At 73.5% G+C, this 48390-nt stretch carries 47 protein-coding genes; 19 read left to right on the top strand and 28 right to left on the bottom strand.

The window, feature by feature from the left end; translation table 11 throughout:
• Positions 1-609, top strand: a 609-nt coding sequence (locus ACWEPF_RS30105; protein WP_452175036.1) for a transglycosylase family protein, incomplete at its 5' end; no start/stop codon positions are given.
• Between the two features lie 220 nt (positions 610-829).
• On the opposite strand, the gene pyrE is transcribed toward ACWEPF_RS30105, so the two are convergent.
• Positions 830-1354, bottom strand: a complete 525-nt coding sequence (gene pyrE, locus ACWEPF_RS30110) for an orotate phosphoribosyltransferase (protein WP_452175037.1) — start codon at positions 1352-1354, stop codon at positions 830-832.
• Positions 1355-2236: 882 nt separating this feature from the next.
• On the opposite strand from pyrE, the gene ACWEPF_RS30115 reads away from it, so the two are divergent.
• Complete coding sequence (locus ACWEPF_RS30115; RefSeq protein ID WP_452175038.1) at positions 2237-3046, top strand: hypothetical protein; 810 nt, start codon at positions 2237-2239, stop codon at positions 3044-3046.
• 120 nt (positions 3047-3166) lie between these two features.
• On the opposite strand, the gene ACWEPF_RS30120 is transcribed toward ACWEPF_RS30115, so the two are convergent.
• The gene (locus ACWEPF_RS30120) at positions 3167-3634 is read right to left on the bottom strand and encodes a hypothetical protein (RefSeq protein ID WP_452175039.1); all 468 of its coding nucleotides are present in this window, start codon (positions 3632-3634) and stop codon (positions 3167-3169) included.
• A gap of 64 nt (positions 3635-3698) precedes the next feature.
• Here ACWEPF_RS30120 and ACWEPF_RS30125 point away from each other — a divergent pair, with 64 nt between their 5' ends.
• Positions 3699-4127 (top strand): hypothetical protein, encoded by a 429-nt coding sequence (locus ACWEPF_RS30125; RefSeq protein WP_452175040.1) that lies wholly within the window; start codon positions 3699-3701, stop codon positions 4125-4127.
• Between the two features lie 105 nt (positions 4128-4232).
• Here ACWEPF_RS30125 and ACWEPF_RS30130 read toward each other — a convergent pair whose 3' ends face one another.
• The 5 genes from ACWEPF_RS30130 to ACWEPF_RS30150 form a co-directional block, all read right to left on the bottom strand.
• On the bottom strand, positions 4233-4781 hold the full coding sequence (locus ACWEPF_RS30130) for a hypothetical protein (protein ID WP_452175041.1): 549 nt from the start codon (positions 4779-4781) through the stop codon (positions 4233-4235).
• A 436-nt stretch (positions 4782-5217) separates the two neighbouring features.
• Positions 5218-6441 carry a cytochrome P450 gene (locus ACWEPF_RS30135; RefSeq protein ID WP_452175042.1) on the bottom strand — a complete coding sequence of 408 codons (1224 nt, stop codon included), beginning with the start codon at positions 6439-6441 and terminating at the stop codon, positions 5218-5220.
• The gene (locus ACWEPF_RS30140) at positions 6438-7592 is read right to left on the bottom strand and encodes a sulfotransferase family protein (protein ID WP_452175043.1); all 1155 of its coding nucleotides are present in this window, start codon (positions 7590-7592) and stop codon (positions 6438-6440) included. The genes ACWEPF_RS30135 and ACWEPF_RS30140 overlap by 4 nt, the downstream gene beginning before the upstream one ends.
• A complete protein-coding gene (locus tag ACWEPF_RS30145; RefSeq protein WP_452175044.1) occupies positions 7589-9085 on the bottom strand; it encodes a pyridoxal phosphate-dependent decarboxylase family protein in 1497 nt (498 codons plus the stop codon). Before ACWEPF_RS30145 ends, ACWEPF_RS30140 begins: the two co-directional genes overlap by 4 nt.
• A 52-nt stretch (positions 9086-9137) precedes the next feature.
• Positions 9138-9926, bottom strand: a complete 789-nt coding sequence (locus tag ACWEPF_RS30150) for a hypothetical protein (RefSeq protein ID WP_452175045.1) — start codon at positions 9924-9926, stop codon at positions 9138-9140.
• Between the two features lie 293 nt (positions 9927-10219).
• Here ACWEPF_RS30150 and ACWEPF_RS30155 point away from each other — a divergent pair, with 293 nt between their 5' ends.
• A complete protein-coding gene (locus ACWEPF_RS30155; RefSeq protein WP_452175046.1) occupies positions 10220-10774 on the top strand; it encodes a LysM peptidoglycan-binding domain-containing protein in 555 nt (184 codons plus the stop codon).
• 103 nt (positions 10775-10877) lie between these two features.
• Here the strand turns inward: ACWEPF_RS30155 and ACWEPF_RS30160 are convergent, their stop codons facing one another.
• Positions 10878-11582 (bottom strand): LmeA family phospholipid-binding protein, encoded by a 705-nt coding sequence (locus tag ACWEPF_RS30160; protein WP_452175047.1) that lies wholly within the window; start codon positions 11580-11582, stop codon positions 10878-10880.
• A gap of 438 nt (positions 11583-12020) precedes the next feature.
• Here ACWEPF_RS30160 and ACWEPF_RS30165 point away from each other — a divergent pair, with 438 nt between their 5' ends.
• A complete protein-coding gene (locus ACWEPF_RS30165) occupies positions 12021-12848 on the top strand; it encodes an alpha/beta fold hydrolase (protein ID WP_452175048.1) in 828 nt (275 codons plus the stop codon).
• A 36-nt stretch (positions 12849-12884) separates the two neighbouring features.
• Here the strand turns inward: ACWEPF_RS30165 and ACWEPF_RS30170 are convergent, their stop codons facing one another.
• Both ACWEPF_RS30170 and ACWEPF_RS30175 read right to left on the bottom strand, forming a co-directional pair.
• The gene (locus tag ACWEPF_RS30170; RefSeq protein ID WP_452175049.1) at positions 12885-13043 is read right to left on the bottom strand and encodes a hypothetical protein; all 159 of its coding nucleotides are present in this window, start codon (positions 13041-13043) and stop codon (positions 12885-12887) included.
• 136 nt (positions 13044-13179) lie between these two features.
• On the bottom strand, positions 13180-13941 hold the full coding sequence (locus tag ACWEPF_RS30175; RefSeq protein WP_345288936.1) for an isocitrate lyase/PEP mutase family protein: 762 nt from the start codon (positions 13939-13941) through the stop codon (positions 13180-13182).
• 272 nt (positions 13942-14213) lie between these two features.
• On the opposite strand from ACWEPF_RS30175, the gene ACWEPF_RS30180 reads away from it, so the two are divergent.
• Positions 14214-15212, top strand: coding sequence for a hypothetical protein (locus ACWEPF_RS30180; RefSeq protein ID WP_452175050.1), 999 nt, complete (start codon positions 14214-14216; stop codon positions 15210-15212).
• Positions 15213-15221: 9 nt separating this feature from the next.
• Here the strand turns inward: ACWEPF_RS30180 and ACWEPF_RS30185 are convergent, their stop codons facing one another.
• From ACWEPF_RS30185 to ACWEPF_RS30220, 8 genes are all read right to left on the bottom strand, one after another.
• On the bottom strand, positions 15222-17006 hold the full coding sequence (locus ACWEPF_RS30185; RefSeq protein ID WP_452175051.1) for a cytochrome c biogenesis protein DipZ: 1785 nt from the start codon (positions 17004-17006) through the stop codon (positions 15222-15224).
• 204 nt (positions 17007-17210) lie between these two features.
• Positions 17211-17600: a VOC family protein gene (locus tag ACWEPF_RS30190; RefSeq protein ID WP_449798398.1), complete on the bottom strand. Its 390-nt coding sequence runs from the start codon at positions 17598-17600 to the stop codon at positions 17211-17213.
• 272 nt (positions 17601-17872) lie between these two features.
• Positions 17873-18268, bottom strand: coding sequence for a DUF2267 domain-containing protein (locus ACWEPF_RS30195; RefSeq protein ID WP_345288932.1), 396 nt, complete (start codon positions 18266-18268; stop codon positions 17873-17875).
• A 119-nt stretch (positions 18269-18387) separates the two neighbouring features.
• Positions 18388-18663, bottom strand: coding sequence for a GlsB/YeaQ/YmgE family stress response membrane protein (locus ACWEPF_RS30200; RefSeq protein ID WP_452175052.1), 276 nt, complete (start codon positions 18661-18663; stop codon positions 18388-18390).
• A 146-nt stretch (positions 18664-18809) separates the two neighbouring features.
• Positions 18810-19187: an ATP-binding protein gene (locus tag ACWEPF_RS30205; protein WP_452175053.1), complete on the bottom strand. Its 378-nt coding sequence runs from the start codon at positions 19185-19187 to the stop codon at positions 18810-18812.
• 151 nt (positions 19188-19338) lie between these two features.
• On the bottom strand, positions 19339-19803 hold the full coding sequence (locus ACWEPF_RS30210; RefSeq protein ID WP_452175054.1) for an ATP-binding protein: 465 nt from the start codon (positions 19801-19803) through the stop codon (positions 19339-19341).
• Between the two features lie 17 nt (positions 19804-19820).
• The gene (locus ACWEPF_RS30215; RefSeq protein WP_452175055.1) at positions 19821-20210 is read right to left on the bottom strand and encodes an STAS domain-containing protein; all 390 of its coding nucleotides are present in this window, start codon (positions 20208-20210) and stop codon (positions 19821-19823) included.
• 88 nt (positions 20211-20298) lie between these two features.
• Positions 20299-21486, bottom strand: a complete 1188-nt coding sequence (locus tag ACWEPF_RS30220) for a PP2C family protein-serine/threonine phosphatase (protein WP_452175056.1) — start codon at positions 21484-21486, stop codon at positions 20299-20301.
• An 81-nt stretch (positions 21487-21567) separates the two neighbouring features.
• On the opposite strand from ACWEPF_RS30220, the gene ACWEPF_RS30225 reads away from it, so the two are divergent.
• The 4 genes from ACWEPF_RS30225 to ACWEPF_RS30240 all read left to right on the top strand — a co-directional run bounded on the left by ACWEPF_RS30225 (position 21568) and on the right by ACWEPF_RS30240 (position 25424).
• Positions 21568-22065 carry a MarR family winged helix-turn-helix transcriptional regulator gene (locus ACWEPF_RS30225; RefSeq protein WP_452175057.1) on the top strand — a complete coding sequence of 166 codons (498 nt, stop codon included), beginning with the start codon at positions 21568-21570 and terminating at the stop codon, positions 22063-22065.
• 277 nt (positions 22066-22342) lie between these two features.
• A complete protein-coding gene (locus tag ACWEPF_RS30230; RefSeq protein WP_452175079.1) occupies positions 22343-23938 on the top strand; it encodes a PP2C family protein-serine/threonine phosphatase in 1596 nt (531 codons plus the stop codon).
• A complete protein-coding gene (locus ACWEPF_RS30235; RefSeq protein ID WP_452175058.1) occupies positions 23935-25026 on the top strand; it encodes a cobalamin B12-binding domain-containing protein in 1092 nt (363 codons plus the stop codon). Before ACWEPF_RS30230 ends, ACWEPF_RS30235 begins: the two co-directional genes overlap by 4 nt.
• Entirely contained in the window at positions 25023-25424 is a 402-nt protein-coding gene (locus ACWEPF_RS30240) for an STAS domain-containing protein (RefSeq protein WP_452175059.1), read from the top strand. Before ACWEPF_RS30235 ends, ACWEPF_RS30240 begins: the two co-directional genes overlap by 4 nt.
• Positions 25425-25431: 7 nt before the next feature.
• Here ACWEPF_RS30240 and ACWEPF_RS30245 read toward each other — a convergent pair whose 3' ends face one another.
• The gene (locus ACWEPF_RS30245) at positions 25432-26013 is read right to left on the bottom strand and encodes a TetR/AcrR family transcriptional regulator (protein ID WP_452175060.1); all 582 of its coding nucleotides are present in this window, start codon (positions 26011-26013) and stop codon (positions 25432-25434) included.
• A gap of 72 nt (positions 26014-26085) precedes the next feature.
• Between ACWEPF_RS30245 and ACWEPF_RS30250 the strand changes: the two genes are divergently transcribed.
• A complete protein-coding gene (locus ACWEPF_RS30250) occupies positions 26086-26619 on the top strand; it encodes a GNAT family N-acetyltransferase (RefSeq protein WP_452175061.1) in 534 nt (177 codons plus the stop codon).
• 88 nt (positions 26620-26707) lie between these two features.
• Here ACWEPF_RS30250 and ACWEPF_RS30255 read toward each other — a convergent pair whose 3' ends face one another.
• On the bottom strand, positions 26708-26887 hold the full coding sequence (locus tag ACWEPF_RS30255; protein ID WP_452175062.1) for a hypothetical protein: 180 nt from the start codon (positions 26885-26887) through the stop codon (positions 26708-26710).
• A gap of 410 nt (positions 26888-27297) precedes the next feature.
• Between ACWEPF_RS30255 and ACWEPF_RS30260 the strand changes: the two genes are divergently transcribed.
• A complete protein-coding gene (locus ACWEPF_RS30260) occupies positions 27298-28188 on the top strand; it encodes a hypothetical protein (protein WP_452175063.1) in 891 nt (296 codons plus the stop codon).
• Positions 28185-32342 carry a hypothetical protein gene (locus ACWEPF_RS30265; RefSeq protein ID WP_452175064.1) on the top strand — a complete coding sequence of 1386 codons (4158 nt, stop codon included), beginning with the start codon at positions 28185-28187 and terminating at the stop codon, positions 32340-32342. Before ACWEPF_RS30260 ends, ACWEPF_RS30265 begins: the two co-directional genes overlap by 4 nt.
• A 167-nt stretch (positions 32343-32509) precedes the next feature.
• Here ACWEPF_RS30265 and ACWEPF_RS30270 read toward each other — a convergent pair whose 3' ends face one another.
• Complete coding sequence (locus tag ACWEPF_RS30270) at positions 32510-33313, bottom strand: DUF6426 family protein (protein ID WP_452175065.1); 804 nt, start codon at positions 33311-33313, stop codon at positions 32510-32512.
• Positions 33314-33599: 286 nt separating this feature from the next.
• Here ACWEPF_RS30270 and ACWEPF_RS30275 point away from each other — a divergent pair, with 286 nt between their 5' ends.
• Positions 33600-36587, top strand: coding sequence for a LuxR C-terminal-related transcriptional regulator (locus tag ACWEPF_RS30275; RefSeq protein ID WP_452175066.1), 2988 nt, complete (start codon positions 33600-33602; stop codon positions 36585-36587).
• A gap of 67 nt (positions 36588-36654) precedes the next feature.
• Here the strand turns inward: ACWEPF_RS30275 and ACWEPF_RS30280 are convergent, their stop codons facing one another.
• The gene (locus ACWEPF_RS30280) at positions 36655-37929 is read right to left on the bottom strand and encodes a ThuA domain-containing protein (protein ID WP_452175067.1); all 1275 of its coding nucleotides are present in this window, start codon (positions 37927-37929) and stop codon (positions 36655-36657) included.
• A gap of 441 nt (positions 37930-38370) precedes the next feature.
• Here ACWEPF_RS30280 and ACWEPF_RS30285 point away from each other — a divergent pair, with 441 nt between their 5' ends.
• Positions 38371-38871: a nucleotidyltransferase domain-containing protein gene (locus tag ACWEPF_RS30285; protein WP_452175068.1), complete on the top strand. Its 501-nt coding sequence runs from the start codon at positions 38371-38373 to the stop codon at positions 38869-38871.
• Between the two features lie 163 nt (positions 38872-39034).
• Here the strand turns inward: ACWEPF_RS30285 and ACWEPF_RS30290 are convergent, their stop codons facing one another.
• The 5 genes from ACWEPF_RS30290 to ACWEPF_RS30310 all read right to left on the bottom strand — a co-directional run bounded on the left by ACWEPF_RS30290 (position 39035) and on the right by ACWEPF_RS30310 (position 43731).
• Entirely contained in the window at positions 39035-39706 is a 672-nt protein-coding gene (locus ACWEPF_RS30290) for a VanZ family protein (protein WP_452175069.1), read from the bottom strand.
• A gap of 126 nt (positions 39707-39832) precedes the next feature.
• Positions 39833-40198: a hypothetical protein gene (locus ACWEPF_RS30295; protein WP_452175070.1), complete on the bottom strand. Its 366-nt coding sequence runs from the start codon at positions 40196-40198 to the stop codon at positions 39833-39835.
• A gap of 91 nt (positions 40199-40289) precedes the next feature.
• A complete protein-coding gene (locus ACWEPF_RS30300) occupies positions 40290-41756 on the bottom strand; it encodes a pyridoxal phosphate-dependent decarboxylase family protein (RefSeq protein ID WP_452175071.1) in 1467 nt (488 codons plus the stop codon).
• Positions 41753-43135: an MFS transporter gene (locus ACWEPF_RS30305; protein ID WP_452175072.1), complete on the bottom strand. Its 1383-nt coding sequence runs from the start codon at positions 43133-43135 to the stop codon at positions 41753-41755. Before ACWEPF_RS30305 ends, ACWEPF_RS30300 begins: the two co-directional genes overlap by 4 nt.
• A complete protein-coding gene (locus ACWEPF_RS30310) occupies positions 43132-43731 on the bottom strand; it encodes a TetR/AcrR family transcriptional regulator (RefSeq protein ID WP_452175073.1) in 600 nt (199 codons plus the stop codon). The genes ACWEPF_RS30305 and ACWEPF_RS30310 overlap by 4 nt, the downstream gene beginning before the upstream one ends.
• 196 nt (positions 43732-43927) lie before the next feature.
• Here ACWEPF_RS30310 and ACWEPF_RS30315 point away from each other — a divergent pair, with 196 nt between their 5' ends.
• Entirely contained in the window at positions 43928-44770 is an 843-nt protein-coding gene (locus ACWEPF_RS30315) for an SAM-dependent methyltransferase (RefSeq protein WP_452175074.1), read from the top strand.
• 7 nt (positions 44771-44777) lie between these two features.
• Here the strand turns inward: ACWEPF_RS30315 and ACWEPF_RS30320 are convergent, their stop codons facing one another.
• Positions 44778-46106, bottom strand: a complete 1329-nt coding sequence (locus ACWEPF_RS30320; protein ID WP_452175075.1) for a DUF1254 domain-containing protein — start codon at positions 46104-46106, stop codon at positions 44778-44780.
• Positions 46107-46334: 228 nt separating this feature from the next.
• Between ACWEPF_RS30320 and ACWEPF_RS30325 the strand changes: the two genes are divergently transcribed.
• The 3 genes from ACWEPF_RS30325 to ACWEPF_RS30335 all read left to right on the top strand — a co-directional run.
• A complete protein-coding gene (locus tag ACWEPF_RS30325) occupies positions 46335-46655 on the top strand; it encodes a UBP-type zinc finger domain-containing protein (RefSeq protein WP_452175076.1) in 321 nt (106 codons plus the stop codon).
• A gap of 85 nt (positions 46656-46740) precedes the next feature.
• Positions 46741-47745: a lytic transglycosylase domain-containing protein gene (locus tag ACWEPF_RS30330; protein ID WP_452175077.1), complete on the top strand. Its 1005-nt coding sequence runs from the start codon at positions 46741-46743 to the stop codon at positions 47743-47745.
• 166 nt (positions 47746-47911) lie between these two features.
• Positions 47912-48390: hypothetical protein (locus ACWEPF_RS30335; protein WP_452175078.1), on the top strand; the 479-nt coding region annotated here is incomplete at its 3' end.

Below are 48390 nucleotides of genomic sequence, written 5' to 3' on the forward strand. Positions count from 1 at the left end.
ACGGCCACCTCGGCCTCCGCCGCGTCCTCCTCCACCTGGGACTCCGTCGCCCAGTGCGAGAGCACCGGCAACTGGAACATCAACACCGGCAACGGCTTCTCCGGCGGCCTGCAGTTCACCCCGAGCACCTGGGCCGCCTACGGCGGCACCCAGTACGCGTCCTCCGCCGCGCAGGCCACCAAGGGCCAGCAGATCGCGGTCGCCGAGAAGGTCCTCGCCTCCCAGGGCCCCGGCGCCTGGCCCGTCTGCTCCGTCAAGGCCGGCCTCACCAAGGGCGGCACCGCCCCGCAGGTCGACACCACCTCGGCCTCCGCTCCGGTGAAGTCCACCAAGCAGGCCGACCAGAGCACCAAGACCGCGCCGAAGAACGACACCCAGGCCGCCTCGCGCAGCACCGAGCGCAAGCCCGTCGCCAAGACCACCCCGGACACCGCGGCCGCCCCCGTGCAGAAGAGCACCGGTGGCAGCTACACCGTCAAGAGCGGCGACACCCTCGGCGCCATCGCCGCCGCCCACGGCGTCAACCTCACCACCCTGTACAGCAACAACGCCCAGGTCATCGGCGGCAACATCGACATGATCCTGCCCGGCCAGGTCCTCAGCATCTGACCCCACCGCCGGCAACACACCACGAAGCCTCCCTCCACGGACCCAGGTCCGTGGAGGGAGGCTTCGTCGCCCTGCTCGCGACGCCCGAGGCGGCCCGGCCGAGCCTGTACAGCCGCCTCCCCGAACCTGCCCCCCTTGAGGCGGGTTCCCTGACCCGGCCGACCAACGGGAATCGCTGACCCGCCGTCAACCATCGGGCCCGGCACGGCTGGAACGGGGTTCAAGCAGAGGCACGCAGGTCGGTGGCCGTCAGCAGCGACAGCAGGTCGATCCCCTCGGCCCTGAGGGCCTCGGCGCCGCCCTGTTCGCGGTCGATGACACAGAGAGCCTCACGAACATCAGCCCCCAAGGCACGCAGATCGGCAGTCGAGAGCACGATCTGTCCGCCGCTCGTGACCACGTCCTCCACCACCAGCACACGTCGGCCGGCGATGTCCGAGCCCTCGGCCAGGCGGCAAGTGCCGTACTCCTTGGCCTGCTTGCGGACGAAAGCGCATGGCAGGCCCGTGTGTCGGCCGAGCGCGGTGACCACAGGGATCCCGCCCATCTCCAACCCCGCCAGCACCTCGATGTCAGCCGGCACCAGCGCGGCCATCTCCTTGGCGACGGCATCCAGAAGAACGGGATCGCCCTCGAAACGGTACTTGTCGAAGTACTCGGTGGCGGTCCGTCCTGATCGAAGGACGAACTCACCGGTGAGGTGGGAGGCGGAATGAATACGGCGGGCAAGCTCTGAGCGCGTCACAGACACCCAGTCTCCCAGCACACCACTACGGCCCCGCACTCGGGGCCCCAGGCCAGGGCCCTCACCCACAGCACCGCTCCAATGAGACCGTCGACAGCCGAGCTTCACCGCGTGCGGCTCTAAGGAGATGACAGAAGCTCGGAGAACAACGGTTCCAGCCGCCCACCTCGGTCGCCTGGCACGCTAATTGATCCTTCGTCTGTTGCACGGCAAGCTGCTTCCAGATTGTGATCGTGGAGGCGGTGGTGGAGCATCGACCCGGAAATGGAGCGAGGGACGCCCCCGGACAGTCAGCAGCCAGGTGCGTGGGCACATCGGCCTGATCGCCCGGGCGCCCCCACGCGTGCGCTGGAAGATCACCATGTTCCCGGGGCGACGGCCGGAAGGATGACGGACCGTCACGCCGTAACCGGCCGCCTCAGTGGCCCGCTACGGCGTGACGGAGGTCGGCCGTCGCTCGCTACACAGCTGGTCGCCCTCGCCACCACCACGTGGCCTGTTCTGTTTACGCCGCCTCGGTCTCGGTTGCCGACGATCACGACTGGATCGGGGGACTCGTCATCGGCATGCTCGGCGCAGCCATGGTCGGCTGTGGCATCGCGACCCTGCGGCGCCACGGCGAACCGGCCTGGGTGAGGAGGTGTTCGCCGCTTTGGTCGAGGTGCTCCACGTTCTTGCCCGAGCTGCAACGCCGTTGGAGGGGTGGTGTGTTGTCTGCAGACAAGACCGGACCGGGGTACGGCCGGACGAGCGGGCCTTCTCCCTGTGTCGAGCTACCCGTCCCGATGCCCGGTCGGATCCACCGGACATGCCCAACGGCGGAGTGGCGGCAAGGTGCCGGCGGCTCGCCTGGCCCGCGGCCGCGACTGAGATCATGAAGCCATGCACTCCGAATCGAACCAGCTGTCGGACATCTGGCCGCTCGCTCCAACCGGCGCGACGGACTGGCTGCTGGAGCTGTGCGGCGACGGTCTGACCGGGTTCATGCCGCCCGCGATGCCCGATGCCGCCTGGGTGCTCAACGCCATGTACGAGCACGACCACGGGCCGGGTGACCTGTCGCACCACGAGTACCGCCAGGCACGTCTGGCGGACGGGAGCACCCCGCGCGACATGGTCGCGGGCATCGACCTCGATGCGGTGGGCGTCGCCACCGGAGGAGGTCTGGGCCGTGCCGAGCACCCGGGTCCCGGGTGGCGGCGGCTGCGCTGGGCGGAACTCGCCCGGCGGACCGGCGACCCCCTCGTCCCCGACGGGCTGCGGCCCTGCTTCCGTTGCTTCCCCTCGGTGAAGAAGAACGGCAGCTGGCCGCGAGGAATCGTCCCTCCCACCGAGGGGAGCCTGGACCGCGAGTCCTGGATCCGGCTGATCGACGTCCTCACCATGTGCAGTCCCGCGGGCCCCGACACCCGTTGCCTGGTCTACTACAACCCGTTGACGCTCGGGGCCGAAGACTTCGACAACCTCCATGTACGGGCGGGCCGTCTCGGCGACGCCAAGGTCCTCTACGACATACCCGAGGTCGACCTGGCCGACTTCAGCCCCGCCAACCTCTGGGCCGAGGACCGCTCCTGGGTCCTGTGCACCGACTACGACCTGTGGGCCACCAAGGTCGCCGGGCCGCCGGCCCTCATCGAAGCACTGCTGAACGACACCGGCGTCGAGGCGGTACGACTGCCCTGGGCAACCTGAGGGCGAGGCGTCCGGGCCGGCCCTGCGGCGGTGTGGCGCCGCGGGCGTCGAACGAGCCGGTCGGGGTCGGCGATGGGCTGGCGCGGAGCGTGGTGGCCGGGGTGGTGCCGGGTGGACGGTCTACCACCAGGTGCTGCAGCGGCCCAGGTCGTACGGCGAGAAGCTCCGCGCACAGGCCCGGAACACGTACTGGCTGGAGGAGTTGGTCGCCTTCGCGGCACTGGTCTTGCTCTGGCCCCAGCCCTGGTCCGAGCTGAACGGGCCGCACTGCAGCCAGGACGTGCCGCCGTTGGTCGTCCAGTCCATCCAGACCAGGTCGCTGGGCTGGGTCGCGCCGCTGAGCTCGGCCCAGCCGCGCTGGGCACCGGCGACGTTCCCGTGCTGGAGCGTCACGGTGCGGCCGTTGCCGAGATCGGCGGAGCGGGCGACGGTGCCGGAGAGGTTGTCCGGGATGTCGACGAAGCCGTTGGCGCCGTTGTTGCAGTCGGCGACGGTGGCGGTGGCCGGGCCGGCCGGGCCGTGGTCGTGACCAGCTGACGAGCGGTCAAGAGGTCGTACGTCACGAGCAGGCCGGCGTCCGTCGGCCACTCAACCGGCCGTCCCCCCTCACCCGGAACAGGCGGCGGCCGGCGCCACGCTAGCGTTGCGTCTCGTGACGCCCGAGCAGACGACCGACGAGAAGAACGTCGCCGGAGTGCGGTTGGTGGAGGACCTGGTGGCCCGGGTCCCCGGGTTCGAAGGCGCCTACGAGTGCCACCTGGAGAACGAGCACGAGGTGCTCACGTACGTGTTCTTCTGGGACGTCGTCCAGGACACCGTGCGCTCCTACCTGGGAGAAGGGGAACCGGACGGGCCCGACTGGCGGCAGGTCCTGGCCTTCCTGGAGGAGGAGACCCTGCGGTGCGTCCCGGGGGCGATCGAGGTCATCATGACCGGCTTCCTGTACAACCTCCCCTTCCCCGGGCGCCCCGGCTACGGGATCGAGGAGCACCTCGGGCCGGTCATGAAGGAGCGGTACCTGCGCATCCGCCCCTGGTACGGGGAGTACCCGCCGGGCACCGACCGCACCGAATCGGCATAGCCGCAGCAGCGCAGCCCGGGCCCCGGGATCGGTAACTGCTCTGCGTCGGGCCCCTTCTGGCGGTGTATCAGGAGCAGCGAAGGCCGGCGGACGATCGACCAGGGGTCACCGGGCCACCGGCAGGCCGTACTCGGGAAGGTCGATGTCGCCGGCCTTGGCGAACTGGGCGGCCAGGAGCTGCCGCATCGGCCAGCGGTTCATCGACCGCATCGACATCGCCCGAAAGCGGATCGCCAGGGCGCTGTTCGGGGCGAAGCCGCGGAACGCGGAGGCGATGTCGCCGGGCGCGGCGGCGAGTTCGCCCGCCAGGACGTAGGCCCCGACCAGGGCGAGGCTGGTGCCGAGGCCGGTGAGCGGGGAGGAGCTGTAGCCCGCGTCGCCGACCAGGGCGACGCGGCCCCGGGTCCAGCTGTCGAGGTGGACTTTGCCGAGGGAGTCCAGGTGGAAGTCGGTGGAGCGGTGCATCGCGTCGAGCAGCCGGGGTGTCTGCCAGCCGACGTCGGCGAAGCGGCGGGCGACGGTCTCCTTCTGGGCGGCGAGGTCGCGGCGGTCGAAGGTGAGCGGAGGCGAGCGGAAGGCGAGGCCGGCCTTGACCTCGCCGGGCAGCCGGCCCGGGCGGGCGGAGGCGACCAGTCCGCCGAGGGCGTTGTGCATCAGGTACCAGCCGTCGAGGTCGGTCTCGGCGGTGAACCAGGCGAGCTGGATGTCCAGCGGCCGGACGCAGGAGGACTCCGGGCCGAAGGCCAGGCCGCGGACGACGCCGTCGGCTGCCGGCGCGGGTGGGCACGGAGCCCGGGCTCCTGCCGGTGTTGCCGCCCGGACTGCTGCTGGACGGCCCTGCGCACCTGCAGGTGGTCCGGGTGGCCCTCGGATTCCACGGTCCGCCCGGGTTCTCGTTCGGGACCCGGCTCCGCGTCCCGGCCGCCCGGCCGGGGCGGTGGGGGCGGCCGGGACGGGGAGCGGGTGGCGGCCAGGGAATCGGCGAGGGGCCCGGGTTGGGCGGGCTCTGAGCGGGACGGAGCGCCGGCGGGCGTACTGCTGACTCTGGCTCAGGAGCCGGGACGCCGCGCGACGTTCGGACCAGGTCCGGTCACGGGGCGTGCAAGTGCACCGGCAGGCGGCTGACTCCGCCGATCAGGTTCCCGCCCGGGAAGGGGAGGTCGGTGGCGGCTTCCGCGAGGCGAAGGTGTGGGGCGTGGTCGGCGAGTGCGCCGATCGCGGTCCGCAGTTCCAGCCGTGCGAGGTCGGCGCCGATGCAGCGGTGCGGGCCGTGGCCGAACGCCAGGTGGGGGCCCGGGGCGCGGGTGATGTCGAAGGTGTCGGGCCGGGTGAAGACGGCGGGGTCGCGTCCGGCGTGTGCGTGGGAGGGGACGACGGCTTCGCCGGCCCTGACCGTGGTGGCCCCGAGGGTGACGTCCGCGACGGCCAGGCGGGGCAGGCCGACGTCGGCGATGGTGTCGAAGCGCAGGATCTCCTCGACGGCCGGTCCGAGGAGGGTGCGGTCGGTGCACAGGGCCTGCCACTGGTCCGGGTGGTTGAGCAGGGCCAGCACGCCGTTGGTGAGGGTGGCGGCCGTGGTGGCGTGTCCGGCCACGAACAGGTTGACGGTGGTGGCGAGGAGTTCGGGCCGGCTCAACTCCCCTGCGGTGTGGGCGTCCCGCAGGCGGTCCAGCAGTCCGCCGGGGACGAGGGCGCCCCCGTCCGGCGGGGCGGACAGCAGCCGGTCGAAGTGGGTGCGCAGGGCCTCGTGACCCGCCCGGGCCTGCTCCGGGGGCAGGGAGGTGAGCGAGAGCTTGTGCCGGGCCCACTCGGCGGTCGCGGCCTGGTGCGCGGCGGCGACCCCGAGGACGTCGCCGAGGACGGCCTCGGCCAGCGGGAGGGCGAAGGCGGCGTGCAGGTCGACCGGTTCGGGAGCGGCGGCCGACAGGGCCGACAGCAGGCACCGGACATGGCCCTCCACCGTGGGGGCGAGGGCGTCGACGGCGTCGCGGCGGAACGCCTGGGCACACAGCCGCCGTACCCGGGTGTGGTCCGGTGGGTCGAGGCCGAGCAGGCTGGGCTCGTCGCGGTCCGCCAGGGTGAACCGGGGACCGCCGGGGGCCGTGAGCATCGCCCGGCGGCTGAACCGACGGTCCGTCAGGACGCGGACGACGTCGGCGTGCCGGACCGCGAGGTGGGCCGGGCAGCCGCTCGGCAGGGTGACGGCGGCCAGGCCCGGCAGGGCCAGGAAGTCGGTGTGCGGCATCGGTGCGAGGCAGTCGGCGCGGTCGAACGGATAGGGCGGGCGGCCGGGGTCCGGGGCGGCCGTCGTCATGGGGTGGCCTCCGTGCGGTGGGGAGCGGGCTGTGGGCCGACGGGCGGCAGGCCGCAGGACTCGCGGGGGTGGACGTGGTCGGGGCGCGGGTTGGACGAGAGGTGCTCGTGCCAGCGTCGGCGCAGGGCGCCGTCGGCGGTCAGCCCCAGTCGCTCCAGCACGCGCCGGGCGGTGCCGTCGGGGTCGGCCGCCAGGTCCGTGAAACGGACCGTCAGGCAGCGGTCGGCGACCGACGGGTCGGTGGTGAAGGCGTGCATCCTCGACAGCGCGGCGTGGGTGGCCGCCGTCATCTCCCGGCCGATCTCGACGGGGTCGACGGCGTCGCTGCGTCGGCGGCGGGCCGCGGCGACGAGGCCGCAGACCGAGCCGACCGCCTCGTCGACCTCGCGTTCGAGGACGACGTACCGGGCGCCGGGGTGGGCCCGGTCGAGGGCGGGCAGGTGCCACAGGTGGGAGGGGCTCTTCAGCAGGAGGCGGGATCCGGCCGGGGCCGGGCGCCGGGCGAGGATGTGGGCGAGCTGGGCCCGGTGCAGGGCGTAGGCGGCCGTCAGGTCCTGCTCGGCGAGCCAGCGGGCGTAGGACGGGGTCCGGTAACTGAGCATCCCCAGCACGCTGTTGCGGAAGTCGGTGTTCATCAGGTGCTCGCACTCCTCCGGCTCCCTCGCCCCGGTGGGGTGGATGCGGGCCAGCTCGGGGGCGGTGCGGTACAGCTCGGCGACGTGCCGTTCGGCGTCCGCGACCAGGTCCGCCGTTCCGGCCCCGGGCGGGGTGAGCGGCGCCAGCAGCTCCCACAGGCGGGGTGCGCGCAGCGCCGGATGGTGGGCCAGCAGCCGGTGCAGCAGGGTGCTGCCGGTGCGCGGCAGGCCGATCAGAACGACGGGTGGCGCCTGCGGCAACACCGGTGGCACGGGCACGGCGTGCAGCCGCAGCCGGGTCCGGAGCGCGCGCAGCAGGGTCTCCCGTGCCTCGGCGCGGCCGACCGGGGTGAGCCGGGCCTCCGACTCCAGCGAGGAGACGAGCAAGTCCAGGGCCGGGCCGTGACCGGGTGCGCCGAAGTCCGCCAGACCGGTCGACCGCACCGCCTCGTCCCGCAGCGCGTCGGCGTCCAGACGCTCGGCGGCGTGCGGGCCGCCGCGGGGCGCGCGGTTCACCGTACGGCTCCCAGCCGCTGCTGCGGGGTTCCGGTCCGGGCGGCCCACAGCTCGGCGATCCGGTCCACCACGGCCCGGACGCCCTCGGGCCGCGCCCGTGGGTTGATCGTGCAGAGCCGGAACACCCGGCGGCCGGCCACCGTCACGGCGGCGACCATGGCGCTCCCCTCCGCGCGCAGGTCCTGGCAGACCGCCTCCACCGCCGCGTCGGCGTCCCGTCCGGTCGGATCTGGCCCGGTGGACGGCGGCAGCCCGCGGAAGGTGACGACGGCCAGGGACGGGCCGGTCACCACCTCCAGGCCGGGGCGGGAGGCGATGTACGCGGCGATGTCCTCCGCCGTCGCCAGGCCCCGCTGCACGGCGGCGCGGAAGGCGTCCGCCCCGAACACCTTCAGCGACAGCCACAGGCGCAGCGCCCGGAACTCCCGGGTCTGCTCCACCCCCCAGTGCAGGTAGTCCACCCCCTCCCCCTCGTGACCGGTGGCACCCGTGTCCAGGTAGCCGGGCAGCCCGATGCCGAACGCCCGGGTCAGCCGGGCGGGGTCACGCAGCAGCACGCATCCCGTACCCGCGGGCTGGAACAGCCACTTGTGCGGGTCGACGCTCAGCGAGTCCGCCTCCTCCAGGCCCGCCAGCACGCCGCGCCCGCGCGCGGTCAGCGCGGCGGGGGCGCCGAACGCGCCGTCCACGTGCAGCCACAGGCCCTCGGCGCGGCAGAAGGCGGCCAGTTCGGGGAGCGGGTCGACGTCGCCGGTGGCCGTGGTGCCCGCGTTGGCCACCACCAGGAACGGCCGCAGGCCGTCCCGGCGGTCCCGGGCCACCTGCCGTGCGAGGACCTCCAACGGGATCCTGCGGTGCGCGTCGGCGGGCAGGACCCGGACCCGGTCCTCGCCGATGCCCAGCACGTGCAGCGCCCGGGGGACGGAGAAGTGGGTCTGGTCCGAGAAGTAGGCGCTCGCGCCGCGCGCCTCCGTCCCCACCAACGCGTCGCGGGCCGCCGTCAGGGCGGTCAGGTTGGCGGTCGAGCCGCCCGACACGAACAGCCCGGAGGTACCCGGGGCGAGCCCCAGCAGCTCGACCAGCCACCGGACGGCGGCCGACTCGATCGCACTGGAGACCCCGCCGCTGAACCGCCATCCGGTGGGGACCGCGAACCCGGTGGCCAGCGCCGAGGCCAGCACCCCGGTCACCGTCCCCGGGGAGGGCACGAACGCCAGGAAGTCCGGGTGGTCCGGGTGCGCGTTGCCCTCCCGCAGCAACCGTCCCACCTCGTCCACCAGCGCGAGCGGATCATCGGCCGCGGCCTCGGGCAGGGCTTCGGAGCCCAGCCGTGCCGCCTCGGCGGCCGCGCCCGCCGAGGCCACCGGAGCTCCCCCGCCACCGGCCACCAGGTGCCCCGCGACGATCTCCCACACCCGCTGCCCCAGCGCGTCGACCGACTCCGGCGGCAGCGTCAGCGAATCCGGCGCACTGCCCCCACTGATGGTGTTCATGGAAGCACACTGTGGTACCTCGGCAGGGACGTGACAAGTACACCCCTCCCGGTCACTCGGCGGAGCCCGCCGCCTCCGGTGCCTCCCCCCTCGGACGCTCGGCCCTGCGGCCTGTGGCCTGGCCGAAGAAGTACCCGAGGATCAGCAGGAAGCTGTCCGACACGGCGGTCGTGATGGGCGTGTGGGTGAACATCGCGACGATGAGGGAGCCGGCCAGCAGGAACATCAGAACCGGGCCGACCGCACCGGCGACGGTCTCCCGTTCCAGCAGCGACTTGTAGATCTCCGAGCGACGCGCTCTCAACTCGACGTCGAGGCGCATCTCCGCCGCACGCGCCGCAGCCGCCCGGTCCACGGCACGGGACTCCTGCTCCAGCTGCTCGCTCACCTCACGCTCGGCCGCCAGCCGTCCGTCGATCATCCCGAGCACCTGCTCCTTGAGATCACCGTCGACGACGTTCTCGAGCACGTCCCTGCGGACGGACACCAACTGCTCCTGCGGCCGCATGACCTTGATCCGGTCCAGGACCAGCTTCTTGCGCTGCAGCAGCAACGGCAGGACCCCCACCGTGACGTGCGACTCGGCATCGGACTTCGCGATGACCACACCCGCCTCGGCACTCACCCTCACCCGGTACGTGCCGAACGCCTCCGGGTGCGCGATCGCGTCGTTGACCCGCTCCAGACTCGCCTCCAGCTCCTCCAGGCCCTGCGACTCGATCTGCCCCACACCGAGACCCAGCGCTTCGAGCTGCGGTCCGAACACTCCGCCGGCCAGCTCCTCCAGCCGGCTCTGCAGGCTCGCCGACGCCGCCAAAAGCCCGATCGGTGCACGCCCCATGATGCCCCCTTGCCACGATGCCGCTCCCGACCCGGCACTCTGCCACCTCCGGATCGCGCGCGGCAGGGAATCCGGCAATCGACGGGTACCGCCGGTCGCGCTCCGCCTCACAGCCCCCGTCCCGTCCGGGGCTCGTCCCGGCACCGGGACGGGGTCGTCAACCGGTGGGGCCAGGGCGCTCGTGCGGGTGAACCCGGGCCGGTCCGCGTGTGGGGGCGCCACTGCCGGGCAGGGGACGGCCGCGGCCGTGATCGCTTGGCTGCCCAGTTCCTCTCGACCATGTGGAGTGCACGATGTCCTCAGTCCTCAAGCCCGGCGAGGTTCTCGCAGTGGACCAGGAGCTGCTGTCCGGCAACGGGCGGTTCCGGTTCACCCTGCAGCAGGACGGGAACCTCGTCCTGGCGGACCTCACCACCAGCGCCGTGCTGTGGGCCTCCGCCACCGACGGCAGCGGCGCGGCCGAGGCGAGGATGCAGGGGGACGGGAACTTCGTCCTCTACGACGGCGCCGGGCAGGTCCGGTGGGCGGCCGGCACCGACGGCCACGACAGCGCCTACGTCAGCCTCGCCGAGGACGGCAACCTCGTGGTCACCAGCCAGGCGGGCGGGACGCTGTGGGAGACGGGGACCCGCGTCGCCGGAGCCGACCGGGTGGCCCCGGAGCCCGTCCGGGAGCCCGAGCCGGAGCCCGTGCAGCAGCAGACCTACACCGTCCAGCCCGGTGACAGCCTGTCGGCCATCGCCCAGCGCTTCTACGGCGACGCGAACCGGTACCAGCAGATCGCCGACGCCAACGGGATCCCCAACCCGGACCTGATCAACCCGGGCCAGACGCTGATCATCCCCTGACGCCTGCTCACCCGCCGCGCCTCGGCCCGCCCGGGGCGCGACGGGGCGCGGCGCAGGCGAAGTGACGGCGGGTCAGCCCGGCTCGCTCGCGCCACGACGGCGGTCACCGTCCCAGGACGACCTGGTGTCCGACGGCTTCCAGCTGGAGCCCGTCGGGGGCGGAGCGGACCGCCGTGAAGTTGATGTTCTGGGGCAGGGGAACCGGCCAGGCGTACCTCAGGCCGCCGAGCACGGGGACCCGCAGCTCGAGCTCGTCGGCCGCGACCGCCACGCTCGCCGCCGTGTCCACCGGCCGGCCGTTCCAGGTCCCGGTAATCCGCAGGGCGGCCTCCTGCCCGCCGCCGGCACCGGTGGCCGGCGCGACGGTGAGGGTGCTGCCGGCACCGACCAGCCGGGACACCGCGCCGGACAGGTCCGCGTAGCCGATGGTGAGGCGGCCGGTGACCAGGTTGGCGCCCGCGCTGCGCCCGGTGAGCGAGGACGCGGCCAGGTCGTACAGGTCCAGGTCGAGCCTGCGCACGGTGAGGTGGTCGCCCTGGGCCCCGGCCGTGGTGTCGAGGGTGAAGTTCCCCGCGGTCACGGTCACGTGGTCGAGGCTGAGGTCGGCGGCCTGGGTGAGGAAGGGGAATCCGTGGATCGAGACCTCGGTGAAGCCGTCGGTCGATCCCGCCCCGTAGCCGTAGCGCTCCTGCGCGAGCGCGACGGCCTCCTTCTCCGCGTAGTGCAGGGCGATCCGGTCCGCGGCGACGAACAGAGCCGTGAGGACGACCACCACGACCACCAGCACCTTGACCCAGCGCCGCTTCATTTCCCGCTCCCCCGTGCCGTGGGCCGGACCGGCCGCTGCCGACGGCTCGTTCCGGTCCCGCATCCCCTCAGTGGCCACCGATCGGTCCGATGCATCCGATCAGCGGATCGGCCCATCCAAGCATGCGCCGGCCGATGGTGAACGCGTAGGCCCGCAGGCGCGGTTCGAGGTGGGCCCGGCGGGCAGGTGCGTCCTCCCTCCCGAACCGGGCAGCGGGCCCGGCCGTCACCCGGGCGGTGGAGCGCTCCGGTGTGCCGGATGCGGACCCCGGCCCGGTGGGCTTGGCTGGTGCGTGCACCGAGTGCCGTCCCGCCTGAACCGCCGCACGCGCACCGGACCGCCCTTCCGCCGGACCCGACCCCCTGGCCGGGCGCACGTCCGAGGTCGGTGCACCGCGTTCCCGTGGGTCCTCCCCGACATCCCGATTCGGAGTCAGTCATGCCCTACTGCACGACACGTGACGGTGTGGAGATCTTCTACAAGGACTGGGGCAGTGGCCGCCCGGTGGTGTTCATCCACGGCTGGCCGCTGAACGGCGACGCCTGGCAGGACCAGCTGAAGGCGGTCGCCGACGCCGGGTTCCGCGGCATCGCCCACGACCGCCGCGGTCACGGGCGCTCCACCCCGGTCTACGACGGCTACGACTTCGACACCTTCGCGGACGACCTCGACGACCTCATCACCAAGCTCGACCTCCAGGACGTCACACTGGTGGCGCACTCGATGGGCGGCGGCGAACTCGCCCGCTACATCGGCCGCCACGGCACCTCGCGGATCAAGTCCGCGGTGCTGCTCTCGGCGATCCCGCCGCTGATGGTCCAAGGTCCCGACAACCCCGAGGGCGTGCCCGGCTCCGTCTTCGACGACATCAAGGCGGGCATCCTGAACGAGCGTTCCCAGTTCTGGAAGGACACCGCCGTCGGCTTCCTGTCCGCCAACCGCCCCGGCACCAAGGCGACCCAGGGCAACCAGGACGCGTTCTGGTACATGGCGATGGCCCAGACCGTCCAGGGCGGCGTCGACTGCGTGGACGCCTTCGGCTACACCGACTTCCACGACGACCTGAAGAAGTTCGACATCCCCCTGCTGGTCGTCCACGGCGACGACGACCAGGTCGTGCCGATCGACGCCACCGGTCGCAAGACCGCCGCCCTGGTCCCCGGCGCCGTACTCAAGGTCTACGAGGGCGGCTCGCACGGCATCGCGGTCGTCCCCGGCGACAAGGAGCGCTTCAACCAGGACCTGCTCGACTTCCTCAAGGCCTGAGAACCGCAGCCCTCCGCCGGGGCCGGCCGCGTACCGTCAGTCCTGCTCGGCGGCGGCCGGCTGCGTGCCCGCCGCCTCGGACTCCACCCGGTCCGGGGCGGCCGGCGCGGCCTGCTCCCCGGCGGGCGGAGCCGGTGCCACCGGCGTCTGTGCGGTCGAGACCCGCGACTTCTCCGGGTATCCCGTGCTCGGCATGTCCTGCTCCCAGCTGTCGTCGTCGTTCGGCCCCGCTCCGGGGCCGTGGCACCACCGGTGGGGTTGTGCCCGGCCTGACGGCCCCTCACCCCACCGGCGGGCAGCGGGATTCAGCGGACCGCCCGGGCGGCCGGGCTCAGGACGACCACGGTCCGAGCATCCCCCTCATCGCGTCCGTCAGCGCCAGCTGAAGCAGCGGGCCGTAGGTGATCCGGCCGACGCCCAGGCGGCGGAAGCGTTCGATGTCGTGCCGGACCGGGTGCGCGGTCGAGTTCACCGGGACCGACACCGCGCCCGTGACCGCCGCGAGCAGCTCGTCGTCGTCCTGGATGCGCACGGGGTAGACGCTGTCGGCGCCCGCCCGCTCCATCGCCAGCAGGCGCTCGATCGCCTCGTCCAGGACGGCCTTGGCGCTCTCCGCGTGGACGAAGAGGTCGGTGCGCCCGTTGATCCAGACCGGGACGCCCGCGTCGTCGGCCGCCGCCCGCAGACCGGCGATGTAGTCGGCGTGCTCCCGGGTGCTCCGCACGCGCCCGCCCTCCGAGTGGACGGTGTCCTCGACGTTCAGGCCCGCCCCGCCCGCCTCGACGAGCCCGGCGATCAGGTCGGCCGGCGACTGGCCGTAGCCGGACTCCAGGTCCACCGAGACGGGGACGTCGACCGCCGCGATGATCGGCCGGACGGCCGCCAGCACCTCCTCGAAGCTCTGCCCCTCCTGGTCCTCCGCTCCGCGGGACTCGGCGAGGGGATGACTGCCGATCGTCAGCGCCGGGAAACCGGCCGCGGCCGCGGTCCGCGCGGACCAGGCGTCCCAGACGGTGGGGAGCACCAGCGGCTTGTGCTCGGCGTGCAGCTGCTTCAGGCGCTGGGCGCGCTCAACGGTGGTGTGAAGATCCATGCCGAGGACGCTACCCCGTGGTGCCCCGGGAACGACGGAACAACGGAACGATCGGGCCCCGGTCCAGGTTGGGGCGGAGTCACCCTCACGACCGTCTGACCTGCGGGATCTGACTGAATTCCGGCGACTTGGGTCAACTGACTGACGTGCCCGCCGGTGTCCGGGCGCGACAGTGGAGCCGCCGGCGGTGCTGACGCACCATCAGCCACCACCCGGCCGAGGCCGCCTCGAAACGGCAGCTCGGCCTGCAACTCCCTTGGAGGGGATCCACCTTGAAGACCCGTACGAAGACCTGGCGCCTGCTCCCGGTCGCACTCGTCGCCGCCACGTCCGTCCTCCTGGCGAGCTCGACGGCGTCCGCCGCGGAGCCCGGCGAGAGCAACGGCTGGAGCCAGGAGATCGAGGACAACGCGCCGGTCTACTCGGACGGGGACATGTCCGAGGCCCGCGATCCGAACGGCAACGCGCTGGTCCAGGTCTGGCGCGGATGGAGCAACAACAACATCTACCTCTCCATCAACCACGGGACTCCCATCCAGATGGGCGGGGCCCAGACGAACGTCAGCCCGGTGGTCGTGTTCGACACCCACGGCGGGAACAGCTCCTACTTCCGGGTCTTCCACACCGGGACCAACGGGTTCGTCTTCTACTCCCACATCCAGGTCACCGGCAACCTGCTGAACCCCAGCGCCTGGTACCAGGTGCCCAACGACGTGCGCACGCCCAACAACCTGCCGGTCGCCGTGACGGCGCTGCCCTCGCGCGGACTCCTGCTCGCCTACCGCGGCCAGGACAGCGCGAACGTCTACAGCGTCTTCTTCAACGGGCAGAACAACCTCTGGGACCTCCCGGTGGCGGTCCCGAACGCGACGAGCCCCTCCTCGCCCGCCCTCTCCGTCACACCCTCGTCGAACATCATCCTGCTGGCCTGGCGCGGCACCGACAACCAGGTCAACGTGATCCGCCAGCACTACGGCAACGGCGGCTGGTGGGGGCAGGAGATCCTGCCGGGCGTACTCACCGACGCCCAGCCCGCCATCGCGATGGCGAACAGCGTCTGGGGTCAGATGGCCGTCCGCGAGCAGGGCACCCACCGACTCCGGCTGTCCTCGGTCGCCTCGACCGGCGGGTGGGCCGGCAGCTGGAGCGCCGAGGTCAACGGCTTCGTCGCCCGCTACGGCCCCACCCTGGTCGCCTACGCCGCGACCGTCTACCTCCTCGCCACCACCGGCAGCGGCGGCGTGTGGTGGAAGCAGTCCCGCCAGTACTGACGATCCGTTCTAGCCGAAGGTGAAGGCGAACGCCTGGAGGCCCGGGGTTAGGCGGAGTTCGAGCTGCGCCTGACGGGCCGTGGCGTCGTCGGTGAGCCGGTAGAGGGTCGGGGTCCCGTGGATCTGGAGGATCCCGGTCTGCTTGCCGTCGACGAGGACCGTGACGGTGCCTTCGCCGGCGAGGACGAGGTTGGCGTTCTTGGCGCGGTAGGTGAAGGCGAGGCGGGCGTCGGGGCCGGCGGTGAACTGTTCGTAGCCCGTGGTCCAGGTCCCGGCGAGGGAGAGCCGGCCCGGCGGGACTCCGTCGGCGGGGAAGGCGTAGACGGTCGCCTTGTCCTGGACCAGCCCGGGCGTGCCGGTGTAGCCGCGGATGCCGGTGGTGCTGAGGTAGGTCTCCGGTGTGCGGTCGGCCGCGAGCTGGTCGTTGGTCTGGCCCGTCGCCGGCGGCAGTTGGACCGTGGGGTCGGCCTGCCGGAGGAGGTCGCGGATCAGGTTCTCGGTCTGGGCGTAGCGGCCTTCGCCGAAGCTGAAGTAGCGGACGGTGCCCTGGGCGTCGATGAGGTACTTGGCGGGCCAGAAGCGGTTGCGGTAGTTGTCCCAGGTGTCCAGGTCGTTGTCGAGGGCGACGGGGTAGCTGACGCCGAGTTTGCGGGCCTGGTCAGCGACGTTGCCGGCGTCCTTCTCGAAGGCGAACTCCGGTGAGTGGACGCCGATGACGGCGAGGCCCTTGTCGCGGTAGGCGCGGTCCCAGGCCTCGATGTGGGGCAGGCTGCGCTGGCAGTTGATGCAGGAGTAGGTCCAGAAGTCGATCAGGACCACCTTCCCGCGCAGCGCGGCCAGGTCGACGGGTGCCCCGCCCGGTGTGTTGAGCCACTGGGCGATGCCGGCCAGCGGCGGGGCGGCGCCGCAGGAGCGGAGCTCGTCGACGCCGTCCTCGCAGCGGGCGAGGTCCTTGTTGGAGTCGTCGAACAGGCCGGAGAGCTTCTGCCGGGCGGTGTCGTTGTCCTCGACCCGCTTCTGCACGGTGGCCGTGTAGTCGGGCAGCGCCCGTTGCAGGGCGGTGGTGACGTCGAAGGCGAGGGCGAAGGCCAGCACGATCATCAGGACCCCGGCCGCCACGCGGAGCTTGCGGGCGCGGGTGCGGAACGCGGCCACCCGCTCGGACACCCGGCGGCCCGCGAGGGCGAACACCAACAGCGGGATCGCGGTGCCGACGGCGAAGGCCACGGTCAGCGCGACGATGCCGGCGCTGATCTCCCCGCGGGCGCCCGCTACGGTGATCGCGGCGAGCACCGGGCCCGCGCAGGGCACGTAGAGCAGCCCGAGCCCCAGACCGAGGACGAAGGCGCTGCCCTCCCTGTTGACCCGGCGCTGCGGGATCCGGGAGAAGGGCCGTTCCAGCAGCCGCTCGACGGGCGGGAAGACGAGCCCGAGGCCGATCAGGACCAGCAGTGCCAGCCCGGTGTAGCGCAGGATGTCCTGCGGCAGGCCCAGGGCCGAGATGATCGTGACCCCGAGCAGGGTGAAGAAGCTGAAGCTCAGGACCAGTCCGGCGACGACGGCGTACGGGCGGCGGTTGCGGCGGGGCGACGACGGCGCTTCGGGGGCGGCGGTCACGACCGCCCCGCCGCCCGGCCCGGCCTCCGTCGGCGCCGCGTCCTTCGGGGCGGCCGGTGGTGGGGACGCGCCGCTCGGGCCACCCGCGAGGAAGACCACCGGCAGGACCGGCAGGATGCACGGCGAGACCGCGGTGATCAGGCCGCCGAGCAGGCCGATCAGGACCAACGTGATCATGACGACCGCCTCCGTCCGAGGCAACGCCACCCGCGCCTCCTCACCCGGGAATTCGGAACCGCCCGGGGCCCAGATGGGTGCACCCGGCGCTGCGCGGCCGCGCGGGCGAACCGTCGCCACGGCGACCGCGTCCGGCACTGCGGGGTTGAGGGCGGGCATCGCTCTGACGGCCCCTCAACCCCGCTCCGGGCCGAGGTCCTGCGGCTACGCGGCCCAGCCGCCGTACGGCACCGTGATCAGTTCCATGGCGTGGCCCGCCGGGTCCATGAAGTACACGCCGCGGCCACCGTCGTTGTGGTTGACCGCGCCGGGCTGCTTGCGGTGGGGGTCCGCGTAGTGCTCCGTGCCGCGCTGCCGGATCCGCGCGTACGCCGCGTCGAACTCCTCCTCGGACACCAGGAAGGCGTAGTGCTGCGGCGTGATGCTCTCGACCGGGATGGTGGCGAAGTCCAGGGTGACGCCGTTCCCCAGGGCCACCGCGATGAACGGGCCCCACTCGGCGGTGATCTCGAGATCGAGCAGCTCCGCGAAGAAGTCAGCGGACTCCCGGTTGTCCCGGGCGTGGACGATCGTGTGGTTCAACTCGACGGACAAGGAATGCCTCCGAAGGCATGTCCCGACACCTCCATGCCTCACCCGGACGGTGACCGACACGCGATGCCGTCGAAGACCCTAGCCCCGCCGACGCGGTGGATCAACCATCGGGTGACGAAGGCTCAGATCGCCGCCGCCCCAGGGCCAACGGCCGGTCGCCGGGGCTCCTCGGCCGTGTGCGGGTCGGTCGGCCACGTCGCCGACCTCCCCGGCACGCACGACCTGGTGGCCCCGGCCGCCGGCGGCGTACGGGATGGCCGTCGGCGTCTCCGTCAGGCGGCCGCCGCGAGGTCGGCGCGGCCGAAGAGCAGGGCGTAGCCGCGCGGGAGGTGGGCGAGGAGGCGGTCGGTGAGCTGCTCGCCGGCGAGGTCCGCGAGGGCGGCCAGGACTGCGGTGGTGTCCCAACGGGCGGTGGCGAGGGTGGTGTTCAGGGTGCGGGCGACCGCTTCGACGAAGGCGGGCCCGGCGACCGCCTCGGGCGCGGGGATCTGGGCGGCGAACAGGGCCCGGTCCTGCTCGGGCAGGACCGCGGCGAGCGCGCAGCGTTCGTCGCCGGCCAGTTGGCCGCCGAGAGCGGTGAGGACGGCGGCGAGGACGCTCTCGGTCTCCTGGTCGGTGGTGTGGTGGCCGTTGGCGCGGATCTGCTCGATGAGGCGGCGGTGGGTCATGGTGGTGGCCTTCCTGGGGCAGCCGGTGGGTCGGGGCGGTGGCGTGCTCGTCGCTCTGCGGATGTCCGGCGGCCGCGCCCCTCCCACGAGGGGTGCGGCCGCCGGACGGGCTGCGGGGTTCAGCCGTGGCTGCGGTGCTTGTTGCCCGTCACCAGGCGGTAGGCGATGAGGAGGATGACCGATCCGGCGACGGCCGCTATCCAGGTGGAGAGGTCGAAGAAGCCGTCGATGGAGTCGACGCCGAAGAGGACCTTGCCGAGCCAGCCGCCCAGCAGGCCGCCCGCGATGCCGATGAGGGTCGTGACGACGATGCCCCCGGGGTCCTTGCCCGGCATCAGTGCCTTGGCGATGAGGCCCGCGAACAGTCCGATCAGAATCCAGGCGATGATGCCCATGTGCTACTCCTCACTCGGGGTACGACAGCGTCGGCACTCGTCTTCACCGATCTGCGGTCCTCAAACGCACTGATCTTCCGCAGCCGCCCGAAGCGGACGTCGCCACGCACCGCCGTGAACCGGGCCCGACCCACAGCGGGTGGGGGTCAGGTCGCGGTGCGGTCGGTGAGCGGCAGGGTGACGGTGATGCGCTTGCCGCCCGTCGGCAGGGTCTGGACGGCGCAGGTGGCGGCCAGTTCCCGGACGATCGCCCATCCCCGCCCGCCGAGGGTGCTGAAGTCGTGCAGGGCGGCCCGGTCGGTGCGCGGGTGGCGGGGGTCGGCGTCCTCCACGGCGATCCGCAGCAGGCCGCCGCACTCCTCGATCCGGGTCTCGAACCCGGTGACGCCCCCGGCGTGGCGGATCGCGTTGGTGACCAGCTCGGTGGCGGCCAGGTGGGCGTCCGCCTCGGCCGTGGCGTGCACCGGCCCGGCCCCGACCAGCACCCGGCTGACGGCCCGCCGGGCCTGCGAGGCCGTCCGCACCGCGGGGTCCGAGGACGCTCTCCGGTCACCCCGGGCACCGTCGTCGGCGAACGGGGACGGACGGGGAGACGGCATCGCGGCGACCTCGGATCGGTGAGCGTCCCCGCGGGAGCAGCGAGGGAAAGGTCTCCGCGGGCGGTCGGAGGCTCGCCTACCCCCGGACCCGTCCGGCATTCCGGTCCGGCCCGGGACGCAAGGTGAGGGTGATGTGGATGCGTTTGCCGCCGCCGGGCAGGGCCCGCACGTCGACCGTGGTGGCGAGCAGCCGCACCAGGGGCCAGCCCCGGCCGCCGATCCGGGTGGCGTCGTCCAGGTCGGCGGCGGCGCCGCGCGGGTGGCGGGGGTCCGCGTCCTCGACCGTGACGTGCAGGACCGCCGCACCGGGATCGAGGGCGGCGGCGAAGGCGGTCACCCCGCCGGCGTGCCGGATGGCGTTGACGACCAGTTCGGTGGTGACCAGCAGCGCGTCGGCTTCCACCTGGGTCCCGGCCGCGACGGTGCCGTGCAGCACCCGGCCGACCAGGGCGCGGGCCTGGGCCGCGGACTCCACCGACCCGGGGGCGGGCACCGGCCCTGCGGCGGGCACCGGTCCGCCCGGCTTCGGCCCTGTCGGCACCGGCACGCTCCCCCGCCTCACCCGTTCGGGTGGTGGGTGCCGCGCCCGGCACCCTCGACGGCGGCCAGTGCGGCGGGCAGGTCGTCCGCGACGGCGAGGTGGTCGCCGAGGTCGACGACCTCGAACAGCCGCCGCACCGTGGGGTGGAGCGGCCCGGCCAGCACCAGGGCCCGGCCCTCGGCGGTCATCCGCCGCCGGGCGAGCAGGAGGGTCTGCAGGACCGAGGAGTCCATGAACCGGACCGCCGCCAGGTCGACGACCACCGGCCCGGCCCCGGAGTCGAGCACCGCCTGGACCTCGGCGGTGAAGGCCGCCGCGGTCTCCCAGTCGAGCTCCGCCTGCGCCCGCACGACGCTCGTCCCGCCGGCGGCGGGGATCCGCGCCCCGCCTGTCGTCTCCTGAGCCATGACCGGCATCCTACTGACCCCTCCGGGGCGCGCCCTGACCGGCCGTCACCTGCCACGGTCGGCCGCAGCGGGCCGGACTTGGCCGGGGTCAGCCGGAGTCCGCCTCTCCGGCCGCGGCGGGCCGCCCGTACCAGTCGAGGCAGACGATGAGCGCGTCGTCCTGCGGGTCGTCGTCGCGGTGGACGGCGAGTTCGGTCAGGATCGCCCGGGGCACCTCCGCCGCCGGCAGCAGCCGGGTGGACTGGATGGCCCGGGCGAGCGCCGCCTTGCCGTAGATCTCTCCGGCCCGCGAGGCCACCGCGTGCACGCCGTCGCTGACGAAGATCAGCCGGTCGCCGGGCCGCACTTCGACGTGCTGAGCCTCGTAGGGGGTGTCGTCGGCGAGCCCCAGGGGCAGCTGGGCCTCGAACGGCACGTGCTCGACGACGCCGGCCCGCAGCCGGTGCAGCTGCGGCGAGCCCGCGTCGACCACCTCGACCAGGCCGGTGTCGAGGTGGAACTCCAGCAGCAGGACCGACAGGTGGGCCTCGCCGCGGTGCTGGGCGTAGACGGCCTGGTCGGCCAGCGCGGCCTGGTCGGCGATGCCGATGCCGGCCCGGCGGGCGTTGCGCAGGGCGTTGACCGCGAGGTTGGTGAGCAGGGAGGCGTCGATGCCCTCGCCCATGCCGTTGGTGATGGTCAGCGTGAGGCGGTCCTCGGTGGCGGACCAGTCGAAGTTGTCGCCGTGGATGGCGTACGCGGGTTCGAGCTGCGCGCCGATCGCATACTCCTCGCGGGCGCAGGCGCGGGCCGGCAGCAGCTGCCACTGCATCTCGGCGGCCAGGGTGAGGCGGTCCTTGCGGCGGGCCTGCAGGTAAAGGTCGGTGTCGCGTTCGGCGACCACCATCTGGTGGCCGAGCATCTCGGCGATCTCCAGCAGCTCGTCCCGCAGCTCCGGGGTCAGGTGCGCGGGGTCGAGGTCGAGGCTGAGCACGCCGAGGCGGTCGCCGCGGACGGCGACCGGCAGGTGCAGGAGCGTGCGGTCGGGCCCGGTCTCGGCGAAGGGCTGCTGGGAGCCGAAGGCCCGGCCCGGGGCGCTGGTGTGCACCGAGACCGGTGCGGCGGTGAGCGGGAGGTCCGTCACCCGCTGAAGGACCGTCAGGCTGTAGTCGGCGAGCAGCAGTTCGGCCGTCCGCACGCGGTAGTGGCGCGTCAGGACGTCGCGCAGGGCGTCCAGCAGTGCGTAGGGGGCGGCGGTGCGCAGGGCGCGCTCCGCGGTGGCCGGGCCGGTCGTCACTCGTGCTCCTCGTTCTTCTGAAGGTCGGTTGATACGGCGTCGGGATGTCGTTGTCGTCCGAGAGGGTGTCAGGATGGGTCCATGAACCCCGCCTCCCCGCTTCCGGGCCCCGTCGACGCGGCGACCACGCTGTCGTCGGTCGCCGAGCTGCTGGAGGTGCTCTGGGGCGGCGGCCGGGACCTGGCCGCGACCCCGGTGTCGGTGTCGCAGCTGCGGGTGCTCTACGTCCTGGCGGAGAGCGACGGGATCAACCTGCGCACCCTCACCGAGACCCTGGCCTCGCGCCCGTCCTCGGTGAGCCGGCTGTGCGACCGCCTGGAGGCGGTCGGGCTCCTCCAGCGCGGGGCCAGCCCGGTCAGCCGGCGCGAGCTGGAGCTGCGCCTCACCCCGGCCGGGCGGAGCTTCGTGGCCGACCTGCGCGCGGCGCGGGAGGCGTCCCTGGGCGAGATCCTGGCCGTCATGTCGCCCTCCGACCGCCGGGCGCTGCTGACCGGGCTGACCGCGTTCCGGGCCGCCAGCGCCGCTGCGGCCGGGCCGGTCGCGGGCGGTGCCGCGGCTGCGGACGTGCGCACCGCCTGAACACCTCGGCTCCTCAGGTCGGGATCTTCCGTGACGATTCCCGCATTCTTCCACACCGAAAATGTTGCCGAGCGGAAAATGTTGCCGTGCCTCCGCCCCGGCCGGGGGCCGGGTTGCCAGCGGACGCCGGCATGGGGGATTGTTGCCGGACGACAACTGTTCCGCCGACCTGATGAGGTGAGGGATCCGCCCAGCGGGTCTTCGACACTTGCTACCCATTCCCTCGCAGACCACCGAGATCCGGCACTTCCCGTGGTCGGGGGCGCCGTACCCGGCCCTGGTCGCCGACGCGCAGGACACCCTGACCGAGCGCAACGACGCCGCGGGCCTGCTGCTGCCGCTCTCCGCCCCGGGGACGCCACTGGCCGACGCGGTCCCCGCCTGGCTCTACGAGGCGCACCGCGCCCTGGGCCGGACCGTCGACCGGACCGGAGGACGGACCGCAGGTCGGGGCGCCGAGGGCCCGCCCTCCGGTCCGATCGACGGCCGCACCTTCGAGGCCCACCCGAGCGTGCGGGCCGACGGCACGGTGGCCTGGTGGCTGGTGGACGACACCGACCGCCGGCTCGCCCGGGAGGCGCTGCGGATGGAACGGGAACGGACCGCTTTCCTCGCCAGGGCGTCCAGCGCCCTGCTCTCCTCCCTCAACCTCGAACGCTGCATGAACACCACCGCCCGGCTGGCCGCGGAGAACCTCGCCGACGCCGCCCTGGTCCTCGCCCCCGCCAAGGGTGCGTGGCTCCCGGTGGTCAGCTGCCTGCGCGGCGGCGACCCCGTCGCCTCGCAGCACGCGGTGGACCCCGACGCGGTGCCCGGCCTCGGCGAGGCCCTGCGCGGCTTCCCGCCCGTCCCCTCGCGCTGGATCGACCCGGCCTCGGCCCCGGAGTGGATGCTGCCGGAGGGCTTCGGCCCGGTCGGCTCGATCGTCATCACCCCGCTCCCGGGCCACGGCGTGCCGGCCGGCGCGCTGGTGCTGCTGCGCCGCTCGGAGAGCGCCACGTTCTCCGAGGCCGAGGAGGTGTTCGCCCGCCTGTTCGCCGCCCGCTCCGGAGCGGCGATGTCCGCCGCCCGGCTGTACTCGGAGCAGGCCGCGATCAGCGAGATCCTGATGCGCGAGCTGCTGCCGCCGGTGCTGCACCAGGTCGCGGGGGTGGACTTCGCCGGCGGGTACCGGCCGTCCGCCGACCACGAGCGGGTCGGCGGGGACTTCTACGACGTGCACCCCGCCGTGGTGGAGGGCGAGGCGTCCCTGGTCACCATGGGGGACGTCTGCGGCAAGGGCCTGGAGGCCGCCGTGCTGACCGGGAAGATCCGCAACACCCTGCACGCCCTGCTGCCGCTGGCCGACGACCACGAGCGGATGCTCGACCTGTTGAACACCGCGCTGCTCACCTCGCACCACACCCGCTTCGCGACGGTGGTGCTGGCCTCCGCCGTCCGGCGGGGCGGCGTGGTGGACCTGCGGCTGACGAGCGGCGGACACCCCGCGCCGCTGATCGTCCGGGCGGACGGCACCGTCCACGAGGCCGACACCCACGGCAACCTGGTCGGGGTGCTCCCCCGGGTCGTCGCCCGCACCGCCGAAGTCGCCCTCGCACCGGGCGAGTTCTGCGTCCTGTACACCGACGGGATCACCGAGGCCCGGGGCGGGCCGATGGGAGACGCCCAGTTCGGCGAGGAGCGCCTGCAGCGGGCGCTGGCCGGGTGCGCGGGCATGCCGGCCGAGGGCGTCGTGGAGCACGTCCTGATGCTGGCCGCCCAGTGGCTCGGCGACCGCCGGCACGACGACATGGCCGTCGTCGTCATCGCCGCACCGCCGGCCCGGCACCTGACCGCGGTGGACGGGCACACCCGGGGCCGGTACACCGCGTGACCACCAGCACCTCCGCCCGGCCCGCCGCCCCGCGCCCGGACCGGCTGGCGGACGCCCTGCTCGACGCCGTGCTGGCCAAGGACGCCGAGGCCGCCGCCGCACTGGTGCTGGGCGCCCTGGCCGACGGCCTGGCCCCGGAGCACCTGCTGCTGGACGTGATCGCGGTGGTGCAGCGCCGGATCGGCGAGCGGTGGGCCGACAACACCATCAGCGTCGCCCAGGAGCACGCCGCCACCGCCGTCAACGAGCGCGCCGTCGTCGCCCTCGCCGCCCGGACCCCCGACCCGCCCACCCCCGCGCGCGGCCGGGTCACCGTGGCCTGCGTGGACGGCGAGTGGCACGCGCTGCCCGCCCGGCTGCTGGCCGAGGTCCTCCGGCTGCGGGGCTGGCAGGTCGACTTCCTCGGCGCTCAGGTGCCCTCCACCCGGCTGATCGCCCACCTCCACACCACACCGACCGACGTGGTCGCCCTGTCCGGCTCGATCACCACCCGACTGCCCGCCGCCCACGCGGCCGTCACCGCCTGCCAGGCCGTCGGCGTCCCGGTGATGGTCGGCGGCGCGGCCTTCGGCCCCGACGGCCGCTACGCCGAGCTGCTGGGCGCCGACGCCTGGGCCCCGGACGCCCGCGCGGCGGCGGACCTGCTGGCCGCGCGGCCGCTGCCGCGCCCGCTGCCCGACCACCAGCCCCTGGACGACCTGCCGCACCTGACCGACCAGGAGTACACCCTGGTCACCCGCAGCAGGGCCGAGCTGGTCCGCACCGTCCTCGCCGGCCTGGAGGCCGCCCTCCCGGCCGTGGCCGCCTACGACGACCTCCAGCGCGAACGCACCGCCGAGGACCTCGCCCACATCGTCGACTTCCTCGCCACCGCGCTCTACCTCGACGACCAGGACCTGTTCGGGGCCTTCCTCGCCTGGACCACCCGGATCCTGGTACGAAGGGGTGTGCCCGCCGCCAGCCTGCCGCCCGCCCTCGTCCTGCTGGCCGACGAGCTCAAGGACTTTCCCCGCGCCACCCGGATCCTCGGCCACGGTCTGCGGGGACTGACGCACCAGCCCACCGCCACCACCGGGAAGACCGCATGACCAGCTCGCCCCTCACCCCGCTCCGCCTGACCACGGTCGACGCCGGCCACGTCCTCCGGATGGAGCTGCACGGCGACCTGGACCACGACAGCGCCGACCTGCTGCTCGACCGCGTCACCGCCCGCCTCGCCGAGCGGCCGGCTCTGGAGCACCTGCACCTGCGCTGCGCCGGGCTCGACACCGTCGACTCCACCGGCCTGTCGGTCCTGCTGATGATCCGCCGCCGGACCGACGCGGCCTCGGTGCAGCTCCACCTGGACGACCGCCCCGCCCGCCTGGAGCGCCTGCTCCGGGTCACCGGCACGCTCGACCACCTCACCGCCGCCTCCCCCGTCTCCCCCGTCGGCGACGGGGGCCGGGTGGGCCCCGCCGCCGGCCGCCCCGGGAGCGGCGGCTGACGCAGCGTCAGTCCCGCTGCAGCAGGCCCAACTGCCGGTGGACGGCGGAGCCCACCCGCTGCTCGTCACCGGTGGCGAGCAGGTCGAGCAGCGCACCGCGCAGCACCGCCAGCGTCAGCGTGCGGCGGACGGCGCCCTCCTCGGTGTCCCGCTCGGCGGCCGGCTGGCAGTCGGCGAGCACGTCGAGCCAGTCGGTGACGGTGCTCCGCGCGAATCCCGCCCACGGGCCGTCGGGGTTCACCAGGGAGCGGGCGTACGCCTCGGCCCACAGGCGCAGCAGCGGCCGGTGCTCCTCCGCCGCGAGCCAGCTCCACACCCCGCGCGCGGCCTCGGCGAGGCCGACCGGCCGCTCGGGCCGGCGGAGCTCGGCCAGCAGCTCCAGCTCGTCCTCGCGGGCCCGCTCCAGCAGCGCCCGCACGAGCCCGTCCTTGGTCCCGAACAGGAACATCAGGACCCGGGTGCTGGACCCGATCGCCTCGGCCAGCGGGCGCAGCGACAGGTCGTTCAGACCGTGGCGGAGCGAGTAGCGGTACGCGGCCTCCAGCAGCTCGGTCTGACGCGGGGAGGGGTTTGCGGCGGTCGGAGGCACGGGCCTAGTCTAGGGCTACTGACACACTCGTGTCAGTAACGGAGCACGCCGATCCCACGACGGAGCGTCTTCATGGAACAGGTCCGCGACCCCCGGGTCACCCTCCGCCGAGCCGACCGCCCGGGCGACCTGGGCTGGATCGTGATGGCCCACGGCGAGCTGTACGACCGTCAGTTCGGCTGGGGCACCACCTTCGAGACCCTGGTCGCCCGGATCGTCGCGGACTACGCGACCACACCGCCCTCGACACCGCAGGAGGCCTGGATCGCGGAGGTCGACGGCGAGCGGGCCGGCTGCGTCATGCTCGTCGGCGACGGACAGCCGGGCACCGCCAGACTCCGCGTCCTGCTCGTCGACCCGACCGCCCGGGGCCTCGGCCTCGGCACCCGCCTGGTCGAGACCGCCCTGCACTTCGCCCGCGCCTCCGCCTACCGGCGGGTGACCCTCTGGACCACCGACAACCTGCTGTCCGCCCGCCGGATCTACCAGCACTTCGGCTTCCACCTCACCGACGAGAAGCCCCACGAGGGCTTCGGCCAAGGCCTGCTGGGCCAGACCTGGACCCTCGAACTCCCCACCGCCGACCGGCGCCCCGGCTCCCCCTGACCGGTGCGGGCCCAGCCGGCGGGTGGGCGGGGTCGAGCGGTACGGCCACCTCGTCCGTGCCGGCGAACACGACGGAGCATGCCGTCCCTCACGCGGCGCCGGTCTCCGACCCCTCCGGCGCTGCCGCCCCGCGCCGGTGACGGGGGAACGCCCGGCGTTCGGTCTCGACCGGCACGAGCCGGTGGGCGCCGCGGTGACGCCCGTACGGTGCGGTGGCCACCTCGACGGCGGCGGCGGCGATCAACGCGAGCAACAGCAGGAGCATCACGGGCAGAACCTCCAACGTGCCGGGCCGGTCGGACGTCCTCCCTCATGCCCCCGATCGCGACACCGATGCCCCGGTTCACCCGCGCGGCAGAACCGCCTGCGCACCCAGCAGTTGGCAGGCGTCGATGGCAGGTACCGCCGTGAACCAGCTGACAGCCATGAGATCGGCCGCGAGAGCCTGAGCCCGGTCACCCCCGTAGTGCCTCGGGCCCCGCCAGACCCGGACGGATCGTCCCGGGATCCACAGTCAGCCGGGCGAGCCACACACACCACCGCCCAAGAGCTGACGCCCAGTCACTGCCGCCTGCAATCACTCGCCCGGGTCGGGAGTTCACCTCTCGGAGCCGACGGGTACTGGTAGGTGTGGAGTCGTCAGGGCGGGTCGTCCTCTCGCGGGGTGGGGTGGGTGTGGTGGCGCGAGTGGTGTGTGTGCACGGGATCGGGCAGCAGGTGCAGGGGGAGAGTCGGCTGCGGTCGGTGTGGTGGCCCGCGTTGAGCGACGGGCTGCGCCGCGCCGGGGCCGAGAGCCTGGTGGCGGAGTCGGATGTGGCGGTGGCCTTCTACGGCGACCTGTTCCGCCCGGCCGGCGAGTTCCTCGCCGCTGGTGACCCGCCCTACACGGCCGCCGACGTGGAGGAGGGCTTCGAGCAGGAGCTGCTCGCCGAGTGGTGGAAGGCCGCAGCGGAGTCGGATCCGGGGGTGGTGGCGCCGGACGCGGACGACGTCCTGGTGGCGACGCCGCGGTCGGTGCAGGGCGCGCTGCGGGCGCTCTCGGGGTCGAAGTTCTTCGCGGACGTCGCGCTGCGGGCGATGGTGGCGGATCTGAAGCAGGTCCGGGCCTACCTGACGGACCAGCAGGTGCGTGAGCAGGCCCGCGCCCGGGTGATGGTGCAGATCGGGGAGGACACCCGGGTCGTGGTGGCGCACTCGCTCGGCTCGGTGGTCGCCTACGAGGCGCTGTGCGCACTTCCGGGTCACCGGGTGCGGGCGCTGGTGACGATCGGCTCCCCCTTGGGCATCCCCCATCTGGTCGTGCACCGCCTCCAACCCACCCCTGTGCCCGCCCCTGACAGCAAGGGCAAGGGCAAGGCGGTGCGCGGGGCATGGCCGGGCGGGGAGCAGCTGGAGTGGACGAACCTGGCGGATGCCGGTGACGTGGTGGCGCTGGTGAAGGACCTGCGCCCGGCCTTCGGGGAGCGGGTGCGCTCGGCGACGGTGTCCAACGGTGCGCACGCCCACGACGCGACCGCCTACCTGACGGACGCGCTGTGCGGGCGGGCGATCGCCGACGGCCTCGCGTGAGCGACAGCGCTGAAGCAGCGAAGGGGCCGCGCAGATTCCTGATCGCGACGGTGGTCGCCGACTACCCGAAGGACCGGACCTTGAACCGGACCGGCCTGGTGGAGGCACGCGACCGGATCATCGACCTGTTCACCCGGCAGCTCGGCTACCGACTCCATGACCCGCTGCCACTGAGCCCGACCAAGCTGCAGCTCACCGACGCGCTGCGCGCGTTCTGCTCCTCGAAGGAGCGGCGCGAGGACGACGAGCTGGCGTTCTACCTGTCGTGCCACGGCGGGACCCTCGACGACGGTGACGAGCACGTTCTGTACACCACCGACACCGACCCCGACGACCTGACCTACACCTCACTGCCCACCGCGGAGCTGACCCGGGTGATGCTGCGCGACAGCCAGATCAGCCGGGTGATGCTGCTGCTGGACGCCTGCTACATCGGCCTGGGCGGCAACCAACTGACCGCAGCCGCGCTGAAGCACCTGGGTCCCGTCTGGGGCCGGAAGCCGGGGGCGGGCCTGGTGGTCGTCTCATCCGCCCAGCCGCACCAGCTGGCACACACAGGCGTGTTCCCCAAGCTTCTGCAGCAGGCCGTCACCGACCTGTCCGTCGCCGGCCACGTCCCCACCACGCTGTCGGTCGACGCCATCGTGCAGCACATGAACCGCTCCAAGGACCTGCCCGGCGACCAGCGGATCAGCCAGAACAGGGTCGGCTTCGACGGCGAGCCGCCCGCGTTCTTCCCCAACCCCCGCCACGACCCCCGGCTGAACGAGGTCGACCTCGCCCTGCAACAGGCTGCCGCCTTCGACGCACAGGACCGCAAGCGCGATGCCGAGCTCACCACCCGCCTCCTGGTACGCGCCATGGGCTACCAAGGCCGCCCGGGCGACGACCTCGCCGCCCCCGCCTGGTGGTTCAGCGGCCGAGAGGCTGCCCTGCGCCACCTCGGGGAGTGGCTCAGCACCCCGTCCGCGCCGGACAGCCGGTCCTGCCGAGTGGTCACCGCCGGCCCCGGCTCCGGCAAGACCGCCGTTCTCGGCCTGATCGCCGCCCTCTCCCATCCCGAACGCCGCCGCGCCGTCCCCCTCGACGCACTCGACATCCCACCGGGCCTGATCGCCCCTGGCACCCTCGACACCGCCGTATACGCCCAAGGGCTGAGCGACACCGACGTCCTGGACGCGATCTGCGCCGCCGCCCGCATCACCACCCCGGCCAAGACGGTGGGCGAGCTCCTCGACGCCCTCGCCCACCGCTCACAGCCGCTGAGCATCCTCGTCGACGCACTCGACGAAGCCGCCACTCCCCACACCCTCTGCACCACCGTCCTGCGCCCACTGATCGAGCACTCCCGCGGCCGCATCCGCCTCCTGTTGGGCACCCGCCCCTACCTGCTGCCCCGCCTCGGCATCGACCCCGCCGACACGGAGCAGGTCGTCGACCTCGACAGCCCCCGCTACGCCGACCATCAGGCCCTCGTGACCTACACCGCCCGCACCCTCCTGCAGTCCCGCACCACCTCCCCCTACCGCGAACACCCCGCCCAGGTGAGGCCGGTCGCGAGCGCCGTCGCCCGAGCGGCCGGGAACTCCTTCCTCATCGCCCGCCTCACCGCCGGCACCCTTGCCGCCACCCCCGTCATCCCCGACCCGTCCGACCCCGTCTGGCAGGCGTCCCTGCCCCGCCACGCAGGCGACGCCATGCGCGAGGACCTCCACCGACGCCTCGGCCCCCATGCGCAGCGCGCCACCGACCTCCTACGGCCCCTCGCCTACGCCCAAGGCCAAGGCCTGCCCTGGGAAGACATCTGGGCCTCCCTCGCCACCGCCGTCTCCGGCCGCACCCTCACCGACGACGACCTCCTGTGGCTGCGCAACGAGGCCGGCTCCTACGTCGTCGAGGCCACCGAGAACCACCGCTCCGCCTACCGCCTCTACCACGAGGCCATGGCCGAGCACCTACGTGAGGACACCGACGGCCAGGCCGTGCACGCCGCCTGCGTACGGGTCCTCACCGACCGGGTCCCCTACCGCGCCGACGGTGCCCGCGACTGGTCCCGCGCGCACCCCTACACCCTCGCTCACCTCGCGCACCACGCCGCCCGTGCCGGGCTCCTCGACCAGGTCCTCGAAGATGCCGAGTACCTCGTGCACGCCGACCCCCGCGGCCTCACCCCCCATCTCCACCACGCCCGGCACCACACTGCCCGCTTGTCCGCCGCGGTCTACCGCCATGGCCTCCACCTCCACCTGGACACCACCCCCGATCGACGCCGCCAGGTCCTCGCCCTCGAAGCCGCCCGCGCCGGCGCGCACCGACTCCACCACGACCTCACCCAGCACACGCCGGCCGGCACCTGGACGCCGCAGTGGGCCACCGGCAACACCTTCAACCCCGCCCTCCGGGACACGCTCACCGGTCACAGCCCGATGGTGCACGCGGTAGCCGTGACCACGCTGGACGAGCGGCCCGTCGCCGTCACGGCGAGTGGGGACGGCACGGCACGGGTGTGGGACCTGACCGCTGGTCGGCAGATCGGCGAACCTCTTGTCGGACATTCCGGCGGCGTGGAAGCAGTGGCCTGCACCGTCCTCGACAACCGACCCGTGGCCATCACCACCGGCGCGGACGGAACCCTGAGGCTCTGGGACCTGACGAACCACCAACCCATCGGCGAACCCCTCACCGGACACTCCGGCGCCGTGAAAGCGGTGACCTGCACCGTCCTCGACAACCGACCCGTGGCCATCACCACCGGCGCGGACGGAACCCTGAAGCTCTGCGACCTGACGAACCACCAACCCATCGGCGAACCCCTCACCAAGCACCGCATCGGCGTGACGGCGGTGGCGTGCACCGTCCTCGACGATCGGCCCGTGGCCATCATCGCGAGTCTGATCGGCGGGCTACAGGTCTGGGACCTGATGTCCCGTCAGCCCATCGGCCCGCCCCTCGACGGCCGCCCCAGCCTCGTGACCTCACTGGCGTGCACGACGCTGGACGACCGTCCCGTGGTCGTCACCGGCAATCTCGCGGGCCCTCTGCGGATCTGGGACCTGACCACCCGTCAATCCGTCGGCGAACCCCTCACGGGCTACAGCAACTCCGTGAGGGCGGTGGTGTGCACCCTCCTCGACAACCGGCCCGTGGCCGTCACCGCGAATGCGGACGGCACCGTGCGGATCTGGGACCTGCCCACTGGCCCCGCCCTCCCCTCGACCGGGCGGACCGTCCTCACCGGCCCGTCGAGCACGGTGAGGGCGGTGACCTGTACCGTCGTCGACGACCGGCCCGCAGCCGTCACCGCCGGCCTGGACGGCACCGTGCAGATCTGGGACCTGACGACCCACCGGCCCATCGGGCCGCCCCTGACCGACCTCGGAACCAGAGTGGCCTGCACGACCTTGGACGACCGGCCCGCAGCCGTCACCGCCGACAAGGACGGCACCGTGAGGATCTGGGACCTGACGACCCGCCGGAGAATCGGCGATCCCCTCACCGGCCACACCGGTCCCGTGACCGCATTGGTGTGCACGACCTTCAACGACCGGCCCGCAGCCGTCACCGCCGGCGAGGACGGCACCCTGCGGGTCTGGGACCTGACCAGCGCCGCGGCCTACGAGTGGACTCCTCGGGGTGTCTACATCGCACACCGCGGCACCATTGCCGCCGTCACGTGCACGGTGCTGAACGGCTACACCCTCGCCGTCACCGCTGGCCACGACGGAACCGTGCGAGTCTGGGACCTGACCATGCGCCAGCGAATCCGCGAGTTCCTCACCGGCCGCACCAGCACCGTGACCGCAGTGGCGTGCACGACGGTGGACGGCCAGTTCATCGGCGTCATCGCGAGTGCGGACGGCACGGTGCAGGTCTGGGACCTGATCACCTGTCAGCCCACCGGCGAACCTCTCAGAGGCCACACCGGAGCCGTTCGGCAGGTGACCTGCGCCGTCCTCGACGACCGGCCCGTGGCCATCACCGCGAGCGCGGACGCAACGGTGCGGATCTGGGACCTGACGACCCGCCGGGGCACGGTCGAGATCCTGATCAGCGACCCTCGGGCCCTCACGCTCACGAATACCAGTGGCCTCATGGTCGGCTTCGACGACGACCTCGCCTTCTACGAGCACCACACCGGAGCGAGGGCGCGCTGACGGGTGGCCCTGCGGGCCTCACGACCCCATCGCTCCAGGGGCCCGTTCCTGGTCACCGCCCCCGCGCCGACGCGGTGGGAGCGGACCGCACGCGTTCCTCCCGTACGATCCGCTCCCACCCGGGGTGACGACACGTCAGGGCAGCCGTCCCCCATCCACGGCGGGCGCTAGCAGGCCCGGCCGCTCACGACGCCGGTGGGCCGGGTGACGTTGACGTACTCGGTCGAGTAGTTGCCCCAGAAGTCGTGCGTGGTGATCGCGTAGACGCTGGTCTGGTACTCGACGTACACGGCCCAGGACGCGCCCGGCTTGAGCGTGAACTCCTCGTTGTAGGTCTCGGTGACGGCGGTGTTGAGCTTGGTGTTCAGCGCGGCGGTGATCGTCTCGAGTGCCGTCCCGGAGATGTTGGCGCTGGTCTCGGTGGTGACGGTGTAGGTCACCCCTCGGCTGTACTTGGCCTCCACGGAACTGGACTGGTTGCGGTAGCAGTTGCTCGCCCGGACGTCCCACACCCGGCCCTGCCGGTACATGGTGAACAGCGGGCTGGCACCGCTGCTCGGCGACGCCACCGGAATGCCCGGGCCCGCCGGGGTGACCGGGAGGTTGGCGTATCCGGTGACCACGACCTGGGGAAGGGTCCCGTCGATCGGCTGGCCGATCGAGCCGTCCGGAACCTCCGTCACCGCCCCGCCGCCGTCCGGCGCGCTGCCCCCGCCGTCCCCCGGGTCGCTCGAGTCGCCGCCCGACCCGCCGCCACTGTCGCCGCCGGGGTCACCCCACTCACCGCCGCCCCCAGCACCGCCACCACCGCCCGAGCCGCCACCGCCGTTTCCGTCGTCGTACGGGTCCTCGTCCTGGCACAGCACGGAACCGTCACAGGCGTACGCGGCGGTGGGGATGGCCACGGCGGGCACCGCGGTGAGGACGACGGCGCCGAGTACGGCCGCCGTCGCCATGGATCGCAACTTCACGGTCTCTCCCAAGTCGGGGGTGAACGGAGCGTCGGACCGGGTCTCGGCCCGACGACACGGCAGTCTTCCCGGCGGTCCGGCCCCGGGCAGCCGTAGAACTACGCAAGCGGATACGGAGCCTGGACCGGGGAGACGGCCGGGCGGACGTTCGGCGCACCGGACCGCCGTCAGTGCCGCGCACTACGTTGGGCACGAATCGAGCAGGGGGAGGCGGCGCTCCGGGAGAGCGGCGGCCCGGAGCGGCCGGTGGCCGCGGAGAGGACGGGTGTTCGTCGTGGCGTTGTCGATGACGGGCCGTCAGACCGTCGGCAGGCAAGCCGAGTTAAGGCAGATGGTGGCCACCCTGGAGGGTCTGGAGCGCGGCCGGGGGGCCGTGGTCGAGATCACCGGCGAACCGGGCGCGGGCAAGACCCAGTTGGCCTGCGAGCTGGCCGACCAGGCGGCACAACGCGGGATTCCGGTGCTCTGGGCGCGGGCGACCCGCTCGGACGAGGGCGACCACCAGGTCTTCCGCGACACGGTCGGGCCGGCCGCGGCCTCCGGAACCCTCGACCTCGACGCCTGGTGCGAACTTCTCCAACAGCGCGCCGCCGGTGGCTTGTTGGTGGTCGACGACCTGCACCTGGCCGATCCGGCCTCGGTGGAACTGGTCCTCCGGCTGACCCGTGCGGCTCCGGTCGCGGCGGCCCCGGCATCCGCACCGTCGGCATCCGTCCGCACCACTCCGCCGACACCGGTCGCGCCCGGCACCACCGGCGCCGCCTTCGTACTGGTCCTGGTGCACCGGCCCCGGCAGAGCCCACCGGCCCTGGTGGAGGCACTCGACCTCGGCGTGCGGACCGACACGTTCCTCCGGGTGGAGGCCTGCCCGCTCGACCTACCCGCAGTGGCCGCACTGCTCGGCGACCGGTACGGGGCCGCGAGCGGGAGCGGCAGCGACACCGTGACAGCCCTGCACGCCGCGTCGAGCGGGCTCCCCGGGTACCTGCGGCTGCTGGTCGCGGCCCGTTTCGACCCCGCCCTGTGGCCGGACCGCGCGGGTCGCGACGAGGACGCGCTGCCGCGCGAGGCCGCGGCGCTGCTCGCCGAGGTCGGCAGGCTGAGCGGACCGGCCCGGGCCACCGCGCGGGCCGCCTCCGTCCTGGGCCCAACGTTCCGGCCGACCGACGCGGCCCGGATCGCCGGGCTCGACGCCCGGGAGGGTCTCGCGGCCTGCGCCGAGCTGCTCCGCGCCGACCTGGTCCGCCCGTCCGACCGGGGAGGGGAACTGACGTTCCGTCATCCGGCCGTCGGCCGGGTGGTGCACGCCTCCTGCGAGCTGCCGCAACTGCTGGACGCCCACCGGCAGGCCCTGCGGATCGCCGTCGAGCGCGGAGCCCCGGCCCTCGAACGGGCCCGGCACGCCGAGTACCTGGCACACACCGACGGGCCCGCGGCGGCCCGCCTCCTCTCCGAAGGAGCCGCCGAGGCCCTCACCCGGGCCCCCGAGCTCGCGGCCCGCTGGCTCCGCCTCGCCCTGGACACCCTGCCCGCCCCCGGCATCGAGCAGGAGCTGCCGGAGCGCGCCGCATGGGAACTCGCGCACGGCCGGGCCCTGATCGCCGCCGGACGCCTCACCGAGGCACGCGCCCTCGCCCACCGCCTCCTCACCGAGAGCGGCCACCGACCCTCCGCACCGGACCACGAACCACCCACCCCACCCGACCGCACCCCGGGTCCGGGGCTGCCCTCCCGGCTCCTGCCCCGCACGTACGCGCTCTGCGCCGCCGCCGAACGCCTGCTCTGCCGCTACCAGGAAGCGGAGGCCATCGCCCGCACCGGGATGGCCCTGCTCCCCCGGCCACTGCCCGCAGCCCTGTCGGTCGAGGCCACCGAACTGGTCTACGAGTACGGGCTGGTGCACGTCCTGCGCGGCACCCACGACCGGATCCGCCCGCTGCTGCGGGAGGCCGCCCGCTCGCGGACCGAGGCCGGGCCCGCCGCGTCGACGGCCCTGCGCGTGCTGATCGCCTTCTGCGACGTCTTCTCCGGCGACACCGCGCGGGGAGCGGCCGAAGTGGCCCGCTGCGCCGCGCTGGTGGACGCGCTGCCGGACGGGGTCGCCGGCCACACGCCGGACACCCTCACCCTGCTCGGCTGCGCGGAGCTGTACCTCGAACGCTTCCCGGACGCCCGGCGCCACCTCCTGCGGGGCCTGGACGCCGCGACCGGCGGCGCCCAGAAGCACATCCGCGCCCACCAGTTGCTGGGTCTGACCATGATCGACCAGTGGGCCGGCCGGCTCGGCTCGGCGGAGCGGCGGGCCGCCGAGGCGGAGGAGCTGGCCCGGGCGGTCGGCGCGCCGGACGTGGTGACGCTGGCGACCGCGATGCGCGCCATGACCCTGGTCTGGTCCCGGGGGCAGGAGCACGCCGGCGAGGCGGTCGCGCTCGCGGCGCGGGCGGTGGACACCGTCGCGCTGGGCCGGGGCTGGTGGGCCACCTCGGCGATCAGCCTGCTGGCCCATGCCCAACTGCTCGGCGGGGACGCCGCCGGCTGCCTGCGGACGCTGCTGGACGGCGGTGGCGGCGCCGGCCTGCCGGACGTGCAGCCGGCCTTCCGGCCCTCGCTGCTCGCCCTGATGGCGCTCGCCGCCCTGGCCGACGGCGACGCGGAGCACGCCGGGCAGCTGCTCGCCGACGCGGAGGCGGACGCCGAGCGGCTCGGCCTGCCGTTGCAGTGGGCCTGCGTGCACCGGGCCGCCGCCCAGCTCTGCTCGGCACGCGGGGAGCACAGCCGCTCCCTGGATCTGTTCGAGCGCGCCGCGGAGGGATTCCGCACCGGTGGGCTGCCCGTACAGCACGCCTGGACCCTGATCGCCGCGGCGCCCGTGACGGCTGCCGTGCGCGGCCCGGCCGCCGCACTGGACCTGGTGGAGCGGGCCGAGGCACTCGCCCGGCCCTGCGGGGCGGCCCTGGTCCTGGAGAAGGCCGGACGCCTACGTGCCCACCTCACCACGGCCCCCGGCCCGCACTCGGCGGCCGCCCCCGGGCCCCCGACCGTCCGCTCCCCGCTCAGCGATCGCGAACGCGAGGTCGCCGACCTGGCGGCCGCCGGACTGCGCTCCCGTCAGATCGCCGAGCGCCTCTTCCTCAGCCATCGCACCGTCGAATCCCATCTGGGCAACGCCTACCGCAAGTTGGGCGTCTCCTCGCGCACCGCACTGGCCCGGGTGCTCGGCCCGGCTCCAGGCGCCGGTCTCCAACGGGCAGGGGCCGAGCCGGAGTTGCAGTGATCGGCGCGCACCAGCCGGGCCGGGGCGATGGTGTACCCGCCCCGGCCCGGATGCGCTGGATCTTCGGTCAGGGCTGGGCGGTGAGGCGGAAGCTCTGGGCGGCGGAGTCGTCGCAGGTGCGCTGGACGAGCTGGACGGAGTTGGTCGCGGCGGTGGTGGCGACGGTGAGGCACTTGCCGCTGTGCCGGGCGACGAAGTGCTGACCGCCACCGGCTTCGGTGACCGGGCGCCACTGCTGGTTGGCGCCGCCGCCGTAGGTCCACAGCTGCAGCGGGGCGTTGTCGGCGGTGGAGACGCCGGTGACGTCGACGACCTGGTCGGGGTTGTTGCGTGCGGCCAGCCGCACGTAGCCGCTGTCGGTGGCGGTGAGGCGGAAGTGCTGGGCGGTGGTGGAGTTGCAGGTGTACTGCTGGACCGCGGTGCCGTTGGCTGTCGCGGCGGCCCGGGCGTCCACGCACAGGCCGTTGGCCCGCGAGGTCAGGCTGTTCCAGGGGTCGGTGGCGACGGGGGCCTTGCCGAGCCACTTGAGGGCGTCGAGCAGCAGGCGGTTCTGGGTGGCGGAGGCGAAGGTGGACGAAGTGCGGGTGTTGGTGGCGTAGTTCATCGCGTTGTGGCCGAAGTTGGCGTACAGCATCCGGTACTGGGTGTTGGTCCACACGATGGGGTAGTCGCCGCTGTACCAGGACTGGTTGGGGTCGGTGCCCAGCGGGAAGCTGGAGGCGTCGACGGAGGCCAGGACCTTGATGTTCGGGTTCGCCCGCAGGTTGTTCGACCAGGCGTACCACTCGCTCACCGCAGAGGTCCAGGTCGCGGGCAGGGAGGCCGCGGCCGGGTGCGCGGGGTTCTCGGTGCGCAGGACGGCGGTGGTGGGTCCCCAGGTGTTGGACCGGAAGTTGCCGCTGCCGAGGAACTGGTTGTAGTACCAGTCCCAGGCGGAGGCGTTGGTGGTGAACGCGGAGACGTGGAAGCCGAGCCAGGCACCGCCGCCCCGCACGTAGCGCTCGAAGCCGGCGCGTTGGGCCGCGCTCTGGGGGGCGTCGTCGAGGAAGAGGACGACGCTGTAGGCGTCGACGCCGCCGTTGGCGAGCAGGTCCCAGTTGGTGCTGGCGGTGTAGCTGAAGTTGTTGGCCGCCGCGGCCTTGGGGAACCAGTCGTTGGCTTCCTTGACGAAGTCGATGTGGGCGGCGTCCCAGGTGCCGTTGTAGAGCGCGAGGACCTTGAAGTCCGGTGCGAGCGGCACGGCTCGGGCCCGCTGGGCGGCGGGGACGAGGAGGCCGATCAGGAGGGCGAGCAGGGCCAGGAGGACGTGGGGGAGCCTCCGGGGAACGGTGTGGCGCGGCATGGGTCTGCTCCTTCGGTGGGGGCCGGCCGGGAGGTGGGGGCGCCAGTGGGGGTGCGCCTTGGTGCTTGCCTGAGCCGGGAACCTAGAGGTCTGAACCAATCACGTCAAGACGTCGGTCGTTCGGCTCTTGAACGCTCAAATGGAGTCACCTGCCGACTCTCTGACGATTCATCAGCTCAGGCGTGAAGTCTTGACGGCTGGATCGTGGGCCGGTTCACTCGGAACCTCCGCACCGGAACCGGTCCCGCACGGTGTCACGGGTGCTCGACACCGCCCTGGGGGTGGACCGACGACGGCTGCCCGCGTTCGGGAGGTGACCTCGCAGCCCGGGTGCCGCACCGCCGCCGCGCACCGTCGCATCACCCCGCCACGGATCGCGCGAGCCACCGCCCTGCCACAACTCGCTTGCGTGCGGGCCGCACCTCGGTTCGGATGGCGGCGATGAACATCACCGACCTCTTCGACGTGCTCGACGCCCTGCACTCCGCCGAAGCCCCGTGCTGGGTCGCCGGCGGCTGGGGCGTCGACGTCCTGGTGGGCCGTCAGACCCGCGAGCACCGCGACCTCGACCTCGCCCTCGACGCCACCCGCGAGGCCGCCGCCATCACGGCGCTGGCCGCCCACGGCTACCGGATCGAGACCGACCAACGCCCTGCCCGGGTCGAGCTCGCCGCCCCCGGCCGGCGCTGGGTCGACCTCCACCCGGTCCACTTCGACACCACCGGCGCGGGCCGCCAGTCCGACCTCCACGACGGCTACTTCCACTACCCCCGTGAGGCCTTCGCGACTGGCACCCTCCGAGGCCGCACGATCCCCTGCCTCTCAGCCGCCCAGCAACTGACCTTCCGCACCGGCTACACCCTCCGCGAGGTCGACCACCACGACATCGCCCTCCTCCACACCCTGACCGACGCCCCACCTCCAGGCACCGGCCACGCCTGACGGACCGTCGACAGCGCTGATGCCCGCGCCCCGAGCGACGTGGAGACCCACCGTGGGACCCGGGTCGCAGACCGACCGGCGGGGCCTCCGGCCAGAGGAGGCCCGGACCTTCGCCACCCCTCAACTGGAGGCCCACCGCCGGCCGCACGCGACCGGTGCCGCGCTATCCCAGCCCCGGCTCCGCGCCCGGTTCAGCGGCGGCACGGGCCGGTTGCCTGCGAGGGACGAGCCGACCCGGCTGTCGCGGAGCCGGGGCGTCCGGTGTCCGGCCGCGCCGGACGACCCGGACGAGCCTGCGTCCCAGCAGGAGGTAGCCGAGGACGGCACCGGCCGTGTTCAGGATGATGTCGTCGACGTCGAAGGCGCGGCCGGTGATGAGCGCTCCTTGGACCAGTTCGACCAGCAGCATCAACGCCGCCGTGCGTAGCAGGACCCGGAACAGACCGCGGGCCTTCGGCCAGAGCACCGGCAGGAGCAACCCGAACGGTGCGCCCAGCAGGACGTTCCCGCCCACCTGCCGGGCTGCATCGAGCGTGGTGGCGTGCAGCAGGTAGTGGCGCAGCGAGTCGCCCGGCCGAAGGTTGCTGTGCACCTGGCCGACCGCCCCGGGCACGGGAACCAAGGCGACGCGGGCCAGCGCCGCGGCGAAGGCGACGGAAGCCAGGAAGGCGGCGACGAGGACGAGCCACCTGGCCGCGACCGCTGCCCAGCGCCGCCCACGGCTCGGTTCCGCGCTCTTCCCGTCCACGACGACTCGACGCGCCGTTCCGTGCTCCGCTACGTCAGGTGCGTGGCCGGCCGTCGTTTCCTCGCCCGTGTCGACGCCCCTGCCCACCGGCCGCCCTCCGCCCCTGCCTACCCCTCTGACCGCCATCGTTTCGGTTCCCCTCTTCTGCCGCACACCGCTGAGGGCCATCGCTTACCCGCACGGCGCGCACTCACGCCGGAGCCGCGGACACCCTCAGCCGACGTCGATGCCGGTGACCACCGGAGCACCGACGCTCACCGTGCCCGGCGGGTAGCCCGCGGCGGCGAAGGCACGCTCCGCCAGGTCCGTCGCCGCCGTGCCCGCGGCGGCGCGGTCGTCGGCCTCGACCTCCAGGCGCAGCACGAACGTCCCTTCCGACTCGTCCAGGGTCAGGACGTCGAGCTCGGGTACCGCTTCGCCGACCTCGCTCGGGTCGGCGCCGCGCACGACGGCCAGCAGCCGGCTGCGCGCCGCTCCTTCCAGCGGGTGCGGAACCGTTCCCGGAACAGTGATCACGTAGTTGCCCATGACGTGCGTGTGACCGCTCGGCGCCGCGCGAAACCCGATCGGGTCGACCACGGTCCCGTCCAGCGACCCGGCCGCCGTCGGACGCGTGCCGGCGGCGGGCGGACGGCGGGCGGACGGCAAGCCGCCCACCCGCGCGGAGCCGTCAGCCGCCCAGGTGCGGGCTGTAGAGCGCGGACAGGAAACGGGTCGTCAGTTGGTCGCGCTGCTGCGGGGGAAGCGCGTCCAGCAGCCGGTTGACGCCGGCCATCCGGGCGGCGCCGTCGCCGGACAGGTCGAGGCCGGTGGCCGGGAGCAGCGCCGCGAAGGTCGCGTCGTCGAGCTCCGCGAAGTCCAGCTGGTCGAGCAGCGCCACGAGGTCGTGCGGTGCCTCCACCGGCCCCCGTCCGCGCACCGCCGCCGCACTCTCGCGCAGCGCGTCCAGCAGCCCGTCGACCCCCTGCTCGCTGACCCCGGTGAGGGTCAGGTGCAGGCTGGCCGGCAGCCCGTCCACGCTCAGCTGCGGCTGCAGGAAGTACCCGCGCGCCCGGGACTCGTCCGCCAGCTCCCACAGGTCGAGCGGGGCGTCCGGGTCGGCGCCGATGGCGACCAGCGTCGCCTCCGGCTCGCCGAGCACCCGCAGGCCCTCGATCTCCGTGACCCCGGCCACCAGCCGCCGGGTGGCGGCCAGCGCGGCGCGCCCCAACTCCCGGTAGCCGTCCGCCCCGAGGGCCTGCAGGGTGGCCCAGGCACCGGCCAGCGGACCGGCTCCCTTGCTGCTCTGCACCGTCGAGTTGACCACCGGGTACCCGGGCCACTGGGCACAGGCGTAGTACGCGGCCAGCCGCATCGGCTGGTCCCGGAACAGCACCACCGAGGCACCCTTCGGCGCGTAGCCGAACTTGTGCAGGTCGCAGGAGAGCGAGGTCACCCCGGGCACCGAGAGGTCGAAGGCCGGCACCGCGGCGCCCGCCTCGGCGAGCCAGGGCAGCAGCCAGCCGCCCACGCACGCGTCCACGTGGCACGGTATGCCGCGCCCGGCGGCGTCGGCGGCGATCCGGCCCACCGGGTCGACCACGCCGTGCGCGTACGAGGGCGCCGAGGCGACCACCAGCACCGTCCGGTCGGTGCACGCGGCGGCCATCGCCTCCGGCACCGCCCGGAAGGTCGTCGGGTCGACCGGCACCACCGTCACCTTGACCCGCAGGTAGCGTCCCGCCTTGTGGAAGGCGGCGTGCGCGGTCGCGGGGACCACGATCTCGGGCTCGGTGACGTCCGGCCGGGAGTCCCGCGCCGCCTTCACCGCCAGGATGATCGACTCGGTGCCGCCGCTGGTGAAGATGCCCGGGGTGGTGTCGTCCCCGCCGAGCCGGGACGCGGTCGCGCCGACCACCTGCCGCTCCAGCGCGACGATGCTCGGAAAGGCGGTCGGGTCCAGGCCGTTGACCTCCAGCATCGCCAGGTATGCCTGCGCCGCGGCCTCCCGGACCTCGGGCCGGCCCGCGTCGTAGGTGTACGCGGTGGTCTTCCCGCCCCGGGTGGGCAGGTCGGCGGCGGTCAGCGCGCGCAGCTCGGCGAGCAGGTCCTCGGTGGGACGGCCGCTCTGCGGCAGGCCGGGGTGGGTGGCGGTCATGCGACGTGCTCCGTTTCGGGGGTCGACAGGGGTGTGGTGACGGTGGAGCGGCGCCGGCCGTAGGCGCGCAGCGCGGGGAGGGAGAGCAGCATCAGGACTGCCGGGACGAGGCTGAAGCCGAGCAGGACACCGGCCCGCGCGGTGTCGGTCTGCGCCACCGGGTGGTCGGTGGTGGAGGCGACGAAGCCGGCGGCGGCCAGGGCGAGCGAGAACAGGCCCGGCCCGGCGGCCAGGCCCGCCGTCTCACCCGCGGTCCACAGTCCGGTGAACGCGCCGGACTGCAGCCGCCCGGTCCTGGCCGCGTCCGCGTGCACGGTGTCCGGCAGCAGCGACAGCGGCAGCACCTGCAGGGCGGCGTACGCCACCCCCAGCACCGCACACAGCGCCAGCACCGCGCCGACCTGTGCTCCACTCCGGCCGGCGGCCGGCCACAGCGCCGCGGCGGCCGCCACGAACAGCGCCGTCGCCGCGGTCAGGCACCGCAGCCGCCCCCAGCGGGCGGCGGCCCTCCCCCACAGCGGGACCGCCACCGCACTGGGCGCCACCAGGCAGACGAACAGCACCGAGGTCAGCCGGTACCCGCCGAGCCAGTAGGTGGCCGCGTACGGCGCGGCCGCCAGCATGATCGCCACTGCGGCGGCCTGCAGCACGAAGGCGAGGAGCAGCGCGAAGAACGCCCGGTTGCCCCTGGCGGTGCGCAGCGCGCCCGTCAGGCCCAGCGGTTCGGGGCCGGGCCGGGACACCACCCGGCGTGCGCCCAGGGTCGGTACCAGCAGCGTCACCAGCAGCAGCGCCGCCACCACCAGGCCCATCACCGCGTACCCGGCCCGGCCGCCGCCGGCCAGGGAGACCACCGCCGGGGCCAGCCCGCCCGCGACCAGGATGCCGACGGTCAGGCAGACGATCCGCCAGACCATGATCCTGGTCCGCACCTCGGGCCGGTCCGACATCTCGGCCGGCAGCGCCACGTACGGCACCTGGAACAGCGAGAACGCGCTCGACGCCAGCACGAAGGCGACCGCGACCCAGGCCGCCGCGCCCGCGCCGGTCATCGGCGTCAGGAACATCGCCGCGAAGGCCACCGGCAGGGCCGCCGTGCCCGCCGCCAGGATCCGCGTCCGGCGGCCGGTGCGCAGTGCCTCGCGGTCGCTGGCCGCTCCCACCATCGGGTTGAGCACCGCGTCCCAGACCTTCGGCAGCGCGACCACCAGGCCCGCCACCGCGGCCGGCACGCCCAGCGCGTCCGTCATGAAGTAGAGCAGCAGCAGTCCCGGCACCGTCGAGTAGACGCCCGTGCCCACCGACCCGAGCGCGTACGCCGCGAGCTCCCGGCGCCCGAGGCCGGACCCAGGGCCGGGGCCGGGGCCGGGGCCGCTCACGGTGCCCCTCCCAGATCCAGTTCCCTGACCACCAGGGCCCGCAGGTGGGCCCGGAAGCGCGGCACCTGCGGGCGGATCACCGACCGGCAGAAGCCGTGCGTGGTCCACAGCACCGTCCACACCGTCAGCTCCGCCCGGTCCTCCTCCAGCCCGGGCAGCGCCGCCGTCAGGGCGTCGCGCACCGACTCCAGCAGCGGTCGGGCGTAGAGCTCCTCCAGTTCGGCGAACTCGGCCGCGTCCGCCAGCCAGCGCCGCATCCACAGTGCCGGGACGTGCGGTTGCTCCAGGCAGAAGTCCAGGTACCGGTCGGCGAACGCCGCCGCGGCCGCGGCCGGGTCCGCCGCCACGTCCCGCGCGAACGCCGCCAGCGCGTCCGCGACGGCCGACTGCTCCGTCTCGTGCGCCAGCCGCATCACTTCGCGGTACAGGTCCGCCTTGTTGCCGACGTGGTAGGCCACGGTCGCGATGTTCAACCCGGCCGCCGCGGCGACGGTCCGCGTCGTGGTGCCGTCGTAGCCGTGCTCCGCGAACAGCGTGGTCGCCGCCGCGATGATGCGCTCTCGGCTGGTGTCAGCCGTACTCCGGTGCTGGGACATGGCGGTGAGCGTACGGGCACCGGAGCCATCAATCAATCGTTTGATGGAGAGGAAGTCGCCCGTTCGGGGCCCGGCCCGCGGCGAGCGCCGGCCACCACTTCGCCACCACCGTGTCCGCTGTTCGAAAGCGCCCACTAGGATGCGCTCCTGACAACCCGTCAGGGGTCGAAGCATGGGTCGAACAGGAGTGGATGAGATGCCGGACGACATCGAGTGGATGAAGCGCGGGCTGGAGGGTCCGGCGATCGAGCGGGTGGACCTGCGCATCGATGTCCCGCACTCGGCGCGGATGTACGACTACTGGCTCGGCGGCAAGACCAACTTCCCGCCGGACCGCGCTCTCGGCGAGGCCTTCGAGCAGGCCATCCCCAGCATCAAGGTCATGGCCCGGGAGAACCGCAGGTTCCTCGGCCGCGCGGTGCGCTACCTCGCGGGTGAGGCGGGCATCCGCCAGTTCCTCGACATCGGCACCGGCATCCCCACCGAGGGCAACACCCACGAGGTCGCCCAGGCCACGGCCCCCGACAGCCGGGTCGTCTACGTCGACAACGACCCGATCGTGCTCGCCCACGCACGTGCGCTGATGGACAGCAGCGGCTCCGGCCGCACCGCCTACATCCACGCCGACCTGATGGAGCCGGAGAAGATCCTCGCCGACCCGGTCCTGACCGACACCCTGGACCTCGACCAGCCCGTGGGCCTGACCCTGGTGGCCGTCCTCATGCTGATCGCTGACGCGGACGACCCCTGGGCCAAGGCCCGCGTGCTGATGGACGCCCTGGCACCCGGCAGCTACGTCGCCATCACCCACCCCGGACTGGACTTCGACCCCGCCGCCATGGCCTCGATCGTGAAGGCCGCGGCCCGGGGCGAGATGACCCTGGTGCCGCGGACCCGCGACCAGGTCGCGCGGTTCTTCGCCGACTGGGAACTCGTCGAGCCCGGCGTCGTCCCCGTCATGGGCTGGCGCCCCGAGGGCGCGGAGCCCGCCGACCCCGGCGCCGCCTACTACTGGTCCGGTGTCGCCCGCAAGCGCTGACGGGCGTTCAGTCGGCCGGAGTGATCGGCGGGAGGGTGTACCCGCCGTCGAAGACGGCGGGGTCCGGCTCGTACATGCGCAGGATCGGGCGGAACGGCCCCTGCGGGGTGGGCAGCCAGTTGGCGCGGGCGGCGGGGTCGGACGGCTCGTCGGGGCGCAGGTGCAGGGTCAGGGACCCGTCCGCGCCGACGTGCAGCCCCTGGGTGCGGTCGCCGATGGAGTAACGGTCGGCCGGGTTGGCGACCAGGAAGTACTCGGGCAGGTCGTACATGGTGACGGACCAGAACGCGTCGACGGGCGGCGGGCTGTCGAAGTGGAGGGTGTAGGCGCGGCGGCCGTCCAGGGGCTTGCCGTCGCCGTCGTTCCAGGTCATGGCGTAGGCGGCTTCGTAGCCGTGGTTGCCCCACAGTCCCGCCCGCGCGGCCGCGGCGCGCACCAGGTGGGCCGCGTCGCGGTCCTGGACGATCCACGCCGGGTCGTCCAGGGTGCCGGGCCCCAGGTGGTCGGCGTTGTAGTCGAAGGCGTGGTACGTGAGCTTCCAGCCGTTCTGCTGCGGGCCGGTGCCGTGCGAGGTGAACGCCTCGACCTCCTCCCGGCCCGCGGCCAGGCCGGCCGTCAGCGCGTCGCGCAGCTCCGCCGACGGTGCCGTCAGGAGGTCCACCGCGGGGTCCAGCAGACCCAGCGGGGCGAAGCGGCGTTGGTGCTCCTGTTCCCTGGCGGAGGGCGGGAAGGCCCGGAGGTGGGTGCGCAGCCGCCGGTAGAAGGCGGGGGCGTCGTCCTGCGCGCCGGGCGCGATCACGGGGAGTCCGGCGGCCTCACCCGCCGTCTCGAGGGTGAGGACCTGCTGGAGGGCGCGGACCGCGGGCAGGTCGGCGGGGCCGTCGCAGGCCCAGCGGCCCACGATGGTGCACACCCTGGTCGGCGCGGGGATGCGGGTGGCGTGCGCCGGCACCTCGCCCTGCCAGCCGGGCGGGGTGATCAGGAAGGAGCCTGCCGCGGTGCCGCTCGCGCGGCGCCCCACGTAGGCGAAGTTGTTGGTCCAGGCGTCGACGAACTGGAGGACGTAGTAGCGGCCGTCCGTGTCCGGCACCCGCAGCAGGGCGGGGCCCGCGCCGAGGTCGAGCTGGGCGATGGAGTAGAGGGTGTCGTTGTTGACGCTGACGAAGGTGTCGGCCGGCCCGGCGAGCTTCGCGGCGTGGCTGAAGGAGTTGAACGCGGCCGGGGGCAGGCTGCCCATGCCCTTGGTCGTGAACCTCTCGACCTGCTCCAGGTTGAAGACCAGGGGGAACCCGTAGACGTAGGCCTCTGCCGCCAGCCGTTCCAGGTCGACACTCATCTGTGCACCCGTCACCTTCCGCGAGTCGGAGCGTGTCCGACACCCACCCTCGTGCGAACCCCGCGAACCCGCCACCGCGTCAGCCCTGTCCGGGCCGGGCCGCGGTCCAGGCCCGGGCCCTGCGGTGCGCCTCGTCGAGCAGGTCGAAGACGGCGCCGCCGCGAGGATCCGCCGGGTCCCGGCCCGGAACACGTCCCGGTCGACCCCTGCGGAGTTAGCGTGGACGCCATGAGCACGGAGCAGCGGTGGCGCGTGGCGCCGGACCCCGGCCTGGTCGTCCAACGGACCTGCGACCACCTGGCCGACCTGGCCGAAGTACCGGCGGACACCCCCCTGGCCTGCCAGGACTGCCTGCGGAACGGCACCACCTGGGTCCACCTCCGCGCCTGCCTGCACTGCGGGCACATCGGCTGCTGCGACAGCTCCCGCGGCCGGCACGCCTTCCGGCACGCGCACGCCGAGCACGGTCACCACCTCGCCCGGTCCGTCGAACCCGGCGAGCAGTGGGCGTGGTGCTACACCGACGAGCTCTTCCTCCGCCCGGCCTGACGGCAGGTCAAATGGACAATTCGTTGACGTTCATCCGACAATCGGTCCCCGTTCAAGCGGTGATCGTTCTAGGGGGACGTACGACATGGGACGCCGAGAGGCCCCGTTGGATCCGGGCGGGGGGCCGCTGTCCCGGTTCGCCGTCGACCTGAGGGAACTGCGCCGCGCCGCTGGCTCGCCCTCCTACCAGGAGCTGGCCCGGCTCACCCACTACGCGGCCTCGACCCTGGCCGCCGCCGCAGCCGGGCGGAAGGCACCGAGCGGCGCGGTGCTGGCCGCGTACGTCGGCGCCTGCGGCGGTGACGTCGAGGCGTGGGAACGGCGGCGGCTCGCCCTGGCGACGGCGGACGAACCCGACGGGGCGTCAGCCGTGACCCCGGCCGAACCGACCCCAGCCGAACCGACCCCGACCGAAACCGAGTGCGGAGACGGAGACGGAGACGGCACCGGACGCCGGGTCTCCACACTGCTGCGCCGCCTCGGGGCACTGGGCGCGGCCGCGGTGCTGCTCCTGACCTGTGCCGCCTCGCAGTCGCCCGACTCCGACACCACCGACCACCGCCGCTGGCTGCGGCTGGGCACCGACGTGCCCGAGCGCTACCGGGGGCTGATCGTGCGGGCCGGGACGCTCTGCGCCGCGCCGCAGGTCACGCCGGCCCTGGTCGCGGCGATCCTCAAGACCGAGAGCGGCTTCGACCCGCACCTGCACGACCCGGCCAACGACGAGTACGGCATCGCTCGTTGGACGCCCCGGGTGCTGCGCTACTACCTGCCGGAGGACCAGCAGCGCCGGGTGCCGGTGCCGCCGTTCGACGAGCGGACGTCGATCATGGCGCTGGGGCGGATGCTCTGCACGCTCGCGCCGCAGCTGGAGGGGGTCCCGGGCGATCCGGTGATGAACCTGGCGGCCGCGTACCGGACCGCGAGCTGGGTGGTGCAGCAGAGCAACGGGGTGCCCGAGCGGCTGCGCCCGTACACCGACGTGGTCCGGGGCCACCTGCTGGCGTACGCGCCGGAGCGGGGCGCGTGCCTGCCGTACGCGGCGGGCGCGAGCTCGTACCCACGGGCGTGCGCTCCGTTCGCGCACTGACCGGTCGCGGTCCGCGAGCAGGACCGAAGGGATTGTCCGGGGATTGTCCGATGATTGTTCGATGGGCCGCTGACCGGCGGAAACGCGGCCCGCGATGCGGTTGTGTGGTGCCCGGCACCGGGTCCGTCCGGTGCCGCCGAACCACGATCGAGGGGGAACCACACCCGTGTCCACGACCCGCATCCGCAAGGGCCTCACGGCCGCCGTCACCGGCCTGGCCGCCCTGGCCGCCGTCCTGGTCTCCGCGCCCGGCGCCGCCGCCTACGACGGCAGCCCCTGCCACAGCCCGACCCAGCGCAACCTCACCAACCCCTACAACGGCCACACCTCCACCGAGACCGTCACCTACTGCCCGCTGTGGCGCGGCAACGTCCCGGTCTACGCGACCCGTGACGTGAACAGCGGCGTCGTCGGCTACCTGGTCTACGGCGGCTCCTCGAACTGGTTCGTGTTCGAGAAGCAGGGCGCCACCGTCAACCTCGGCGGTGCGGTGAACAACTGGTGGGCCAGCACCCTCGCCGACAACGGCAAGTGGGGCTGGGTCCCGGAGGTCTACTTCTCCGGCGGCGACAACTACGAGGACGACCGCGGCCTCTACATGCCCGGCGACGTGGCCTGCGTCTGGCCGTGCAGCGGCCAGACGCC

It is taken from the genome of Kitasatospora sp. NPDC004289 (assembly GCF_053602875.1).

Excerpts from the sequence above, each read along its gene's own strand:
- ACWEPF_RS30115 (WP_452175038.1), top strand. The coding sequence starts at position 2,237 with ATGCACTCCGAATCGAACCAGCTGTCGGACATCTGGCCGCTCGCTCCA.
- ACWEPF_RS30130 (WP_452175041.1), bottom strand. The coding sequence starts at position 4,781 with ATGCACAACGCCCTCGGCGGACTGGTCGCCTCCGCCCGCCCGGGCCGG.
- ACWEPF_RS30135 (WP_452175042.1), bottom strand. The coding sequence starts at position 6,441 with ATGACGACGGCCGCCCCGGACCCCGGCCGCCCGCCCTATCCGTTCGAC.
- ACWEPF_RS30145 (WP_452175044.1), bottom strand. The coding sequence starts at position 9,085 with ATGAACACCATCAGTGGGGGCAGTGCGCCGGATTCGCTGACGCTGCCG.
- ACWEPF_RS30150 (WP_452175045.1), bottom strand. The coding sequence starts at position 9,926 with ATGGGGCGTGCACCGATCGGGCTTTTGGCGGCGTCGGCGAGCCTGCAG.
- ACWEPF_RS30155 (WP_452175046.1), top strand. The coding sequence starts at position 10,220 with ATGTCCTCAGTCCTCAAGCCCGGCGAGGTTCTCGCAGTGGACCAGGAG.
- ACWEPF_RS30160 (WP_452175047.1), bottom strand. The coding sequence starts at position 11,582 with ATGAAGCGGCGCTGGGTCAAGGTGCTGGTGGTCGTGGTGGTCGTCCTC.
- ACWEPF_RS30165 (WP_452175048.1), top strand. The coding sequence starts at position 12,021 with ATGCCCTACTGCACGACACGTGACGGTGTGGAGATCTTCTACAAGGAC.
- ACWEPF_RS30170 (WP_452175049.1), bottom strand. The coding sequence starts at position 13,043 with ATGCCGAGCACGGGATACCCGGAGAAGTCGCGGGTCTCGACCGCACAG.
- ACWEPF_RS30175 (WP_345288936.1), bottom strand. The coding sequence starts at position 13,941 with ATGGATCTTCACACCACCGTTGAGCGCGCCCAGCGCCTGAAGCAGCTG.
- ACWEPF_RS30185 (WP_452175051.1), bottom strand. The coding sequence starts at position 17,006 with ATGATCACGTTGGTCCTGATCGGCCTGCTCGGCGGCCTGATCACCGCG.
- ACWEPF_RS30195 (WP_345288932.1), bottom strand. The coding sequence starts at position 18,268 with ATGACCCACCGCCGCCTCATCGAGCAGATCCGCGCCAACGGCCACCAC.
- ACWEPF_RS30200 (WP_452175052.1), bottom strand. The coding sequence starts at position 18,663 with ATGGGCATCATCGCCTGGATTCTGATCGGACTGTTCGCGGGCCTCATC.
- ACWEPF_RS30215 (WP_452175055.1), bottom strand. The coding sequence starts at position 20,210 with ATGGCTCAGGAGACGACAGGCGGGGCGCGGATCCCCGCCGCCGGCGGG.
- ACWEPF_RS30225 (WP_452175057.1), top strand. The coding sequence starts at position 21,568 with ATGAACCCCGCCTCCCCGCTTCCGGGCCCCGTCGACGCGGCGACCACG.
- ACWEPF_RS30240 (WP_452175059.1), top strand. The coding sequence starts at position 25,023 with ATGACCAGCTCGCCCCTCACCCCGCTCCGCCTGACCACGGTCGACGCC.
- ACWEPF_RS30250 (WP_452175061.1), top strand. The coding sequence starts at position 26,086 with ATGGAACAGGTCCGCGACCCCCGGGTCACCCTCCGCCGAGCCGACCGC.
- ACWEPF_RS30275 (WP_452175066.1), top strand. The coding sequence starts at position 33,600 with ATGACGGGCCGTCAGACCGTCGGCAGGCAAGCCGAGTTAAGGCAGATG.
- ACWEPF_RS30280 (WP_452175067.1), bottom strand. The coding sequence starts at position 37,929 with ATGCCGCGCCACACCGTTCCCCGGAGGCTCCCCCACGTCCTCCTGGCC.
- ACWEPF_RS30285 (WP_452175068.1), top strand. The coding sequence starts at position 38,371 with ATGAACATCACCGACCTCTTCGACGTGCTCGACGCCCTGCACTCCGCC.
- ACWEPF_RS30300 (WP_452175071.1), bottom strand. The coding sequence starts at position 41,756 with ATGACCGCCACCCACCCCGGCCTGCCGCAGAGCGGCCGTCCCACCGAG.
- ACWEPF_RS30310 (WP_452175073.1), bottom strand. The coding sequence starts at position 43,731 with ATGTCCCAGCACCGGAGTACGGCTGACACCAGCCGAGAGCGCATCATC.
- ACWEPF_RS30315 (WP_452175074.1), top strand. The coding sequence starts at position 43,928 with ATGCCGGACGACATCGAGTGGATGAAGCGCGGGCTGGAGGGTCCGGCG.
- ACWEPF_RS30320 (WP_452175075.1), bottom strand. The coding sequence starts at position 46,106 with ATGAGTGTCGACCTGGAACGGCTGGCGGCAGAGGCCTACGTCTACGGG.
- ACWEPF_RS30325 (WP_452175076.1), top strand. The coding sequence starts at position 46,335 with ATGAGCACGGAGCAGCGGTGGCGCGTGGCGCCGGACCCCGGCCTGGTC.
- ACWEPF_RS30330 (WP_452175077.1), top strand. The coding sequence starts at position 46,741 with ATGGGACGCCGAGAGGCCCCGTTGGATCCGGGCGGGGGGCCGCTGTCC.